Below are 52,059 nucleotides of genomic sequence, written 5' to 3'. Positions count from 1 at the left end.
AGACCTCTTATAAGATCTCACGAATCATAGTCAAGAGACTTTGGTTTGCAAAATCTTCACGTAAAAAATCCAGTCGTTAAGGTTCTATTTTCATAGTTAAGACTTTTCTATCTGCAAGATTACCTTTATTCCCCAATTACACAACTTTTTTTGAAATATTTTAATGATTTATGCCACAAAACATATTTTAATAGAAATTTTGGTGCGGTTGCCCTGATCTCATATTGTTATTAAAATTTTAATCGTAACTTTGTCAAATCATAAAAATCAACATATGGAACCTGAATCTAAATACGAATCCGTCCCCCAAGGTTTTGCTTACTGTCTGAATAAACAATGCAAAAACTCTACGAAGTGCCTGCGTTATCTTGTTTCGAAACAACTTACACCGGAACGGACTGTTTTTTCGATCGTAAACCCCGATTGCACAACGCCTCAAGCAGATAGCTGTCCCTTTTTCAAAGCAGATCAAAAGGACAGGTACGCATTGGGGATCACTCAATTATTAGATGATCTGCCTCATAACAAAGCTGTTGCCATCAAACGGGCAATGAATACCCAATTCAGTAAAGGAACCCTTTACCGCATCCAGAAAAAAGAACGATTGATTACCCCTGACGAACAAAAGATCATTCGTATGATCTTTATGCGACAAGGTATCCATGCCGATCCGCTTTTCGACCGATATGTAGAGCAATACGATTGGTAAGAAATTGTATACTTTTTAGGCCTTTATTACTTATAATCCCCACTTAGATGGGTGATATTCCCCACACAAGTGGGCAGTATTCCCCATAGTAGTGGGGATAATTCCCCACAGGAAAAAAATTGTGGGGAAAAAGCTCTATAACAAACTCTCAGTAGATACTGAAATCCTGCGGTTTTATCACAAACCCGATCCGCAGCATACTCTTAAAGTGGTTATATTCCAGCAGGTTCTCACCGTAACCGTTATAATATTGAAGGAAAAAATATTGGTTCTCGTTATTGTTAAACTTATAACTTAACTCGACCTGCGTATTAAAACTCAGCCAGGTCTTACGTTTCGTCAGGATCACTCCGCAGTTAAACCGCTTATTGTCTGTCCGGAAATTGGCCGCCATCTGGAAAATACCGGTATACTTTAACAGGTCTTTATTATATTTTCCGTCGACGATCGGTATCCAGGTCTTGAATTGAGCCTCCCAGTTTTTGTTTAAAACAATGGCTGTTGCAAATGTCACCTTGTTCCAACTGCGCGAAGCCGTACTGTCTTTTCCGTTCGATTCATGTTCGAGCATCAGATAGCCTTTTCCGATGAATTTATTATGATGGATAATCAGATGCCCCAGTCCGATTCCCGGATTGAAGTTCAGGTCGCGCATGGGCAGAGATTTCTGGAAAACATTCCAAAAGGCTTTCTGGGTGTACTGGATAAAAAGATAAGTGTCGAAAGGCAGCTTACTTTTCGTCAGGCGCTGGGCAATACTCAACTGGAACTTCACATCCGAATTGGCAGCGGTCGGTTTATGCCCGATCGTCGTCCCACCGATGAAATAATTATCTTTGAACAAAGTGAAATAAGGCGCTTTGTCCAATACCGCACGCACACTGTCCGCGTTATATTCCAACTTCGGATCCTGCACCAGAACCTGGGCAGATACTGAAACAAAACAGGAAATGAATAAAACGTATAAAAATACTGCTGTCCTTTTCATAAAATCACGAATATATAAACCTTATAAAAATAGAACAAAGGTAATATCCATCAAGGTTTAACAATTCTCCCCGATTTCATGAATTATGGTCAATTCAGTTACCTCTTCTTTATTAATAACCAAATCTTAACTGGTATGTTCATTTTTTATATCTTTGCCCGCATGGAAAAAGTATATCAATATTACAGGGATACAATAGCTGCTTACACACGCCGCTCGGACGGTCTGAGAAAAAAAATGCATTTGATAGGAACAATACGCCTGCTGCTGGTTGCCGGACTTATTGCTGCGATATGGTTTCTGAAAGCCGAAAACTGGATGGTGCTGGGCGGGGCAATCCTCTTATTCATCATTCCTTTCATCGGGTTAATGGTTTATCATACATTTTTATCATCGCAAAAGTCGTATGCCGATGCACTATCCGCCCTATGCAACAACGAACTGAAAGGGCTGGATTACGATTTCAGCGCTTTCGACGGGGCACCGGAGAAAAGTTCTGCCGACCATTCATTCAGCCTGGACCTGGATCTTTTCGGAAACCGCTCCATCTTCCAGTCCATCAACCGGACAGTCACTTCGATGGGAAAAGAAAGGCTTGCCGACTGGTTTATCAATCCGCTTACCGATAAAGAAAAGATACTCAAACGACAGGAAGCGATCCGTGAACTGAGCGAAATGACGCAATTAAGGCAACACTTCTATGTAACCGGCGTATTAAGTCCGGGAAATAAAGGAGATGTGAATACCCTAAGCACATTAACAGATCATAAACCAGCCTTCATTAACAGCCTGCTCTGGAAAATACTGATATGGCTCATTCCTGCCATATGGGTGATACTGATCGCCGGAGCATCAAGCGGAATAATCAGTTTCACCGGCATAAGCATATTCTTCGCCATCTCGTTCCTGATTTCCTACATACGGGGAAAACAAATCACAGAACTTCATAACTCAGTGAACAAGATGGAGAAAATCCTGTATACTTATTCTTCACTGATCAAAAGCATAGAAGGCGACCTTTTCAAGTCAACCGAACTGGCAGCGATCAGCAACCAGTTTAACGGGACAGACGGAACAGCCTCAAAGGCACTGAAAAAGTTATCCCGCAGCATCGGTGCGCTAGACCAGCGGGGCAGTATGATGGGATTCATTATGAACATATTTATTCTCCGCGACACCCGGACAGCCATCCGCCTGGAACGTTGGATACAGATACACGCCGAGGATATTCCCCGATGGTTCGATGCCCTTGCCGAGTTTGATGCCTACAGTTCGTTGGGAGGATTTGCATTCAATCATACCGGCTATATCTATCCGGAAATAGCCGACTCTTATTTCAAGATGAGTGGTAAAGCACTAGGACATCCCCTACTCCGCCGTGATGCTTGCGTACGGAATGATATTTCGATAGAGAAAAGTCCGTGGTTCCTGATTATCACCGGGGCAAATATGGCAGGGAAAAGCACCTACCTCCGCACAGTCGGAGTCAACTATTTGTTGGCCTGTATCGGTGCTCCGGTCTATGCTGACTCCCTGACTGTCTATCCGGCAAAGATGGTGACTAGCCTGCGTACTTCCGATTCGCTGGTCAGCAATGAATCTTATTTCTTCGCAGAATTGAAACGGCTGAAAATGATTATCGACCGTCTGCAACAGGGAGAAAAACTATTTATCATACTGGATGAAATCCTGAAAGGAACTAACTCGATCGACAAGCAAAAAGGTTCGATCGCCCTGATGAAACAGTTGGTAGCTTACCAGACTTGCGGCATCATCGCCACACACGACCTGGCACTGGGCGAACTGGAAAACGAATTTCCCAACCAGATAAAGAACTACCGCTTTGAAGCCGATATTACAAATGAAGAACTAACCTTCTCCTATCTGCTTCGTGAAGGGGTAGCACAAAATATGAATGCATGTTTCCTGATGAAGAAGATGGGGATAACGGTTTAAATACTTATATTTGCACGTAAATTAATAGAAAGGAGTCACTTATGACAACAATAGAACTTGAAGCCAGCAAAGCGGAATTGGTTCGTGAGATATTAAATATCGAAAATAGTGAAACCATCGGAAAACTTCGCAAATATCTAAGTAAGCTCCGGAGTAACAAAGAAGAGGCAAGTCCTTGTGAATATACCCTCGAAGAGGTTCGTCAGCGATTGGCTATCACTGGTAAGGATGCTATTGCCGGAATAGGTATCAGCGGTGAAGAGATGGAACAGCGAATGAAAGATATTATATAATAGTATGGAAATTATATGGCATCCGTTTGCATCAAACGATTTTGATCAGATTATATACTATTACCGGGATACTTTTGGAGTTAAAACAGCTCAAAAAGTCCGCGACACACTTCATCATGACATATATCATTTACTCTGTTTACATCCTTTTCTGGGATTCTGTGAAACCTGTCTGAATGACGTAGATCAACTCTCTTACCGTTCACTAGTCTCGGGTCACATTAAAATAATTTATACCGTTCACGATAAATATATTTATATCCACATGCTTTGGGATTGCCGACGTAATCCCAAACAACTTCAAAGCGAAATAAAAGAACGTAAATAAAACTTATCAAATGGAGTTGTATCAAAATCGGTTTTAATACAACTCCATTTATTATCATTTTCCCGTTTTATACTTCGCCTTAATCTCCGGCAACGCCCGCTGTATCTCTGCGATACGAGTGGCATCACTTGGGTGAGTGCTCATAAACTCCGGAGTCGAGCCGCTTTTTCCGGCAGACATCTTTTGCCAGAAATTTACCGCGACATCGGGATTATATCCAGCCATCGTCATAAATACCAATCCCATATAATCCGCTTCCGATTCATGTTTGCGAGAGAAAGGAAGCATGACACCATACTGCGCCCCCACGCCATAAACCGTATTGGCAACCGTCTGGACTGCCGCACTCTTATTACTTACAGCCTGCCCCAAGATGGCGGCTCCGTATTGCGCCATCAGTTGCTGGCTCATCCGTTCGTTACTATGTTTTGCCACCGCATGCGCCACTTCGTGACCAACCACTACGGCCAGTTCGTCATCCGACGATACCAGCGACATCAAACCTTCGTAAACCACAATCTTTCCGCCCGGCATACAAAAAGCATTTATCTGGTTATCTTTCACCAGATTGAACTCCCACTGGAAATTCTTAATCTCACTTTCCATTCCGTTCGCTTTCAGATAGGCCTCCGTTGCTGCGGCAATCTTCTTACCCACACGGGTCACCATCGCACTCTCATTCTTATCCGACGACTTTGTGGCTGATTTCATATAATCGCTGTATTGCGTTAAGCTGGAGGACAATACCTCCTGGTCGGAAACCAGCAACACCTGCTTTCTCCCTGTCAAAGGCACACTCCCGCACGCACTCAGCATCAGAAGCATCGCCATCAATAAACCTGTAATCTTTTTCATCTCTCTCATTTAGTTTTTACGAATACAAAATTATCATTTCTTTATAAGAATAGAACAATTCCAAAGGTATTTTTGCTCAACAGATATATAACAATACTATCCTTTCAGTATATATCCTTTCTTTGTGAGAGAAACAATACCAACAGACAAATCCCTCTTCAGAGCTCTCCTCAGATAAGTGATTTGTACATTCAGGGCAAGAGAATTGGCATATGAATTATTCCCCCATATGACATCCAGAATGACATTACGGTCTACCGCCTTGTTCAGGTTACGTACCAGGATACGAAGAATATCCGCCTGCCGGGAGGTAATCAGCGTTTTACTGTTACCTGTACGTATTTCATTTGTTGCATAGTTGAAAAACGTATCTCCGAAAGAGTATAGTTCTTCTGCTGTTTCCACTGATAGATTTTGTTCAAAACGTTCCCTGATACGTGCCAACAGTTCTTCCGGATAAAAGGGTTTAGCCAGATAATCATTTCCCTTCACACTAAATCCTTTCAAACGATCGTTCTTATCCGAACGGTCGGACAAGAAAAAGATCAAGACATTATGATCCTGTTCCCTTATCTTTTCAGCTACTTCAAAACCATTCTTTCCCGGCATGTTGATATCTAATAAAACCAAATCCGGTTTAACCGCCGGAAACTGTTCCAAGGCCATCGTTCCATTTCCTGTATAGGTTACTTCATAACCTTCTTTTTCCAGAAATCTCTTTAAAAGAATAGAGTATTTCAGATCATCATCCGCCAGTAAAATTCTCAGAGGTGTTGCCATATATTATGTATATAAAACGTTTTGTATTCTTATTGAGGTAATGTCACAATAACTTTCGTACCCTCCCCTATTTTGCTTTGAAGAGAAACTTTTCCATGATGTGCTTCCACGATCTGTCTTACATAACTCAAACCAAGTCCAAGGCCCGGTATCTGTTTGCCTGATAAACGGGGGGAACGGTAAAATTTCTCAAAAACCTTCCGCTGCTCGGCCGGAGAAATACCGAAACCATCATCCTCCACCGACAATTCAACACTTTTACCTATTCTCATAGCAACAATACGTATATGGACCTCTGGACCGGAATACTTGATTGCATTCTCTACCAAATTACATAACATATTTGCCATATGCACCGGATCTGCTGTAATAAGGGGCAACCCGGGAGCATATGCCGTGGAAAAAGAGACCTGTTTATCCGGCGGAACCGGTATGAGACGTAACACATTCTCCACCAACTCCTGCAAATTAAATGAAGAAATAGTAAACGGAGTCATGCCACCATCAGCGCACACCATATCTTTCAGTTTACCCAGATAAGCAGAAAGATTATCCAATTCGAATATAGCATCATGGGTAACTTCCCGGCAAGTCTTTTCATCTGTATGCATTTCCGGATCATTTAAAAAGGAGATACACATTTTCAGGGCTTGTACCGGACGTCTAAGTTCATGTATCATGGCATGGACAAAATCTTCCCGCATCATTCCGATCTTTTTCTGTTTTAGATCGTAGCTATCTGGAACCACAGACAGGAAATAAGCAACAAAATCAAAAGCAGGCTTACCCCTAACTGACCGGCCATCCGGACAAGTAACGGATGAAAAGAAAGCGATACGTTCATCAGGATGCCTCGCGCTTCAAATGGAGAGTACATATATTTAATAAGAAGGGAAGACGGAAGAAAAGTATCGTCCGACAGTCGCCAGGAAGAGGCGGTATCCAGCGTATCGCCAACTTCCAGGGGCGAACAATTTATTGTATATTCCGGCAACCGGACTTTCAGTAAGCTGTCCAGACGTTCGCCGGAAAAAGGGACAAAATGATCCACTACCGAGCGGTCCACTCCCATCAGCAGGCTGTCTTCCGGCATGGACGCATTAAATTTCAAATTGAACTGGTCTATCCGACCGGAATCTTTTAAACTCAATTTAAACCCCGTAGAAGTATGGGACAACCGCTCATCCACCAACGAAGCGCTATGTTCCACATTCCGGTTCAAGACATAGGTCACTTTTGTATCCAGGGCTTCTTGCTTGCGCATACGGAACTCTTCTTCCTCTACTTCTTTTATTTTTCCAACCAGTTCCTTTGCATATCGTTGCATTTCATATTGAAGCTGGTTATACAGCCAATATCCCTGCATCCCAATCGCAGACAATGCAGCAAATAAGGAGAATATATAGATAAGTCGTATGCGTTTTTCCATCCTCTTTTTCCGACAAAGTTAACAAGGAGGACGAGTGGACAAAGAGTAAACAATCTATTTTTTCCCGAAATAATAAAACAGTAATATTTTCCCTTCGTAATACTTCAGTAATAAATTTCTTCCTATCATACTCTTTCAAGCCTGTAATTTTGCCTCAAACCATTTAAAAGAAAATAAAGATGAAACAGTCACTATTAACAATTGCATTCATCTGTTCTACGCTTTCCGTAGCGGCACAGGTCAATATCCGGGTATATGATATCAATGATGTACTGAAGTCAAAACCCATAGACCAGCTTTTATTTACCGTCCAATATCAGACAGCTTTCGTCAGTGATACTTTGTCACCGGATAAACGGACGGAAGAAACCATGATGCTAAAGGTCGGCTCCCAGAGCTCGGTATACTACAGTTACGCTCGCTTCCGTACGGATTCGTTAATTGAAGCCGACAAAGCAGCGGGAGCTTCACAGGAAATTATCTCCGAACATCTGAAACAGAGTAACGGCTATGTCAATGACCAGATCTATAAGAATTATCCGAAGGGAAAAACTACGACGCTCGACCAGCTGGCGGCAAGCCGTTTCCGGTGTGAGGAACCGGTCGAAAGACCGGAATGGACTTTATACCCCGATACTGCAACCGTTCTTTCCTATACTTGCCGGAAAGCCACCTGTCATTTCCGCGGAAGGGAATACGAAGTCTGGTATACCCCGGAAATCCCCAGAAGTGATGGTCCTTGGAAATTACAAGGGTTACCCGGTTTAATACTCAAAGCCTCGGACAGCCAGGGACATTATACGTTCATCTGCTCAGGCATAGAGAAAAGTCGTAAAGAGGAAATGATACAGTTCACCGGATCGGAATATGAACCTGTTTCACCGAAAGATTTGCAGAAGGCACATAAACGTTATGCGTCAGATCCGATCGGTTATGTCACGGAGACCTCTCCCGGAGTGAAGGTGACTATCAAAGGAGAAGACGGCCGCCCGTTCCGTCCGAAGAATATGCCATATAATCCGATCGAAAGATGAGACCACTGATTATAGCATCTCTTTTGTGCCTTCTTACTTTTCACCTGCGGTCGCAAATACAGATAGAGGGACTCGTTACGGATGCTGAAAATAATAAGCCTGTCGATGCCGCCACCGTTCAATTACAGAAAAAAGGGAGCGGGATACCTGTTAATTATACGCTGACTGATGCGGAAGGACATTTCATCTTTCCGGCTATACAGGTCAATGATTCAATGGTTGTCCGTGTTTCCCTCTTGGGATATGGCACGATGGTACTTCCTGTAGTGCCCGGTGAGAAATTGCATTTCCAGCTCTCCCTCCGGCCGTTCAGCCTGAAGGAGGTCGAAATACGTCCCGGAAGGATCTATGGGAGACAAGACACGATCAATTATGATGTGTCCCGTTTTATCTCCCCTAAAGATGAATCGGTAAAGGATATATTGAAACGACTTCCGGGTATCCAGGTGAATGATGCCGGAAAAATATCGTATAACGGAAAAGATATAAGCCGTTTCTATGTGGAAGGGATGGACCTGTCCGACGGGAGATACGGGCAGATCAGCAACAACCTCCAAGCTAATGCCGTTGAAACGGTACAAGTATTGGAGAATCATCAACCGATACGTGTACTCAGTAAAAAAATATCGACGGAAGATATAGCCCTCAACCTAAAGCTGAAACCACAATTCCGGAACCGTTGGCTCATCAATCTGGAAGGAGGAACAGGAGGCCCCCCCATCCTCTGGTCAGGCAACCTGAATGCAATGCAGTTAAGCCGTAAAAGCCAGTCGGTCTATCTCTATAAAGGAAATAATACCGGCAACGACGTAACAGACGAACAAAGATTTTTCCGGACGGAAGAGGAGGGGAAAAAGTACGGGCCGCTCCTCCCCACGTTCCTCAAACAACCCTCACTGAGCGCACCTTTGAAGAAAGAAAGGCTGCTGTTCAACCTGGTACATACATTATCTGCCAACCGCCTGTATAAGCTGAATGAAACAGCGCAACTCCGGATAAATGCCAATTATGTACATGACTTACGAAGCCAGCAACGAGGAAGTATCACTCATTATTACCAGGAGGCCGATACACTCACCCTGAAAGAAGAAAGCAATACTCAAATCAGAAATGACCGTACAGAACTCGCAGCAAGTTTTGAAAATAACACGGAAGATCTTTTCCTTACGAATCATTTCAACCTGACGGGAAATTGGGAAAACAGCCTGTCGCATATCCAAACCGGTCAGAATGTCACCCAACGGATACAAACACCGGACTTCGGGGTACGCAACTACCTGCAAGGTCTTTGGACACGCGGTAAAAATACGATTGAAGCCCGTTCACTCGTCCGCTACCACAACTTGCCGGCACGAATCGGGATAAATGATTATTCGGATAAAATGAATCTGCACCAGTTATACATCGATCATTCATTGTCGTTGTTACGCAAAAAAGGGGTGCTCACCCAACGGTATGCAGCCGGTGTTTCCGGAGATATAAATAACCTGCATAACGGTTTCGCCTTATATGCTATTCCGGAATACCAATGGAATCTGCCGAAATGGAGTATTTCGTTCAACCTTCCGTTCCGGTGGACAGCTTTTCCCGGAACGGAAATCTCGCATCCGGCGCTTAATCCTTATTTATCCATCCTTTATAAGTTAAATTACGCCTGGCGTTTTTCTGCCCGTGCAGGATATAAAGAATCATACGGAGATATCACCAATCTATACACTTCTCCTTATCGTACAAGTTTCCGGAACCGGATCGTGAGTAACGGAATACTACCGGTAGAGCGAAAACAATCATACGCTCTGTATGGAGAATATAAAAGTACGGTACATGAATTCTTCCTCACACTTTACCTGAACTATATCAATAACCGATCAAACCGTATTTTTGAACGACGGGTAGAGGGAGAAAAAGTATCACTCCTATCTCTCCCAGAAAAAAATGATTCATATAACTGGTCTGTCAACGGAACCCTGTCGAAAGGCTTTTACGATCGGGGGATAAAATTTGCCCTTTCCTATCTCATTGGGCGCAATAAAGCGAAGCAACTCAGTGACGGGAAGCGATTACCTTTCCGTTCCGATTATATGCAATATGAACCTAAAATAAGCTGGACACCGTCACGATTACTGGAAATAAATTACCAATCGACTATTTATTACGGAGGATCACGTATCGGGAGCGAAACCCACCTCAACCCATTATTAAACGTAGTTCAGAAGTTCGGAATCATCTATAGCTTGGCAGCCGTGGATATTCAGCTCACCCTCGATCATTATCATAACGATATCAGCCGGGATAAATCGGCAGATGCATTCTTCGCCCATATTTTCCTCCGCTGGAAAACCGGTAAATGGCAATTGACTGCCGATGCCACCAATTTATTTAATAAAAAAGAATACCGGTATACACAATATTCTACCACAGAAAGTTACACCTCATGGCTAACCCTCCGCCCCAGGGAATTTCTGGTAAAGGTCAGATACAAATTTTAAACACAAACAAACATGAAGGACGGATTATAATAATTATGCAAAAAAAACGTCCTCACATGTATATTTATTCAATTATTCGCTTTATATTTGCAATCGTTTTGCATAAATATACAAACATGAGTACAAAAAAGGAACGATTGGATGCTATTTGCCGTATCATACAAACAAAGGCGATATGTAACCAGGAAGAGCTGCTGAAAGAATTGGAAGCCAGCGGATTTCAGGTGACACAAGCTACTTTGTCGCGCGACATTAAGCAACTGAAAGTAGCCAAAGTACATGATGCGAACGGCGATTATGTATATTGTCTGCCCGATTATTCAGCTTTGATACAGCCGAACAAGGTGCAGACAGAACATCATCCGAACATCGAATTTTCCGGAAACCTGGCAGTAGTCAAGACACGTCCGGGATATGCGATGGGTATTGCATCCGACATCGACACCCATGCCCCGCATGAGATACTGGGTACGATTGCCGGAGACGACACCATCCTGATCATCCCCCGTGAAGGGATCAGCAGGGACCGGATAGTAAAAGCATTATCACATTTTATATAAGGGCGATTAAGGGAGACAACGGTTCTTCCGTTTATAAACAAAAGAAGACAAAGAACAATCGGAAAAATGAAACAAGAAACAGAAATCGATGTAATGATTGCTGACGCCTCTCACGAAATATACGTAGACAAGATATTGACTACCATTGAAGAGGCGGCCAAAGTGCGTGGAACAGGTATCGCTAAGCGCACGCATGAATATGTGGCCCAGAAAATGATTGAAGGGAAAGCGGTCATTGCGCTGGCCGGGGATCAGTTTGCAGGTTTCAGCTATATAGAATCGTGGGGTAACAAGCAATATGTGACGACCTCCGGTTTAATTGTTCATCCGGATTTCCGTGGTTTGGGTATTGCCAAACGGATCAAGGATATGACGTTTCAACTGGCCCGCATGCGTTGGCCGAAGGCTAAGATATTCAGTCTTACGTCCGGCGCGGCAGTAATGAAAATGAATACGGAACTGGGATACGTGCCGGTTACCTTTTCCGACCTGACGGACGACGAATCGTTCTGGCGCGGTTGTAACGGTTGTATAAACCATGATATTCTGGAACGCACGAACCGGAAATATTGCATCTGTACGGCGATGTTGTTCGACCCTGCCGACCCGCACCGTGCCAAACGGGAAGCAGACGAAAGAGAAAAAAATAATAATAAATAATAAAGGAGACCTTGTAAGGGCGTTTCGCGAACGCCCTTACGGAACCCACAAAAAAAAGACAGACAATGAAAAAGAAAGTAGTAGTTGCATTCAGCGGAGGTTTGGATACCTCATTTACCGTTATGTACCTTGCCAAAGAAAAAGGATACGAAGTATATGCAGCTTGCGCTAATACAGGCGGATTCAGCGAAGAGCAACTGAAACAGAACGAAGAAAACGCCTACAAACTGGGCGCAACCAAATATGTAACTATCGACGTTACAAAGGAATACTACGAAAAGAGTTTGAAGTATATGGTATTCGGTAACGTTTTGCGTAACGGAACCTACCCTATCTCAGTAAGCTCCGAACGTATCTTCCAGGCTTTGGCCATCGCACGTTATGCCAATGAGATCGGTGCAGACGCTATCGCCCACGGTTCGACCGGTGCCGGTAACGACCAGATCCGTTTCGACATGACATTCCTGGTGCTGGCTCCGAACGTAGAAATCATCACATTGACACGTGACATGGCGCTGACCCGCGACTACGAAATCAATTACCTGAAAGAACATGGTTTCGTTGCCGACTTCACCAAACTGAAATACTCTTATAATGTAGGTTTGTGGGGAACTTCCATCTGCGGCGGTGAAATTCTGGATTCTGCCCAGGGATTACCCGAAAGCGCTTACCTGAAACAGGTAGAAAAGACCGGTAGCGAAGAACTGCGTATCGAATTTAAAAAGGGTGAGATCCATGCTGTCAACGGTGAAGTCTTCGAAGACAAGATCGCTGCTATCCAGAAGGTGGAAGAGATCGGTGCAGCTTACGGTATCGGCCGCGATATGCACGTCGGCGACACAATCATCGGTATTAAGGGCCGTGTAGGATTCGAAGCTGCCGCTCCCATGCTGATCATCGGTGCACACCGTTTCCTTGAAAAATATACATTAAGCAAATGGCAGCAGTACTGGAAAGACCAGGTAGCCAACTGGTACGGCATGTTCCTGCACGAAAGCCAGTATCTGGAACCGGTTATGCGCGACATCGAAGCCATGTTGCAGGAATCACAGCGTAACGTAAACGGTACGGCTATCCTCGAACTGCGTCCGCTGTCTTTCTCTACCGTAGGCGTCGAGTCGGAAGATGACCTGGTGAAGACTAAATTCGGTGAATACGGTGAAATGCAGAAAGGCTGGACAGCAGAAGATGCCAAAGGCTTTATTAAAGTAACTTCTACACCGCTGCGTGTTTATTATAACAACCATAAGGACGAAGAAATATGATTAAGATCGGAATTATAGGTGGTGCGGGATATACGGCAGGCGAATTGATTCGTCTGCTGCTTAATCACCCGGACGCCGAGATTACATTTGTGAATAGTACCAGCAACGCCGGCAACCTGATCACTGACGTTCACTGCGGCCTGTTCGGAGAAACCGATATGCGTTTCACCGACCAACTCCCGCTAGACAGCATCGACCTTCTGTTCTTCTGTACCGCTCATGGCGATACAAAGAAATTCATGGAAAGCCATACTGTTCCCGACAACGTGAAGATTATCGACCTCAGCATGGATTACCGTATCGAAAGCGATGAACACGATTTCGTTTACGGCCTGCCCGAACTGAACCGACGACGTATCTGCAAGTCCCGACACATTGCAAACCCCGGTTGTTTTGCCACTTGTATCCAGTTAGCCGTTTTGCCGCTGGCCAAGCATCTGATGTTAAACTCGGAGTTGCATGTGAATGCGATCACCGGTTCCACGGGAGCTGGCGTAAAGCCTTCGTCAACATCCCATTTCAGCTGGCGAAACGATAACATTTCGATCTATAAACCATTCACGCACCAGCATTTGGCCGAGATAGGCCAGAGCCTGCGTCAGTTACAGAATAGTTTCGAAAGCAATATCAACTTTATTCCGGTGCGGGGTAATTTCTCCCGTGGTATTTTTGCAACGACTTACATCGACTGCAAGGTGGGGCTGGATGAAATCCGCCGTATTTACGAAGAGTATTACGATGATCATTCATTCACGTTCATTACCGATAAGAACCCGGACCTGAAACAGGTAGTCAACACCAACAAGTGCCTCCTGTATCTTCAGAAATACGACAACAAACTGCTGATCATTTCCATGATCGACAACTTGTTGAAAGGCGCCAGCGGACAAGCGGTGCATAATATGAACCTGCTGTTCGGTTTGGAAGAGACTGTAGGATTACATCTCAAACCGTCAGCGTTTTAAATAAGAAATTATGAAATTATTCGACGTATATCCTTTATTTAATATAGAGATTGTAAAAGGCAAAGGATGCCATGTATGGGATACGGAAGGTACTGAATACCTCGACCTGTACGGCGGACATGCCGTTATCTCCGTCGGTCACAGCCACCCTACTTATGTAGCTGCTATCACCGACCAGGTAAACAAACTGGGATTCTATTCCAACTCGGTCATCAACAGCCTGCAACAAAAACTGGCTGACAAGCTCGGTAAAGCATCCGGTTATGATGACTACTCACTGTTTCTGATCAACTCAGGTGCCGAAGCAAATGAAAATGCGCTGAAACTGGCTTCTTTCCATAATGGCAAGAAACGGGTGATCGCTTTCAAGCATGCTTTCCACGGACGTACTTCGGCTGCGGTTCGCGTAACGGACAACCCGAAAATCATTGCCCCGGTGAATGAAGACCTGGCAGTGACCTATCTGCCGCTGAACGATTCGGCAGCCGTTGAAACTGAATTGCAGAAAGGAGATGTATCTTCCGTAATCATCGAAGGTATCCAGGGTGTCGGCGGTATCCAGCTTCCGACAGACGACTTTATGAAGGAACTGCGTGCCCTGTGTACAAAATATGAGGCTTGCCTGATTCTGGACGAAATCCAATCCGGTTACGGACGTAGCGGTAAATTCTTCGCCCACCAGTATGCCGGTATCAAACCGGACCTGATCACAGTGGCTAAAGGCATCGGCAACGGTTTCCCGATGAGCGGCTTATTGATCAGCCCGATGTTCAAACCCGTTTACGGTATGTTGGGAACCACTTTCGGTGGTAACCATCTGGCTTGTGCGGCTGCTATCGCCGTTCTGGAAATCATGGAAAATGAAAAGCTGATCGACAATGCTGCACAGGTTGGTAACTTCCTGATTGAAGAGTTACACAAACTGCCGGGGATCAAAGAGATCAGAGGACGCGGCCTGATGATCGGTATCGAGTTTGAAGAGTCTATCAAAGAAGTGCGCAGCAACTGCTCTTCGAAGAAAGGTATTCACCGGAGTGGCCGGCACCAATACGATCCGTCTGCTTCCGCCGCTTTGCCTGACAATGGACGAAGCGAAAGAATTCCTTACCCGTTTCAAAAAAGTACTCAATGCTTAATTAGTTCTTTATTATAAAGAAGGCCGCCAACGGAATTTCCGAAGGCGGCCTCTTGCTTTATTTTATCTCCTGTACGGTTGCGGTATCAGTAACGCTTCGGTTCCCTTAACGGCAACGCCTCGGTTCCTAGTATCGAGACAGTACTGTTGCTACATCGGGAACCTCCCCTTTCGCGGTATCGGGAACCTCTTTTGAAGCCGCAATGATAATAATAAAGAGTTTCCCCTTTGTTATCTCAAAGAACTTTACGTTATTTGTATGTTCAGAAACAAATACAATAAATACAAATGAAACTAAATAAGCTGATTGTTGCCGCTGCTATTACTATTTTTTGCAGTAATCTGTGTACCGCACAAAAATCATTGGATTTAGAAGATGTACTGAGTGGAAAACTTATCCGGACAAAAGGCGTTGGTGCCATGAACTGGATGAAAGACGGGGAGCGCTACAGCCGCCTCGAACCAAACAAGGAAGAAGGAGGAATGGATGTCGTAGCCTACCGCGCCAAAGACAATGCCCGCGAAGTAATTATTCCCTCTGCTATGTTCACAGATAAATCGACCGGAAAGAAAATTGCCATGGGAAGAATATCGTGGAGTGATGACAATGATAAAGTTCTGATCTACAACAATACGCAACGTGTATGGCGCTACGATACCCGTGGTGATTACTGGGTACTTTCTTTACATGACGGCAACCTGCGCCAACTGGGAAAAGGACTACCCGAATCGTCCATGATGTTCGCCAAATTCTCACCCGACGGAACAAGGGTGGCTTACGTTTCCAACAATAATATATATGTAGAAGACATAAACTCCGGCAAAATCACCCAACTGACCAGCGACGGAAGCAAGACCATCGTAAACGGTACATTCGACTGGGTATATGAAGAGGAATTCAGTTGCCGCGACGGTTTCCGCTGGAGCCCGGACGGCAAATACATCGCTTACTGGCAAAGCGATACGGAAGGAACCGGCGTATTCGATATCATCAACAACGTCGATTCTATCTATCCCACTATCCTTCATTTCCCCTATCCGAAAGCAGGAACTGCCAACTCGGCCGTAAAAGTCGGATACATCCCGGCAGCAGGAGGAACAACGACCTGGATCGACATTCCCGGAGATCCCCGCAACAACTATATCCCGCGCATGGACTTCATCCCCGAAAGCAATGAGCTGTTCATCCAACAGTTGAACCGGGAACAAAATACCAACAAAGTATGGATCGCCCAAATCGGCAGCGCAACCCCTAAGAACATTTTTACGGATAAAGATGCGGCATGGCTGGACACGAACGATAATATCCTGTGGCTGAAAAACAACCAGTATTTCACCTGGGAAAGCGAACGGAGCGGATGGCGCCACCTGTACCGTGTGAGCCGCGACGGAAAAGAAATCGTCCCCGTTACCAAAGGTGACTTCGACTATATCCAGCCCGTCGGGACCGACCTGCAAAAGGGGCTGGTCTATTTTATCGCTTCACCGGAAAACTATACGCAACGTTACCTGTACAGCGCCAACCTGTTCGGCAAAGGCGAAGTGAAACGGCTAAGTCCGGAAAACCAGCCGGGACAGCACCGCTACAACATGTCTCCGACCGGAAAATGGGCCGTACATACCTACAGCAACTCGGTAACCCCTCCGGTGATCGACATGGTTTCATTCCCGAAAAATCAATCCGTACGCATCCTCGAAGATAATGCAGAGGCCAAGAAACAATACGATGCTCTGGGACTGAACCCGAAAGAGTTTGTCAAAGCCAAATCGGGCGACCTGCTACTGGACGTCTGCATGATTAAACCTGTCAATTTCGACCCTTCAAAGAAATATCCGGTCATCATCGAAGTCTACGGCGAACCAGCCGGCTCGACCGTACAGGACTCATGGGGAGGCGGTGACCTGTGGAATCAATATCTGGTGAACCAGGGATATATCTATGTCAGCATCGAAAACCGGGGCGCCAATGCTCCACGCGGTCGGGAATGGCGCAAGTGCATCTATGGCGAAGTCGGCACATTTGCATCAGAAGACCAGGCACGGGGCATACAGGACCTGGCACGCCAGTATCCGTTCATCGACTTGTCACGCATCGGCATCAACGGATGGAGCGGTGGTGGCAGCCAGACATTGAACTGCATGTTCCGCTATCCGGAAATATTCCATACGGGCATTGCGATCGCCGCCGTTGCTGACCAGCGTTTATACGATACCGTTTATCAGGAACGCTATATGAACACACCACAGAATAACCCGGAAGGTTACCGCAAAGGTTCCCCTATCTCCTACGCCGAAGGCTTGCAGGGCAACCTGTTGCTGATACACGGAACGGGGGACGATAACGTGCACTACCAAAGCTGCGAAATGCTGGTGGACGAACTGGTCAAACACGGCAAAATATTCAGCCAGATCAGCTATCCGATGCGTAGCCACGGTATCTACGAACGCGAAGGGACAAGCCTGCATCTACGGAAAAGCATGGCTAAATACTGGCTGGACCATCTACCGGCAGGAGGCAAATAAAACAATTACTAAAAGGGTAAAAACACAATGAAACAGTTGATTTTGTGCATTGCCGCCATATCGGCAATATTCCTTATGCCTTCCCGGGCTACGTCCCAGATCAGGGAAAAGGCGGAAGGATTACTGAATGCCGTTATTACAGAAAATAAAACAAATGACATTCCTGCTGATTCATCGGCAGCGATTGAAGATAAACTCCGCCTGGATTCCATCAGGATGCAGGAGTTGGAACTTCAGTTGCAGGAGATGAAGTTGAACGAAATCGTACTCCGGACCGAGTTGAGTGACGCGCTGAACAAGCATATCACCACCGACTCGCTGAAAAAAGAAGAACAGCGCCGCAGCATCGACTCGCTACGGACGCTGACTCCCGGTGTCCATCTGATCATCGACAATGATACCCTCCTCACTTTCTATGCCAAACGAGGAGGTGTCTCGGCCTATGACCGGGCAGAAAATGCCGTCAACATGATCCAGAAAATAGGTAAAGACCTGAGTCTGAAAACAGATTCAGTATACCTGTTTAACAGTGAATACCAGACAGATATTATGTACGGGGAAAAAGTGATACTCAGTGTGACGGATCAAGACGCCCTTTGGCTGAATACGGAAAGGGAAATACTTGCCAAAGAGTATCAGTCAGTTGTCAATAATAAGATCCTGGAGTTAAAAAAGGAACACAGTATACTTCAGATTGCCAAACGGGTTGCCTTGTTCATCTTGGTACTGGTCGTCCAATATTTCCTGTTCAAACTGACCAACTATCTGTTCAGGAAACTCCGCCGCCGGATTATCTGGCTGAAACAAAACAAGCTCAAATCCATTTCCATACGGGATTATGAGTTTCTGAATACCCACCGGCAAGGCAGGATACTCATCTTTCTGAATAATATCCTGCGTTATATTGTCCTGCTGATACAGCTTATGTTCAGTGTACCGATGTTGTTCGCCATATTCCCACAGACGGAACACCTGGCAATGAGACTGTTCACTTATATCATAGAACCGATCAAGATGGTCCTTAAATCGGTTATTGAATATATCCCCAACCTGTTCATTATCATTGTCATTTATTACTGCGTAAAATACATCATCAAGGGTATTCAGTATATAGCCAATGAGATTGAAAGCGAAAAACTCAAGATCACCGGCTTCTATCCGGACTGGGCGCAACCATCTTTCAATATCATACGTTTCCTGTTGTACGCGTTTATGATCGCGATGATCTACCCTTATCTGCCCGGCTCCGACTCCGGTGTGTTCCAGGGATATCCGTCTTCGTCGGGCTGATCGTTTCTTTAGGATCGAGCACGGTCATCGGAAATATCATAGCAGGACTGGTCATCACTTACATGCGGCCATTCAAACTGGGCGACCGTATCAAATTGAACGAAACGACCGGAAATGTAATAGAGAAAACCCCGTTCGTCACCCGTATCCGCACACCTAAAAACGAAGTGGTCACGATCCCGAACTCGTTCATCATGTCGTCACATACGGTTAATTACAGTGCCTCTGCCCGCCAGTTCGGCTGATCATCCACTCGACAGTCAGCATCGGCTACGATGTCCCCTGGCGTCAGGTCCATCAGTTACTGGTCAACGCTGCGCGATCCACGCCGGGAGTCATGTCACACCCGAAACCCTTCGTTCTGGAAACGGAGTTGCAGGATTACTACCCCTGTTACCAGATAAATGCATATATAAAGGAAGCCGACCAGCTTTCGCAGATTTATTCGGACCTGCATCAGAACATACAGGATGTGTTTAACGAAGCCGGCATCGAGATCATGTCGCCCCACTATTACGCTGAGCGCGACGGAAGTGCCGTCACTATCCCGGCTGAATATCAGCAAAAGCCGGATTCCGCTGATAAAAAGTAAGAAACAGCACATTATATAGTTAAAAAAGTCCTCCTGCAAAACAAAATGCAGGGGGACTTTTGTTATAAGGCAAAGTCACTAATAAAAAATGCAGAATAATGAAAAAGTATTTTATCGCAGTAGCAGCTCTGGCTTTATTGGCTGCATGTAGCGGGAAGAAAACAGCCGAACCCGCTCTTATAGAAGAAGATGTTTATGCAATAAACGAGGCTGCGCCAGGCGCACCGGCTTTGCCTACCGTAACAGGGAAAGCTGCCAAACCGGTCAATATGCGTGATTCGCTGAAAGTAGATCCTAAAAAAGGAAGTGTCATTCAGAAAAAATATAAGGGCACATTCCCGGCAGCAGACGGTCCCGGCATCGTTTATGACCTGACTTTATATTATCAGCAGGATAGCGACGACGGCGTTTACGAAATGGACGCCACTTATCTGGAAGCTGAAAACGGAAAGGATAAAACATTCTCTTCTACCGGCAAACGCAAAGTAAAACATGGAACACCGTCTAACTCTGAAGCAATCGTTTACGAACTGATCCCCAGCGACGGCGACATGGCATTTTACTTCCAGGCAGAAGGCGACAGCCTGACACTATTAAACCAGGAATTACAGAAAGCAGCATCAGATCTGAATTACACGCTGATACTGGTTCCATAAAAAAGCTACCCTATAAAAAAGCACATCTTTGTATAAATAGAAAAGAGGCGCCCCAACTCCTACCGGGAAACGCCTCTTTTTGCTTTATTATCAAATGACTGTTATTTTACTTAATTCCTAACTTCGTCTTAATTGCTTTCGGAAGTGCATCTTTGTGTACGACAATGTTCATTGTTTTGTAACGTACGAATGCTTTTGATGCATACCAAATACCGTTATATTTGTTGGCTGTACCCCAAGAGTTTTTCACCATATAATATTCGTTTCCTTCCTGATCTTTGGCAATACCATAAATCTGCATACCGTGGTCGTCAGTAGTTTCCCAGTTATCATAAGCCAACTGGCGTTCTGCCTGTGTACACCATTTCTGCGGTTGCGGTTTCGTATTCAATTTCTTTTCTTCCGGTTTCATCTTCAACCAATGAGCCATGTCAGATCCGCTCAGTTCCTGTACCTTTTCGTTGTCAGGCATAACAGCTACACCGTCGCGGGTAAAGCCGGACTCACTTACGTCGGATCCCCAGGCAATCGTATAACCTGTATTGATCGCATTGTCGAACACTTCCATGAACTCATCGATCGGCAGGTTGTAAGACAATGCGTGACGCCAGTTATCCTGGATTTCCAGCGAGAACTGCGTATAGAACGGATGATGCGTATAAGAAGTCAACGATACATAATCCGACGGTTTTAATCCTGTAGATTCATAAAATGACTTCGGAGTGTATTCTTTTCCTTTATAAGTAAACTTTTCCGGAACTTTTCCTAGATAGACTTCATGTACGGCAGCTACAGCCTTTTTCCACAACAGGTTATAATCCTCGTCATACTGGAATTTTTTTACTTTACCACCGGCCATGGCACCCACCATAGCATCTGTGAGGGCAGACAACTCTCCGTGGTTACTCAATGTATCGCTATACATCACCCCGGGGCGCATTTCTTCTTCCGGCACCAAACCGAAAGCTTCCATTCCGTAAATCACATCATAGAAAGACCCACCCTGCGAGAACGAAGCATCGCCATGAGTACGGACAGCCATATCGGCACGATCCTGATAAGTGTGGTAAACGGTAAACATCTCCGAAAGATCATATTCTCCCTTTCCCATACGAAGCAATTCAGATTCCAGGAAAGCCATGGTAGAGTAGCACCAGCAAGTACCTGCCCGGTTCTGATTCTTAATGGATGTAATCGGGTTTTCCTTTACTGTTGTAAAAATGAAACCTTCTTCTTTTTCTCCCTCTTTTTCTTGTGCTCCGACATTTGTTGCAGAGAACGCACAAGCCAGTATCAGACTGGCAACAATAAGTTTCTTCATCTTTTGTTTTCGATTTTATTAGCAATTATACATTTTGTGACAAATGTACGAGTTTTATTCCTTTTTTCCATACTTTTGCAACTCATGATTTTACATTTATAAATTAACGGAGACATGAAAATAACTATTATCGGAGCCGGAAATATCGGTGGCGCCATTGCCCGCGGACTGGCAAAAGGACGTATGTTCAAAGCATCTGACATAACCTGTACAGCACAGTCGCAAGCTACACTGGATAAAATAAAAGCGGCCAACCCTGATTTTGTCGTATCGTTCGACAACGTCGAAGCAGTCAAGGGAGCCGACATCATTGTCATTGCTGTAAAACCCTGGCGGGTGGAAGAAATCGTCGACCAGATAAAGGGTGTACTCGATTCCGACAAACAGATCATCGTTTCAGTAGCCGCCGGAATCACTTTCGAGACTCTGAATACTTATCTGACCAAGAAAACCAGTTACGAGGACTGGGTCACCCCAGCACTTTTCCGCATCATGCCCAATACAGCGATCGAAGTGTTGAGCAGTATGACTTTCGTCTCTGCCCATAATGCCTCCAAAGAGCAATGCGACCTAATCATAAGCATATTCAACGAACTGGGAAATGCCATGCTGGTGGAAGAACGGCTGATGAGCGCGGGAACGGCTCTGGCATCCAGCGGTATCGCTTTCGCCCTCCGTTATATCCGCGCAGCTATTGAAGGCGGTGTCGAATTGGGTTTCTATCCGAAGCAGGCACAGGAGATCGTTGTCCATACCGTAAAGGGGGCTACCGACCTGTTATTGGAAAACAAGAGCAATCCGGAAATGGAGATCGACAAGGTTACCACTCCCGGCGGTATTACCATCAAGGGGTTGAATGAAATGGAACTGTCCGGTTTCACCTCTTCTGTCATCAGGGGATTGAAAGCCAGTAAATAAAAAGAGAATTATAAATTGATTCAGAATTTGGCAGATTTGAACTATCCCATATCAAAGTGACTTGGCTATTACAGGTTTATTTGCCGTCTGCTTCAGCTGACGGATCAGTAGAAGGTCTATCTCTTTGGACTTTAGTCCCATTTTTAAATCTCTCTCTATTAAAGGGAAATGTGGCTAAAGCCAAAAGAGAAAAACTGCTTGCAAACCGTCAGCTGAAGCAGACGGCAAATAAACCTGTAACTAGGCTTGCCTTATTGATAGCAGATAGCCTATGGACAGATAGACTCAAAACTTTCTAATTTCGGATGTTATGTCATTCGTAAGGAGACTTGTTAATGTAAGAAAAAGTCATGCTACAACGTAGCGAGTAAAAGCTTTATATATTTTGCAGCAAATGTACGGGGGTTATTCCTTTTTTCCATACTTTTGTATGCTATGATAAATGCAAATCCGAATGAAAAAGTCCTTATCCCATTTACCTAAAGAGAAACAGACCGATTTACGTCTGATCGCCCGATATGTAGTCGAAGTTCTTGGTGATCAATGTGAAATGATCATTCTTTACGGCAGTTATGCTCGCGGCAACTACGTAGAGTACGACCAACGGATCGAATTTGGAATACCGACTTACTTCATGAGTGATTTCGATATACTGGTCATCACCCGGAATGATTGCAATAGTAGCGGAATAAGCCGTCAGTTGGAAAAAGTGGAAGATCGTTATTACAAATATAAAGGGATGGGAAGATATGCATTTACGACTCACATCCATTTTATCGATGAAACGATCAAAGACTTTAACAAAGAAATAACAAAAAGCCGCTACTTTTATACAGACATAAAGAAAGAAGGTATCCTGCTATACGATAGTGGTAATTGCAAATTAGCCCGTCGCCGCAAGCTTAATTTTTCCGAGATTGGAGAACTGGGACAAGAATATTATACTACTAAATTTAAATTAGCGACAAGTTTTATGAAAGGGGCTTGTTTTTATTTAAGTGAAAGTGAATTCAATATGGCCGCGTTTCATCTGCATCAGGCTTGCGAGAACTTATACCGTGCTATTATTCTGACATTTACAATGCATACCTATAAAATACATGATTTGGAAGAGTTAATTAAAGCTGCCAAAACACATTCTTTGGAAATAACCAAAGTATTCCCCCGCGATACCGAAGAAGAAATACGATTGTTCAATTTGTTGCTTAAAGCCTACATAGAAGCACGATACAATAAATATTATGCTACAACGAAGGAAGATATAGAAGCCTTAATCCCACGTGTAGAGCATTTAGCAGCGATCACCAAAGAAGTTTGCGAAAATAGAATAAAGGAATATGCGAGTCGTGCCAGAACGACAAACTAACCGGCAGAAGCCGGGAAACTAATTCATTCCTCCCTACTAACTAATTGAAATGTAAGGACTCCTTATTGGCAAGGTGTACAGGATAGCCAGCCAAGGTGTACAGGATAATCCACCAAGGTGTACAGGCTAATCGATTATCCTGTACAGGGTAGTTATACTAAGTAAGGAGTTAACAATTAGTTTATTATAGGGTTTGATTTACTCAGACCGGAAGAGAGCAATAGTTTCAGAAGTGATACATGATAAAACATCTTTTATACACAATGTTTTCAGTATTTATTTGCCATTTGCAATATACTTCTATAATATCCTATCAATAAGCACAATAAAACATGGCAAATAACTATTCTATTTGCCATACTATTTGTCATTTGCCATCATTCCTCTTACGGTTGATTATGGCAAATGACAAATAACATTGCAAACAGAAAAAGCATTTGCAATAGTATATATAACTGTTTAACAATACATTGCATCGGCATATTGCAAATGGCAAACAAAATACCGAAAACATTCTGTGAGTGTTTATCGATTCACCTTCTTACGCCGGTTCAATTCAGATTGCAACATCTTCAGTTCACGGCTGGTCTGCCCTGCGACCGAAGTGTTTTCTTCAGCACGCCGGATCAGGTAAGGCAATACGTCTCTTACCGGAGCATAAGGCACATACTTGGTTACATTAAATCCTTCATGGGCCAGATTGAATGAGATATTATCGCTCATCCCCAGCAACTGGGCAAAAAAGATACGGGAATCATCCCGTTTGAGGCCCTTCTCATCTATCAGCTTAGCCAGTTTATAATTACTTTCCTCATTATGCGTTCCCATAAACATCTCGAAATGCTCCAGATGGTCCATGGTAAAACGAACAGCCGCATCGAAATTCTCATCGGTCGCCTTCTTATCCTTGCAGATCGGGTCGGGATAACCCAAAGCCGCAGCACGCGCACGTTCGGCCTCCATATAAGCGCCACGCACAAACTTAACACCGGCAATATATCCTTTTTCTTTGGCATCATCCAGAATACGGCGCAGGTAAGGCATACGGTCATGACGATACATCTGTAAGGTAGCAAATACGATCGCACGTTTCTTATTGTATTTCCGCATCGCCTCGTCGGTCAGTTCATCCAGTGCATCCTGGAAACAGTAATCCTCGGCATCGACAATCAGACGGACATCGTTCTCATAAGCACGCTGGCAGAAAGCCATAAAGCGTTCTTTAAATTCACGGAAGGCTTTTACTTCTTCGATGGTCAGTTCGCCCCGTTTTTCAGAAGCCTTGGCAAGAAGTTCATCGGTCGTTATAGTAGAAGGTTTGAATACGGCATAAGCCAGGTTATCATTTCCTTTGGCAAAATCGATTGAACGTAGTGTTTCTTCAAATGTAGCCCGTATACCTTCAGGAGTCTGTTCGCCTTCGGCAGAAAAGTCAAGGGTAGAACGCACATTAAACTGCCGGAGATGGTCGATCGCTTTGGTACAATCCTGTAATGTCTCACCACCGACAAACTGTTTATATAAAGTTGGCTTTACAGCCCATGCTAAAGGGAAATGAATTTTTAAGGCGATATTACTTCCAAAACTGGCACATTTTACCAGCCACGGATATTTTATTGTATTGAAGAGTAAGTAAGCGTTTCTCAATTCAGACTGCGATTTGGATGAAAATGCAATCTCGGTATTATTAAAGTCTAACATAGTATCTGATTTTTAAAGTTGACAGATGACAGTTGACAGTAGACAATTTCGAAGCATATTACCTGTCAACCGTCACTTGTCAACCGTCAACTGATATGTTATTTTTCTCCTAAGAACGGATAACCGTAAGAAGTAGGCGGAACCAAAGCCTCCTTGATACAACGAGGATTCGTCCAGCGGATCAGGTTCAACGGGCCACCGGCCTTGTCATTCGTACCGGAAGCTCTCGAGCCACCGAACGGCTGCTGTGCAATAACGGCACCGGTCGGCTTATCATTGATATAGAAGTTACCGGCAGCATAGCGCAGTTTATTGAATGCCACGTCGATAGCATAACGGTCGCGTGCAAAGATCGAACCGGTCAGGGCATAAGGAGAAGTACGGTCGCACAACTCCAATGTTTCCTCATATTTATTATCGTCATATACATAAATAGTGATCACCGGACCGAATATTTCTTCCACCATGCTCTTGAACATCGGATCTGTTGTCTGGATAACAGTCGGTTCAACAAAATAACCTACCGACTTGTCGCCATTACCGCCAAAGACGATCTCAGCATCCGGAGATTGTTTCGCATAGTTGATATAACTCATGATATTATCGAATGAAGCCTCATCGATCACCGCATTGATAAAGTTCGTGAAATCCTGCACGTCACCCATCTTGATCTCTTTCAACATATCGCCTACCATCTCTTTTACATCTTTCCACAAAGAAGCCGGGATATAGGCACGTGAGCCGGCAGAACACTTCTGACCCTGATATTCGAACGCACCGCGAACGATAGCAGTCGCCACGTCCAATGCCGGAGCAGACGGATGAGCAAAGATAAAATTCTTACCGCCCGTTTCACCGACGATCTTCGGATAAGATTTATAATGGCCGAGGTTCTCGCCCATCTGGCGCCATAGCGTATTGAATGTCGCAGTAGAACCTGTGAAATGGAAACCTGCCAGATCGCGGCTAGCAGTTATCACCTTACCGATCACGCTCCCCTGTCCCGGGATAAAGTTGACAACACCATCCGGAAGTCCGGCTTCCTGGAATACCTTCATCAGCAGATAGTTTGAATGGATAGCCGTAGTAGACGGTTTCCAGACAGCCACATTACCCATCATAGCCGGCCCCATATTCAGATTGCTGGCGATAGAAGTAAAATTAAACGGTGTCAACGAGAACACGAAACCTTCCAGGGCACGGTATTCCATACGGTTCAGGATACCCGTTTCCGAATAAGGCTGGTCGGCATATACCTGGCTGGCATAGAATGTGCTGAAACGCAGGAAGTCGATCAGTTCGCAGGGAGCATCGATTTCCGCCTGGAACGGGTTCTTGCTCTGTCCCAGCATCACCGAGGCATTTAACAGATAACGATATTTTGTAGCAAAGAGTTCAGCCACCCTTAACATAACGGAAGCACGTTCAACCCAAGGTAGTTCAGACCATTCTTTATGCGCTTTCATAGCGGCATCGATAGCCATCTGCACCTCTTTCTCGCCGGCCTTATGGTAAGTTGCCAGCACATGATGATGGTCATGCGGCATAACAACTTTACCGGTATTACCCGTACGGACTTCTTTTCCGCCAATGATCAAAGGAATATCCCATTCTTCATTTGAGAGTTCAGCTAACGTTTTTTTCAAAGCTGCTTTTTCACTCGATCCGGGTGCATACGATTTTACCGGCTCATTAATAGGCTTAGGAAATCTAAAAATAGCGTTATCCATGTTGTTTTTAGTTTATAAATAGTTAATCAATGATTTTTTCTATGCTGTAAACGTAGTAAAATAATTTTAAAACAAAGTGAGTAAAGAGTTAAATTAGTTTTAATTAGAAACGCTTTGGTATATGGTATGTATCAACATTTCCCCATCCATAGTTGTTATTAAAATATAATCATCTTAAAGGTATAGAAACTATGGCTATTAAAAGTGTTTGGATAGAAGAAGACTGTATCGCTTGCGGTACTTGCGAAGGCATCTGCCCGGAGGTTTTTCATGTGACGGATCGTTCCCGCGTAAACGAGGGAGTAGACTTCAACGACTACGAGGAGGAGATCAAAGAAGCAGCCGAAAGCTGTCCGGTCAGCGTTATTAAATATGATTAAGTGAGGAGGACCACTCACGTTTTACAGAGTAAAAAGTGGAGAGGTTATTCCGGTTTGGGATAACCTCTTTTTCCTGTCAGGATTTGTGGTTGTTCCAATAAAAAAACGTATATTCACAAAAAAGATAATTGGGATGAAGAAAACTACTATACTTCCGGTATTTTGCCTTATTCTGCTGAGTTTCTGTACCGGCAAAACGGATAAGACAGCTGCTGACGGACAACCTGCACCAGACTCTGCGACTGTAGAAGTAGCGGAAATAATAGATACTGTCCCCAAAGAAATAATCATTGAAAAGGAATTGCTTTACGACCAGCATACTCTGGAAGACACCTATCCGTATAAAGATACGACACGGGAGTTCCAGTGGGAAAAGATAAAGGAGCGCCTTGCCTGGCTCGAATCCATCCAGAAAGAACCGGCCACCTGGTCGATCCTCCAGAATTACAGGAATAAAAACGGAGAAGCGCCATTGGTAAAAAATTATCACAGAGATTCATACCGCCGTATAGCCGACTCTTTGGGCGTCGAACGCTTCCAGGGAATACCGCTCTACCTGACAACAGACACTGCGGTGCCTGAACTCTACGGCAGGGACGGTGCCCTGGTAAAACACCTGGAAGACTATACGAATTTCACTCGGGTTGCCTCCGTGCATACCGGAAAAGAGTGGATGATCCCTAAAAAATATATCCAGACGATTTCTGATACGATCGTCTTCAAAAAAGCAGTCTTTGTAGATACCCGGAATCAGAATATCGCGACACTGGAACAGGAAGGCGACAAATGGCTGGTTAGAAGCATGAACCCGGCTACAACCGGACTGCACAGGCCACCCTATGCCCAGGAAACGCCTCCCGGAGTATATATTATCCAGGAAAAGAAGCCCCGCATGATCTATCTGGTGGACGGTACCACGGAGACAGGAGGTTTTGCTCCGTATGCCAGCCGCTTCACAAACGGGGGGTATATCCACGGAGTTCCCGTCAATGCTCCGCGCAAGTCACTGATCGAATACAGTTCGACGTTGGGAACCACTCCCCGCTCCCATATGTGTGTCAGAAATGCCACTTCACATGCTAAATTCATCTACGACTGGGCACCGGTTTATGAGACTCTTGTTTTTGTTTTCGATTAAAAATTCTAACTTTGCAGTCTGATTCACACAGACATGCACAAAGTTTTCATCTATCTGTTCCTATTATTTATCCCGGTAAACTTCTCTAAAATGAGAAGTACGGAACCGGTCATCCATGAAGTTTCAAGCTGCCGGCAGTTGTACCAGGAGATGCAACTGGAAGGAGTAGTTAACTTTGAGGCATTCGAACAGGCAATCACCGGATACCATAAAATCGAAGATAAAACGAAAGAGATCCTTACACTGGTCGATTTCAGCAAGCCCTCGACCGAAGAGCGTTTTTATGTATTCGACATGAGGCATAAAAAATTATTATTCTCTTCGCTGGTATCACACGGAAAGAATAGCGGAGGGAATTATGCCACCTCCTTTTCCAACGAGAACGGTTCCCTTAAAAGTTCACTGGGGTTCTTCCTGACAGAAAACACCTATCAGGGAAAAAACGGTTACTCACTTGTACTGAACGGATTGGAAAAAGGGATCAACGACCGCGCCAAAGAACGGGCCATCGTTATCCACGGAGCTGCTTACTCCAATCCATCCGTAATTGCTTCATCCGGCCGCCTGGGACGCAGTTTCGGTTGTCCGGCCCTGCCACAAGCTGTAAGCAAGCCTATTATCAACACCATAAAAGGAGGTTCCCTGCTTTTTATTTATGCCAACAATAAGAATTATCTGGCTTACAGCCCCATCCTATCCAAACGGCAGGTTGCTTCTATGTAAAAACCATATCTTGCAAACGGATAAAGAAATGAGATAGAACACACTTACATAATAATTTAAATCTAATAAGTAACAATGATGAGTAAAGTACTGAATGCATTGTCGGTAATACTGCTGGCCTTTATAACATTACCGATATCGGCACAATCAGAATTCTATGTTTCCGCGACAGGCAAAGACACGGGTGACGGAAGTATACAAAATCCGCTAAACCGTATTCCTGCGGCTTTGGAAAAAGCACGGACAGAGAAAGGAGACGTAGTCATTTACCTACGGGAAGGGAAATATCTCCTTAACGAACCGCTGGTTTTCACCTCCCGGGACGGTAACGACACCCGGCAACTTTCCGTAAAAGCCTATCCGGGAGAAAAAGTGATTCTTTCGGGAGGTATCCCTCTGGCACTACAATGGGAATCCTATAAAAAAGGAATCATGAAAGCCAGAGTAAACGGCTCCCCTATTATGGACATGCTAATCGCTGACGGCCAGATCAGACATATGGCCCGTTACCCGGACTTCGACGAAAAAGCTGTCCGTTTCAATGGTACCTCTGCCCTGGCTACCGCTCCCGAACGGGTAAAGAAATGGAAAAATCCGGCAGGAGGATACCTGCATGCCATGCATAAACATGACTGGGGTGACTTCCATTACCGCATCACCGGAAAAAACAAAAAAGGGGAATTGTCAATGGAAGGCGGCTGGCAAAACAACCGTCAGTCGGGCCTTCATCCGGATAACCGGATGGTGGAGAATATATTTGAAGAACTGGATGCACCCGGCGAATGGTTCTATAATGCCGATGAACAAACGGTCTATTACTATCCGTTTGAAGGTGAAAAAGTATCCGAAGTACTTTTCGAATCGCCTCAACTCAAACACCTGATCGAATTCAGGGGGACAGAAGCCAATCCGGTAAAAAACATCACACTGGAAGGACTGGAACTGACACAAACTTTGCGGACTTTTATGGAACCGTACGAACAACTGCTCCGCTCGGACTGGACGGTTTACCGGGGAGCCGCAGTCTTCTTCGAAGGGACAGAGCATTGTGCCCTGCGTAACTGCTACCTGCACAATCTGGGAGGAAATGCCATATTCTTTTCCAAATACAACCGCCATTCAGAAGTATCCGGCTCACACCTTACCCGGATCGGGGCCAGTGCCATCTGCTTTGTCGGCGATCCGGAGGCAGTCCGCTCACCAAGTTTCGAATACGGCGAATTTGTCCCGTATGAACAACTGGATCATGCAAAAGGTCCTAAAAACAACAATTATCCGGCCCAATGCCTGGTATATGACAACCTGATCCATTCAATCGGCCTGTATGAAAAGCAGATTACCGGAGTGGAACTTTCCATGTGCCAATCTATTACCGTCAGTCACAACAGTATTTACGATACTCCACGTGCAGGAATCAATATCAGCGAAGGAACCTGGGGCGGTCATATCCTGGAATTCAACGATATTTTCGATACGGTCAAGGAAACAGGCGACCACGGCTCTTTCAACTCCTGGGGGCGTGATCGTTACTGGCACCCGAACTATAAAACAATGGAATCTATCGCGGCAAAAGATCCGGCCCTGATACTGGCCGACGCAACCCAGACTACCGTCATGAGAAACAACCGTTTCCGTTGCGACCGTGGCTGGGATATCGACCTGGATGACGGCTCCAGCAACTACCATATTTATAATAACCTGTGCCTGAACGGGGGAATCAAATTACGGGAAGGCTTCTACCGGGTAGTCGAAAATAATATCATGGTCAACAACTCTTTCCATCCGCATGTCTGGTTCATCAACAGCGGCGATGTCTTTACACGCAACATCGTTATGACGGAATACAAACCGATCGGCGTACGGGAATGGGGATTGATGGTCGACTATAATATCTTTACCGACAGCCTTTCGCGTGCTGCCGCCCGGAAGAACCATACGGATGAACATTCGATCGTTACTTCCGTGCAGTTCAAAAACCCGTCGGAAGGTGATTTCACGGTTGCCGATGATTCCGAAGCGATCACCAAAGGTGGTTTCCGTAATTTCGTGATGGACCAGTTCGGCGTCGTCTCTCCCCGTCTGAAAGCGATTGCACACACTCCCGAAATGCCGACACCGGTTATCATCTCCGGTCATACCGACAGCGATGTCATCAGCTGGAGTGGCGCGACAATCAAAAGCCTGCAAACACTCGGTGAACGTTCGGCAACAGGTATGGATTCGGAACGGGGCGTATACGTCGTTTCGGTCAATGCACTGGGAGGCAAACTACGTGATTATATCCGTCCCAACGATGTGATCCTCAAAGTCGGAACAATCCCCGTCAACAACCTCAAAGAGATGCAGGATGCGCTTCAGAAGGTTAACAAATCAAAAGAGATCGAATTTATCATCTTCCGTACACAGAAGGAAAACAAAGTCGCTATTCCCGGCAAATTGCTGGACTAAAGAGAATACGGAAGTCTTTACCTGATATCACCTTTTCAAAAGATATACAGGACAGACTTCCGTCATGTATAAAAACAAATTATAAGCTATTCATACACATGAAAGATACGTTCCATCAACTGCCATTTCTCTGCAGAACTGGCACCCGGGTCAGCCTGTTGAAAAACAGACATATATTCTTCCCATTCAGCCTGACGGGGTAAACCGGCGAGACGGTTGAATGCCGTATCCCAATCAAAATCGAGCGGTGTTTCCACAATCATGAACAAACGGTTCCCGCACAGATAAATTTCCATCTCCAGGATTCCGACACTTTTAATCCCCTCGCCTATTTCGGGCCAGTAACATTCCTGCCCATGTCTTTTCTTGTATTCTTTGATTAACTCCGGATCATCTTTCAGGTCCAGCGTCTGACAATAACGTTTAGTCGGGAAATCATAATGTTTGCTTTTGTATCCGTTCTTTTTATCTTCCATAAACCATATTATTTTTTAATTCGTTCAACAGGAACGATTATATTACAAATGTAACGATTATTATGCAACCGGAATAAGAATATTTCTGCAAGGGATAAAACGATATCGACACCGGTTTCATGAAATACGGATCTAAATCGTTATCTTTACCCGCTCAAAAATAATATAAAAGATGAAGATCACTGCACCCCGGATAACTAAAGTATTAAAAGAAGACTGTACACTCGATGAAACACTCCTGCTGCCGGGAGAAGACCTGGCGGAATATTCTTTCAGGAATCAAAGGGTATTCGAAATTAAAACGGAAAATATGAGTATGCAGGACTGCCTGTTCACAAACAGCATACTGATCGGTTGCGGCATAAAAAAATCGCAGTTCAGTGATATCATCTTCAAGAACTGCGACCTGTCTAATATGAATTTCTCCGGTTCCGGTTTTCACCGTATCGAATTTATCGAATGCAAACTGATCGGGACAAACTTTTCCGAATCAGCGCTAAACCATATTGTTTTCAGCAACTGCAAGGCAGAATACCTCAATCTGAGCATGAGCAAACTGAAATATGTCAGTTTCGACCGATGTGACCTGCGAAACAGTTCCTTTGAGAACGGCCAGTATGCCAGCGTGAACTTCCATGAAAGTGATCTCAAGGAAGCTGAATTTTACCGTACTTCCTTAAAAGGCGTCGACTTCAGTAGCTGCGACATATCCGGCATCCGGATAAGTCCCATCATCGGCTGTGAATTACGCGGAGCAACAGTCACCTCTTTACAAGCATTGGAATTAGCCCATCTGCTGGGTGTTACAATTAAAGGATAATCTTCTTCAAATTCGTTATTTTGCATATTCCTGATGTCTTTTTAACCAGGCAACTGCATAAGAACAGGTAGCCCGGGGTTTCAATTGATTTTCTATCGCGTAGTCAAAAGTCGCTTTCACCAGTGAAGCGGCTATTCCCTGACCTTCCAGAGGTACCGGAACTATTGTGTGAATAATATCCAGATTATTACCGACAAGCCTGTACTGCACAAAGGCAGTTAAACCATCCTGCTTTATTTCAAAGCGATATTTCTCCGGATGGTGAACAATATCATATTCCATAATTTATTTTTTATCTACAAAACAACACCCTGTTATAGATAAAACAGTTTATTCGGGAATTAGTTCACCAATTTGCTACAAGTAAGTCAATATTCTCCCCTTTTTATTTCCCAAAATCCGTTTCTACGACCATTTTTGCGTTCAATGATTCCCCGTAAACTCAGATTAACAGTAATAGTCTTCACTGTTCTTTCTGATTTACCTATATGTGTAGCTATTTCCTTTTGAGTTACACGAGGATTCTGTATGATATATTTTAATACCGCTATTTCTTCTAAAGTGCAATCCAAAGTGTCATTTTTGCACTTTGGAGTATCCTTATCAGAACCTGTTGCACTTTGAACTTCACGACCTAATTGTTCTCCGATTAGCATCGAACGATTTTTCAATTCATTATTTTCACCTAAAAGCAAATTACGGAAGAAGCGTTCTAGATATTCCGTTGTCGAGAAAACCCCTTGATGAAGATTATTATAGTTAGCTCTGACTAACGCATTGCGGAAATACCAGGAGTGACGGGCAAAAGGTTCATTGTTAATATCAAGTCCGAATGTACGCAAATATTTAATCGCAAATACAGCTGTTGTACGCGTATTTCCTTCACCGAAAGCATGTATCTGCCATAATCCGGAAACAAATTGGGCGATATGATTTACAGCCTCAGCTAGTGGAAGATTCTGATAACTGAATTTCTTTTCCTGAGCAAAGTCATAATCCATTGTTTCCCGAATACTTTGTGCGCTGGCGTAAAGAACTGTTTCTCCCTTCAGAACCCACTCTTTCTTTGTGATATTATAGTCTCTGATTTTACCAGCGTGGTTATATATATTTTGAAATAACCGTTTATGAATATTGATATATTCAACAGGAGAGAAATTAAATGTCTTTTCTGATAGTATTTCAGTTATCCGCGTAGAAACAATATCGGCTTCTTCGGTCCGATCGCCATCATCAGTACGCACAGATTTTGACTCATAATAACTTTCTATAAACTTTTTAGCTTCATCAATTGTAATGTCGCCTTCAATATGTTTACGAGCCGTTTCTATCAAGTAATCAGAAGGTTTCAAACCATCTACAGCCTGAAGCCCTATCGCTGTCTGCCACGCATATCCTTTTTCCCGTTTATGCGGTTCGCCTTGCCGGATATATTCTTCGAAGTCGTTCATGTTTATAAGATAAATACAAATATATGAAGTTTATTCGGGAATTAGTTCACCTGCCGGTTCATTTTGTCCGGATACAGGCCGCTTTTGTTGCTTTTTCTTTCCGGGATGGAAGAAGTTCTTCACTTTTGTAAAGAAGCCGGAGACATCTTTGGCTACATCCTGCGCCTTCTTTGAGACTCCGACTGACTCCGTCAATGCCGGACGAAGAATTTGCCACAGATAATTAAATGTAGAATGATACGGATCACGCTCTATCGTCAAATGAGAATGACGGGGCCTGCGTGTTCCCTGTTCCGGATGGTCGGGATTATCATGTTTCAGTACCAGGTTAGCCAAACGCGACAGGAATTTATTATCGATCACCTCCCCTTTTTTCTCCTTCATTATCTCTGCCTTCAGATCCCTGTAAAGGAATAGCATATCGACAGTGGCACCTTTGGTCGAGGCTTCAGTGCTAAATGTAAAATCGACCAGTTTACCACTCTCCACTTTGGCTAAGGCCAGCGGTGTGATCAGTTCGTTCAATGCAGTCAGATCAAAGTCCTCCATATGCGCATCCAGCAGGAAACGATCGTTCAGGGAATCGACCGGAAGCTGCCAGGTGGCGGTAAAATATCCTTTCCCCATTAATTTGCCGTTTGCATCCAGACGGATATACTGGTCCGGATAGGAAACGATATTGGTGAAGCCGGAGAATTTCCCGTTCATTTCCGTGAAAAACAGTTTACCCGGTTGTATCCCTTTCTTTGACAATTCTTCGTAAACAACGGAAAAGTTATTTACACGAAGACTGTCGATAGCCATTTTCACCGGTGCCTTCTGCAAACCGGAATAGATCATCGGTACGATACGGCGGGGCACGGCAATCTGTTGGTTCTTAAAATTCTGAAGTTCGGCATTGTCAACCTCTACATTTTTTATCCGGACCACTTTCTCCGAGAAGTAAGCCGGCAAATCGATTCCCGACAATCCCAACCGGCCGACTTTGACATCAAACCAATCCTGATGCTTTGGTTGCCGGTAAGCAAATTCCATTTTCGGATAGGCGGAAACCAAATGGATATCTTCCAGATTCAGATCGGTATTATCCAGATTGACTTTTCCTATCTTCAATGTATAAAAACCATTATCCAACGGGAATGCCAGGTCTTTGGTATCGAATCGGACAGTCTTCAGCCCGAATGTCCGGTTCCTGACATTGACATGCAGTCCTTCAAGAAACAGGTTTGCCGTATCACGATTCCATACGGCATTGGAGACTGTCAGTTTTCCCAGTGAAAGGTCAGGTGTAAACCGACCGACTGCCTCATAAATATCATCCGATAGGACGGCGGGAGATTTCTTTTTTGTCTTTATCGGATCGGGAGAAGTCCCGGCCTGATAACTAACAACCGGATCAGACAGATTTATTGAACCGACAGAAAAATGCAGACTGTCCCACACAACTTTATCGATACCCAAGTCCTGAAGTGATACCTGTAACAGGCTTCCGTCTTTTTTCATCAAGCGAATATCGGGTGATTCGACATGCAGCGAAACATCATCCAGACGTTGAAGCAAATTCTCAGGCAGACGGTTCAAACCGGTCGCAGAAATCATCGGAGTCTCCATACGAAGATATGAATTTGCTCCCATTTGCCATAAAGAGTCTTGCGGGAGCAGTTTCACGTCCTGTAATCCCAATATGCCTTTTGCCGTAGAGAAATTACCTTTCCGGACAGACAGACGGTAGGCTTTTCCCGGCAAGTAATTGTCGAAGTCTTTGAAACTGAAACCAAAATGATCACAGGCAAAGAACAGGCCTCCACTCCGGTTCGTACTGTCGTCCACCAAAAAACGGGTGGCATAGAAATTGAAATCTTTCAGCTTATAGATTATCGGATCGGGAACGCTTCTGTCATTCAATGTTACGTACGCATGATTCAGATTGATTCGTTTAATAGACAAATACTGCAATAACGGATTCAAGATGCTTTCCACATCCGCCTTCGGATTTACCGGCAGCTTCGTTTCCTTGCTTTTCTTCGCATAAGACGGGGATTTATAATAATAGATAACCGGATGGTCTATCTTGAAAAGGTCAGCACTGATCCCTTTATCATAAAGCAATCCCCTGATACCGACTGTGTCAATGCTACCAGACATATAGTCTTTCCGGGAATTTACTTTTATGGGCTTCAAGCGGATTTTCTCTATATTGAAATCGCCGGACTCCGTATCCAATGCCATACGGGCAATATCGAAACGGTGGTTACGTGCCGTCATCTCCCCGCTGATGCCAGTTGCTTCAAAGGCGAAACTACGGGAATACCACAAGCCATGCTTCTCTTCCGAAACCGAATCAACCAGGAAGTCGTTTGCCCGGAAATTGAAGTTATCCAGTTTATAGACTTCCACTGAATCTTTTACGGCTTGCGAATAAGTAACTTTGGCGGCATCGATTCCGACAGTCCGGATAGAAACGCTATGCAATACCGGCGATATTATGTCATATAAAGATAAAGCCTGTACCAAAGAATCCGTATCGATTTTTGTAGCATTGCCTGCCGCTTTTTTCGCAGCCGGGGCATTAGCGGCCAGATTAAATACCTGAATGTCCGACGAAGATATTTCAAAAGAACGGGCTGTCAGATAATTCAATGCATCTTCTCGTTTAAAACGGATTCCGTTGACTTCCACTGTCCGGACCTGTGCATCGACATAGCTATCCGGACGTTGTTTCGTCTCCGTCCATAAACTATCCTGCGGAATCAGCCTGATTTTCTCTATATAAATAATCGAATCCTGCGTACTGAGTTTTATGCTGTCTGTTTTAAGGAGAAAGTCGTTATTGGCTAGCAGCGTCTGCGGTTGGTTCGTCACAAATTCAAAGTTATCACAATAGAGTAACTTTCCGCTCTGTGACGAGTTCTTATCCAACAGAAAACCGTAAGCGCGAAAGCTGACATCATCAAGCCCATAGACGATCGGTGTCACAGGATTCTCGACGGTATAAGATACGCTGGCGTTCGACAGGTTCAGTGTCCGTACGCTCAACACATTTATATAAGGAGAGATTACTTCATACAATGATTTGGTATCGGCATGCCGGACCTTTTTCTCCACACGCCCCGAATAATAAGAATCGAAAACTTCTATCCGCGGGTCTTTAATCTCAAACGTATTAAAATGCAATTCCTTATAACTCCACCGCCAGGTAAGGTTTACACCTTTGAAATCTATCATGCCGATCTCCGCTTTCACATAAGTACGGGGAAGGCTGTCAATAGCTTTCCACTGTTGAAACACAGTTGAATCGGGCATCAGCCTGATGCCTTCGATTTTCAGTTCCCCTTTCACAAAACCGATCGAAAGATCATCGAACGACAGGTTATAGAATCCATCCGTAGCCTCAGCGGTACGCCGGCTCAACTCTACTTTCAAATATCTTTCCAGGCGGTTGCTCAGATACAGGTTCAGGACAGTCAGAAGCACCGCCAGCAATCCTATTGCCGGGAAAATGTATTTTACTATTTTCTTCTTTTGCCCCATATCCTTTCCCTATCTATATCGTTGACATAGTAACATCGTGTTCCCTTATTGCGGATCACAGTATCATATATTATGATATTAGAATCGCATATATTATGAAAATAAAATATCATATATTATGATACACTTTTCTCCTAATATATAATACTCCTGTTTTATAATTTACTCAACAATTTATATAAATATACTTCTCTATCATTTAGAACAAAGCTATCGGTAGAATGTTGCGAACGGATAAAAACAAACTCTCTATTCCGGATTGCCAAAGCAAGAAGGGATACTATAAACAAGAACAAACTCCGGAAATACTTTATAGCTCAGAACATACGACTTTCGTTCGGGAGTCCGGGTTTCAAACGCCCAAAGCTCTCCGGAACCGGTATAAGTAAACGGCTCCACATGCAGATGTTTTATAAAATCAACATCCTGTTGCCGGATCATCTTGAATAAAGCCTCCTTGGCACACCAATGGACAAGCAGATGCTCTGTTTCATAATCCGGACCGACCGACGCATTCTCTTCCGGAGACATAAAACGGCTACGTATCTTTAATACCCGGTCGGAACGGTATTCTATATCTATACCAACCGCTCCCTGCTCCTGCAACAACACTGCCGCATAGCCATTCGTATGGGAAATACTCAGGGATAAGGATGAATCGGGTAAGTAAGGAGCGCCATCGTCGTGATAAGCGATCAGCAACTCCTCTCCCGCCAACTCTTTCAGGAGAACACGAGACGCCAGCCATTCCTGACGACGTTTTTCTGTTTTTATCTGTTGCAGGAAAGGGAGATATTCGGATGACAGTCCCAGCATCGACAGCAATTCTTCCGAACTTTCTTCAATCTTCCAGACACCCAATAACGGCTCTGTGTATTTAAACAGGACAGGCATTACTTTTTCCAGCTAAAGGATTGTATCAACTCGATAATATCTTTTCTCAGATAATCTGTAACCGGAGCCAATGAATCGGCATTCGGTACACAATCATAATATAAAGCACCCCTAAAGAAGTTCGAAGCACTGTCGGTCAACATAAACTGCACAGGAGAAGCAGACTCCCCATCCAACAGGAAAAGGGAGCCATACACCCGTTCATCCGGGTTGCTATAGGCTTGTTCCTTTACCGCTTTCGCCTGCTTCGCCTGGCGGGAAACCAGGGAACGCGATTCATTCTCTGCTATTTGCAAAGTAGAACGGGTGACGGGTAAATAACTGCAATAAATCTTCACACCCAATGAAGGATAAGACAAATTGATCCATCCTTCCGGACTTCCAATCTCCGGCAGCTCGACAATAGCCAACTGAGAAACATTGAATGAGTAGGGCAAACTGTCCAGAGGCAACACCTGATAACGTGCCAGAGGCGGTTCGATACGAAAATAACCACGCGGTTTCGGTGTATATTCCGTACAAGACACACAGCACAACAGGATACTAAGGAAAACCAGGCCGGACAGAATCTGCTTCATCACTCCTCTCCTTCTTTTTCTATTTCTGAAATACAGTTGAATTTCACCTTCAGGATTCTCCGGTTATCCATTTCCAGAATCTGGAAACGATATTTACCGTAATCTATAATCTCCCGACGGCGCGGGAAGTCACCTTTTATTTCCAGTAAAAGACCGGCAAGCGTTTCTACATCTTCCGTCAGTTTGCCGAACTCGGACGGGTCTGTATTGATAACGCGGAAGAAGTCTGTCAATAAAATCTTGGCTTCGAAGATCAGGCTGCCGTCTGCCAGACGGACAAACTGCTTTTCATCTTCATCATATTCGTCCGAAATCTCGCCGACAATTTCCTCCAGAATGTCTTCCATCGTCACGATACCGGACGTACCGCCAAACTCATCCACCACAATCGCCATGTGAATCTTATTGGTACGGAATTCTTCCAGCAAGTCGTCGATCTTCTTTGTTTCGGGAACAAAGTAAGCCGGACGAATTAAGCTCTGCCAGCGGAATGTATCCGGCTTTTCTATATAAGGAAGCAAATCCTTTATATAAAGGATACCTTTAATATTATCTTCCGATTCGGCATATATAGGGATTCGCGAATAACCGGATTTGATAATGAAATCAATCACATTGCGAAAGCTGGTCTTTATCTCGATGTCCTCCATATCCAAACGGGGCGTCATGATCTCATCGGCCGTCTTATTATAGAACTTGATGATCTCAGCCAGCATCTCTTTCTCTTCCGGAATCTCTTTAGAGGTCAACTCCAAAGCCTTGGATAACTCATCGACCGACAAGTCATATTTTTTCTTCACCAACGCCTTGTTGATAATAGAGGTAGAATTAACCAATACCACCGAAAGCGGACGGCAGATGCGTTCCACCATATTCAACACCGAAGCGGAACGGCGAACGAAACGGAGCGAATTTTTCTGTGCGTAGATCTTAGGCATGATCTCGCCGAAAAGTAAAAGCATAAAGGTCAGTACGATTGTTTCAAGAATGAAACCCAGGGCAGGAACAGCCGAGAAATTGATCAAAGAATTAATGCCGTAGGTACAAAGCATAACCACGGCCACGTTCACAAAGTTATTGGCTATCAAAATAGCCGCAAGTAAATATTCGGAGCGATCCAGTAATTTCCGGATCAACGGGTCCGAAGGCGAATTCTCCTCCCGGATGTCGTTTATATCACCCGGGGTAAGAGAAAAGAATGCCACTTCCGATGCCGACACGAAGCCGGACACCAACAGCAGTAAACAAGCAAGGCTTAACGCTATAACAGGGCCTGCTGTGAACGCCTGTATAGTAACCTGATCGAATAAGCCCGATAAATAATAGTCTGAGTCCAAGGGGAACCGTATTAGTTAAACAATATCAGAACGGAAGATCATCCGCACTGTTTGAATCAGTTGAAATATCCGGCTGTTGCGATACCGGTTGCTGGTAAGACGTAGCCTGCTGTGTTGCCTGTGGCTGTCCGCCTTGCTGGAAACCTGTTCCGGCATTCGTTGCCGTACCGTCGGCCGGACGTGTGCCCGTATTATAAAATTCAATACGGTCTGCATGAATTTCAGTCACATAACGTTTCACACCACTCTGGTCGTCATAACTGCGGGTACGAATCTTTCCTTCTACATAAACACCCGAACCTTTCTTCACCCATTTCTCAACAAAAGCAACCTGGTCGCGGCGAACCACGATATTGTGCCATTCTGTTCTCTCCGGCACAACCGTACCGTTTGCCAGTGTGTAACCTCTTTCGGAAGTTGCCAAAGGGAAGTTTGCAACGGCCGTACCGCTGTCGAAATAACGAACGTCGGGATCTTTACCCACGTTACCAATCAATATGACTTTATTCAATGACATAGTTGTAATTCTTTTAATATCTTACAAAGAAACATAAATTCGATCATTCAGACAAATTTCCGTTTAATTTCTCCAAATAAATATGTACCAGGCGGGGAACGGCATAACGTTCGATATCTTCATACGGAACAGCCAGATACGAATTCAATGCGTCCGTCACTTTTTCAACCTCGACCCGGTAAAATGTCGTATAAAGAACCTGGTGGGAAAGGACATGCTTCACCTCGGACATATCCACGGAAACATTCATCCGACCGGCACCGTCAAACAATTTCCGGTACGCTTCCGTTTGCTGCAATCCGGCAAAATCCATCGGTTCCGCCGTCTCGATCAATGGGAATTCATAAAGCCCTTCCCAGATATCTTTTTTGCCCCGGCGCGAAAGCCAGGTTTGCCCCTTATATATAATGTATAGATAATGAAAATAACGGGGCCGTGTTTTCGCCTTATTCTGCTTGACCGGAAACGCCTGCACATTACCCGAAGCATAGGCCATACAACGTTCCTTCAACGGACAAACTTCACAATCCGGATTTTGTGGAACACACTGCAAAGCCCCGAACTCCATAACCGCCTGGTTATGCGTCCCCGCATATTTAGGATTCATCACAAGAGCGGCCAGTTCCGCAAACTGTTTCTTTCCCTGCGTGCTATCAATTGGCGTGTCGACTGCATACAATCGGGATAAGACACGGTACACATTCCCGTCGACAACCGGATAAGGCTTATTCCATACGAAAGACACAATGGCAGCAGCCGTATATTCACCGATACCTTTCAAAGACAATATCTCTTTATATTCCCGGGGGAAAACGCCGCCGAACCGTTCCATGATACTCTTAGCGGCAGCGTGCAGGTTACGGGCACGGCTATAATAGCCCAACCCCTGCCAATATTTCAGCACCTCATCCTCTTCCGCCGCCGCCAGGGAAGCGACATCCGGAAAGCGTTCGGTGAACCTGTAAAAGTAGTCCATTCCCTGAGCGACACGGGTTTGTTGAAGGATAATTTCCGATATCCAGATTATATACGGATCGGACGATTCCCGCCAGGGCAGCATCCTCTTATTCGTTTTATACCAGGCCAGCAAAATATGGCTGACTTCCAATTCGTTTTCCATTTGCGTTAAAATGTCCTGTATTTGTAGTTTTGAAACTCTCAACTCGTTGATTAATGCAAACATACACAGATATAATGAATTGTAAGGAATCTTTTTTATTAAAAAATGGCGGGCAATTCTTTTCCCACTTAAATAAAAAGCTATATATTTGCATTCCAAAAAATTAATAGGTCCAAATCATTAATTAATTTATAGACATGACTAAAGCAGATATTGTTAGCGAGATTTCAAAAAGTACCGGTATCGATAAGCAGACGGTATTGAATAGCGTAGAATCTTTCATGGACATCGTGAAAAGTTCGTTATCTCAGGGTGAAAACGTTTATCTGAGAGGATTCGGAAGTTTCGTTATTAAGAAGAGAGCTCAGAAAACTGCTCGTAATATTTCAAAAAATACTACGATCATCATTCCGGAGCATAACATCCCTTCATTCAAGCCGGCTAAAACTTTCCTGAACGAAGTTAAGTAATTAGTAATTATAGTTTAATTTAAAATTTAGAAACAATGCCTAGCGGAAAGAAAAGAAAAAGACATAAAATGTCTACGCACAAGCGCAAAAAGAGACTGAAAAAGAATAGACATAAAAAGAAATAAGTCTATTGAGAAACTCTAAAGAACAAACTTAATAAGTGACCTTTTAAGTTTGTTCTTTGCGTATTTAGAAAGGTCTGAATTAAAAAAACCCTCTTTTTAAGTGATAAGTGAATTAGTAGTTGATGTACAACCCAAAGAGGTATCTATTGCCGTATTGGAAGACAAAAACCTTGTGGAACTCCAAAAGGAGGCTCGCAATGTCTCGTTTGCCGTAGGCGATATTTATCTTGGCAAAGTAAAGAAACTGATGCCGGGTTTGAACGCTGCTTTTATCGACGTAGGGTACAAAAAGGACGCATTTCTTCATTATCTGGACTTAGGTCCTAACTTCAACACCCAACAAAAGTTCCTCAAACAAGCACTTGGCGATCCTAAAAAGATGCCCGCCATTTCAAAAGTGCAGATACTTCCAGAGATTGAAAAGGACGGAAGCATCAGTAACGTGCTTAAAGTAGGACAAGAGGTGTTGGTACAGATTGCCAAAGAGCCGATCTCAACAAAGGGTCCGCGACTGACTTCCGAGCTGTCATTTGCCGGAAGATACATCGTATTGATACCATTTGCCGATAAGGTCTCTGTCTCCACAAAAATCAAGTCGAGCGAGGAACGTGCCCGTTTGCGGCAGTTGATTCAGAGCATCAAGCCGAAAAATTTCAGCGTGATCGTACGTACTTCTTCTGAAGGAAAACGTGTTGCTGAACTCGACCATGAATTAAAGACATTAGTGAAACGATGGGAAGATAACATCGTCAAAGTTCCCAAACTGAAAGTGCCGTCGATTGTATATGAAGAAACGGCACGTACGGTAGCTTTGCTCCGCGACATCTTCAACCCGTCTTTCCAGAACATTTACGTAAACGATGCGGATGTTTATCATAACATACGCGATTATGTCAGCCTGATCGCTCCCGGAAGGGAAGAGATCGTACAGCGATATACCGGCGAATTACCTATCTTCGACAATTTCGGTATCACAAAACAAGTTAAATCGCTGTTTGGACGTACGGTTACGTATAAAAGTGGAGCTTACCTGATTATTGAGCATACCGAGGCCATGCACGTGATCGATGTGAACAGCGGCAACCGTTCCAAAGGGAGCGATGCCCAAGAGAAAACAGCTATCGACGTAAACACAGCTGCCGCTGACGAAATTGCACGCCAGCTTCGTCTTCGTGATATGGGTGGTATTATTGTGGTCGACTTCATCGACATGGCGGAAGCGCCAACCGACAGAAGTTGTTTGAACACATGACTAAAGCGATGGCAAGCGACCGGGCCAAACACAACATCCTGCCTTTAAGTAAGTTTGGTCTGATGCAGATTACCCGCCAGAGGGTACGCCCGGCAATGGATGTGGATACAACAGAATCGTGTCCTACCTGTTTCGGCACAGGGACAATCAAACCTTCGATCCTATTTACCGACAATCTGGAAGGTAAGATCGATTGTTTAGTGAATAAGCATAATGTAAAGAAATTCGCCCTGCACGTACATCCCTACGTGGCAGCATTCGTAAACAAGGGGCTTTATCCCCTCAGTATGAAATGGAAACTAAAATACTCAATGGGTATGAAAGTCATTCCTAACCAAAGTCTGGGTTTTCTGGAATACAAATTTATTGATTCCGACAAGAATGAACTCGACATGATGGAAGAAAAGGAAATGAAAAAATAAAAAATCCCCGGAGCGATACAGGCTTCGGGGATTTTTGTTTCTATTTGTAAGGAGAAATATATCCTTCTTGTAAAATCAATATCCGAGAATACACTTTTATTATAAACATAATAATTATATTTGCAATAAAAAGAAAATATGGATATAGCAATGACAAATCCTTTTGTCGTAGGAAGGTATATTTCTGATAAGTATTTCTGTGATCGTGAACAAGAAACGGACTTTTTGATTAAACAGATTGAGAATGGCCGTAATGTTGCACTGATTTCTCCTCGCCGTCTAGGGAAAACAGGGCTGATAAATCACTGTTTCCGCCAGAAACAAATCAAGGAAAGTTATTATACTTTTTTTATTGATATCTACGCAACGACCTCACTGGCTGAATTTGTCTATTTATTGGGGAAATCTATTTATGACGAGCTAAAACCTTTGAAAACGTCCTGGAGCGAAAAGTTCTTTCAAATAATAAGTTCATTACGCGTTGGATTTAAACTGGATGCATTGACGGGAGAACCCGGCTTCGATATCGGATTGGGTGATATTCAGACGCCACAAATCACGCTGGACGAGATTTTCAACTATCTAGAATCAGCAGACAGACCTTGTATTGTGGCAATAGACGAATTTCAGCAAATTGCCGGTTACGAAGAGAAAAATGTCGAAGCTTTGCTACGTACGAAAATTCAGCAATGCAGCCATACCATGTTTATTTTTGCCGGCAGTAAACGACATCTGATGAACAATATGTTCAACTCGCCCTTAAAACCATTCTATCAAAGCTCCATAGGGATGGGATTGGAAGCTATCCCACAAGAAACTTATATCAAATTTGCAAATCGTATGTTTGAGGAACGTGGGAAACATATTGAAAGAACAGTTACTGAGAAAGTTTATTCGATGTTTGCCGGTTATACCTGGTTCGTTCAAATAATGATGAACGAATTATTTGCTCTGACTGCTCATGGGGAATGGTGTAAAACTGATAAGATCGAAATAGCACGAAAAAATGTCATCCAAACACAAGACAGCCTTTACCGGGAAATATTAGCCAACCTTGCAACCAAGCAAAAACAGGTACTGCAGGCCATAGCTAAAGAACGGGAGGCACAAGGCATAACATCTTCTGCCTTTATCAAGAAATACAATTTGCCTTCTGCCAGTTCCGTACAAGCGGCAGTCAAAGGATTGATGGAGAAAGACCTTATCACGCAAACAGATGGTGTTTATCGGGTATACGACTATTTCTTTGCCGATTGGTTGGCTACTGAATATTAAGGAGCGCTGATGACTAAAACAATCTACGCTCCCTAATAGCCCGCCTTCCTTTACTTCTTCACCTTCGCCATCTCCAACGCATGCGTTGTCACATAATACTTGGCGATCATATTCGGGACTTCCCAGTCCGGCAATTTGCCGTCCTGTAAATATTGCAGATAATTTTCCATTACCTGACCAAAATGAGCCTCATGCCCTACTCTATATTTTACTGGGATCTGAACCTGCCATACATTATCAGAAATCTTATTTAAAGCAACATCCGGATACTTATCCACAACAGTCGGTATGGCTTCTGCCAGTTCTTTTTCATAAGCAGCCAGATCGATATCAGGCAATGCCTCGATATATAATTCCGGCTTATATCCCTGTTCCTGTCCCTGACGGATCACCAAGTCGGCCTTACTTCCCTTCATGACAGAAAAATGCGTATCACCGCCGCCTTTCGGGAAAGTATAATTCCAAATAACAGAAACTTTGGCCGTCACACCTTTGATCTTATAAACGATATCTCCGTTGCAATAAACTTTCAATGTATCGTTCTCCACATCCTTTTTCAGGAAATCAGGATAAGCATCCGTGCCTGTCACCTGCTTAAATTCCTCCGGACTGATTGAAGTTGTCCAACGGTTCGCATCGACCAATTCGATATCTTTTTTATAATCGATGATCTGTTCAGGAAAAGCCTCCCACTGAACGAGATCTACCAGGTGAGTTGTTACATCCACAATACCTTCCCCCTGCTGAGTTACATCAAAATACCACACTGGACGGGTCAGCGGTTTGTTATCCACCAGTTTAAACAAATGATGCACACTTTCCTTTACGATAGCCGGCTCGTCGGGAGAACCTTTCAGCTGTTCACCATATATCGCCGGAATTGTTGAAAGCTCACGCTGTAACATCGTTGTAATCTCATTCCTTTCAGTCATAATGTCATACAACAGGACGTTCTTTTGCCTGGCAATATCAAAACACTCTTCCAGTAATTTAAAATTCTGGCTATTGATTGCCATAGGCTTGTCAGACAGCACGTTGATACCGGCTTCCAGTGTCTTTTTTATATATTCTGTCTTCTTACCGTTGTTGCCGGCCTGAACCATGACATTACCCTTCTTCTCGGCAAGCATTTTTTCAAGATAATCGGTACCTGTATAAACAATTTCATTCCACTGTGTCGGATTCTCCGCACGAGTGTTAAATCCTTCGATACGCTTCAGGTGTTCGTTTACATCGAAACCTGTGGGAGCGTACACATAAACATCCTTGGAAACTTGTGGATAAGAGACTTTTTGTACCAGTGCTGCATGAAAATGTCCGGGATCAAGCGTTATCAGTTTCACCTCGCCCGGTGCGCCGGTAAACCCATCTGCGTGTTCCTTCTTAGAGGAACACGCCGTTCCCAATAAAAGTGTAGCCATGGTAAAAACAAGATAGTTTTTCATTTTATATACGATTTAATTAATAATATTCTCCACCTTCGGTCTAAAATTATACAAGAATCACTTCTATGCCACAAAGATAAAAATATATCGTTTTAACAACTGCCGTATTGTCATTATTTCTGACAGCAAAAACAATTCGGAACCATTCATTGTTACTTTGGCATACGTTTTGTATACTAATTGGTGCAACTCGACAAGAGAAAAAGCAAAGACGAAAAATAATAACAATTAAAATAGTAGAAAATTATGGGAAAAATTATTGGTATCGACTTAGGAACAACCAACTCATGTGTTGCCGTACTGGAAGGTAACGAACCGGTTGTTATTGCAAACAGCGAAGGTAAAAGAACGACTCCTTCAATCGTTGCATTCGTTGAAGGCGGCGAACGTAAAGTTGGTGATCCCGCAAAACGTCAGGCTATCACCAATCCGGAAAAAACTATATTTTCTATCAAACGTTTCATGGGTGAAACTTACGACCAGGTTCAGAAAGAGATCAATCGCGTACCTTATAAGATAGTACGTGGCGATAACAACACTCCGCGTGTGGATATCGAAGGTCGTCTGTACACTCCGCAGGAAATTTCAGCAATGGTTCTTCAGAAGATGAAGAAGACTGCTGAAGATTATTTAGGACAGGAAGTAACAGATGCGGTTATCACTGTTCCGGCTTACTTTAGCGATGCTCAGCGTCAGGCTACAAAAGAAGCCGGTGAAATTGCCGGTCTGAATGTTCGCCGTATCGTGAACGAACCGACTGCCGCATCTCTGGCTTACGGTCTTGACAAGACCAGCAAAGATATGAAGATTGCCGTATTCGACCTTGGTGGCGGTACTTTCGATATTTCAATCCTCGAATTGGGTGACGGTGTATTTGAAGTAAAATCAACAAACGGTGATACTCATCTGGGTGGTGATGACTTCGACCACGTGATTATCGACTGGCTGGCAGAAGAATTCCTTCGTGAAGAAGGCGTTGACCTGCGCAAAGACCCGATGGCTTTGCAACGTTTGAAAGAAGCTGCTGAAAAAGCTAAGATCGAATTGTCAAGCACAACAAGCACAGAAATCAACCTGCCGTATATCATGCCGGTTAACGGTATTCCAAAGCACTTGGTTAAGACATTGACACGTGCTAAATTCGAACAGTTGGCAGACAGCCTGATCCAGGCTTGTATCGAACCGTGCCGTCAGTCATTGAAAGATGCAGGTTTGAGTACTTCCGATATCGACGAAGTAATCCTGGTAGGTGGTTCTACACGTATCCCGGCTGTACAGGCTATCGTTGAAAAATTCTTCGGCAAAGCTCCTTCCAAAGGTGTTAACCCGGATGAAGTAGTAGCTGTAGGTGCTGCAATCCAGGGTGGTGTATTGACCGGTGAAGTAAAAGACGTATTGTTGCTGGATGTTACTCCGCTGTCTCTGGGTATCGAAACAATGGGTGGCGTGATGACTAAGCTGATCGAAGCCAACACAACAATTCCGACTAAGAAATCGGAAACATTTACAACTGCTGTCGACAACCAGCCGTCTGTAGAAATTCATATCCTGCAAGGTGAACGTTCTCTGGCTAAGGACAACAAATCAATCGGCCGCTTCCACCTGGACGGAATACCTGCTGCACAGCGTGGTGTACCTCAGATTGAAGTTACTTTCGATATCGACGCAAACGGTATCCTGAATGTATCTGCTAAAGATAAAGGAACCGGTAAAGTACAGAGTATCCGTATCGAAGCATCCAGTGGTTTGAGCGACGACGAAGTAAAACGTATGAAAGACGAAGCTGCGGCCAATGCTGAAGCCGACAAGAAAGAAAAAGAACGTATCGACAAGCTGAATCAGGCTGACAGTATGATTTTCCAGACTGAAAAACAGTTGAAAGACCTGGGTGACAAACTTCCGGCTGATAAGAAAGCTCCTATCGAAGCTGCATTGAACAAGCTGAAAGAAGCTCACAAGGCCCAGGATATTGCAGGTGTCGATGCTGCCATGACTGAACTGAATACAGTATTCCAGGCTGCAAGCCAGGAAATGTACAATGCTCAGAATGCTCAGGGCGGTGCACAACCGGGACCTGACTTCGGACAGCAACAGGCCAACAACAATGCTGGCGGAGCTAAGGACGGTGGCGTAACAGATGTTGACTTCGAGGAAGTGAAATAAGATAGATTACATTTTCCACATAAGATGAAGAGCGATTGTCGGATTAATCTCCGGCAGTCGCTTTTTTTTACCAAAACACAACTCAAACCCTCTACATATTTCCTAAAAAAGAACGGCTACCAGGTTTCTTCCCGATAGCCGCTCTTTTTTCAATAACTCTATGACTCAGAAAATCGAAAAGCATCTGCATCCTTCCACGCCGGGAATTTAGCACGCAACTCCTCCAAATCACTCTTATTTAATGTACAGGTGCGAGTTATTTCCTCCCGTTTGCCGGCATCTGCCAGTTTCTTTCCTTTCGGAGAGAAGATCATGGAATCGCCCCGATAAGTAAACCCTTTACCATCGATACCCACCCGGTTCACACCGCACACATACGCCATATTTTCAATGGCCCTGGCAGGCAATAATGCTTTCCATACCTTTTTACGGGGTTCAGGCCAGTTTGCTACATATATTAATAGGTCATACTCATTATCCACGTTGCGGCTCCATACCGGGAAACGGAGATCATAACAAACCAGCAAACAGATATTCCAGTCTTTATACTTTATTACCGTACGTTTATCGCCAGCCGTGAAATGCTTATCTTCAGCAGCCATCCGGAATAAATGACGTTTATCATAATAATATTCGTCCCCTTCCGGAGTGATAAAGAAAGCACGGTTAAAATATTTTCCGTCTTCTTTCGCTATAAAACTACCGGCGACAGCCAGATTATATTTAGCGGCCCATCCCTTTATAGTCGGGACAGTCGGGCCATCCATCGTATCAGCCAGCTTTTCCACCTCCATGGAAAAACCGGTTGTAAAGGTTTCGGGAAGTACGGCAATATCCGTTTTCCCACTCACACGCCGGAGTAATTCTCCGTAATAACCAAGATTCTCGTCTCTGTCTTCCCAAATGATATGGGATTGAATCATACTGATACGTAAGCTGTCTGCCATAATAGTAAATTAAACTTTTACGAAATTTTCCGGATGACAAGCTGTCACATCCCGGTAACTTTCACGAATTGTACGAATATCCTTTTCTGCATCCCCGGTCGGATAAAACAATCCTTTAAACCCGGCTTCCTTCTTTGCATAATCAAAATAAGCGATCATGATAGGAACCTGTGCCTTTTCAGCAATATAATAAAACCCTTTCTTCCATTCTTCCACCTTTTTACGTGTACCTTCCGGTGTCACAGCCAGCTGAAAAATTTTGCGTTTATTAAACACCTCAACCATCTGGTCGGTTACCGAAGTCCGTTGATGACGGTCGACAGGCACACCACCCAGCCACGAAAACAATACATTGAACGGAAAAAAGAACCATTCTTTTTTGATTAGAAAACTGGCGTTACGCCCTAATGCCGTATAAAACAACTTTCCGACAATAAAATCCCAATTGCTGGTATGCGGGGCGACGCATATCACACATTTAGGCACATCTTCGCTAACTGGTCCCAGTTTCCATCCGGCCATGCGAAGAAGTGCCTTACAGATCGCTTTCTTCATTATTTTTCTTTGCTTAGCTCTCCTATTTCATTTGCAATAGCGTTGACTTCTGTCTGCAAATCAACTCTAAGTTTACGATAATACTCTTTTACCAGTGTTTTGTTGTCTTTGGCATCCGGAGTTCCGGCACGACGGATAAATTCATCCTGCATATCCAGTATCCTTGTCAACAGAACATCAGCTTTATCTTCCTCTACTCCAGGAATAAATAGCTTACAAACTAATACTTCAGAAAACAGTTCACCTGCTACATAGCTGATTTCTTTCTTTAAAATTCTTCTTTTAGCCATAATTTTCGCATTAAAATATCTACAAATCTACAAAATCCTTTATTAAATAACCAGGGCGACCGCACCAAAATTCCTCTAAAAAGTTTATCATTGCAAAATGAATACCTCTAATTATTTTTCAGAAGTGACAGATCCTCGTGTAACAGGTCGCTGTCTACA

At 44.1% G+C, this 52,059-nt stretch carries 42 protein-coding genes and 3 pseudogenes; 24 read left to right on the top strand and 21 right to left on the bottom strand.

The window, feature by feature from the left end:
• The first annotated feature begins 274 nt into the window (after positions 1 to 274).
• On the top strand, positions 275 to 709 hold the full coding sequence (locus DXA15_RS11520) for a DUF6078 family protein (RefSeq protein WP_128134109.1): 435 nt from the start codon (positions 275 to 277) through the stop codon (positions 707 to 709).
• A gap of 148 nt (positions 710 to 857) precedes the next feature.
• On the opposite strand, the gene DXA15_RS11515 is transcribed toward DXA15_RS11520, so the two are convergent.
• Positions 858 to 1,697 (bottom strand): phospholipase A, encoded by an 840-nt coding sequence (locus DXA15_RS11515; protein WP_128134108.1) that lies wholly within the window; start codon positions 1,695 to 1,697, stop codon positions 858 to 860.
• Positions 1,698 to 1,859: 162 nt separating this feature from the next.
• Between DXA15_RS11515 and DXA15_RS11510 the strand changes: the two genes are divergently transcribed.
• Both DXA15_RS11510 and DXA15_RS11505 read left to right on the top strand, forming a co-directional pair.
• Positions 1,860 to 3,653: a MutS family DNA mismatch repair protein gene (locus DXA15_RS11510; protein WP_199676293.1), complete on the top strand. Its 1,794-nt coding sequence runs from the start codon at positions 1,860 to 1,862 to the stop codon at positions 3,651 to 3,653.
• Between the two features lie 41 nt (positions 3,654 to 3,694).
• A complete protein-coding gene (locus DXA15_RS11505) occupies positions 3,695 to 3,946 on the top strand; it encodes a hypothetical protein (protein WP_010800294.1) in 252 nt (83 codons plus the stop codon).
• A gap of 382 nt (positions 3,947 to 4,328) precedes the next feature.
• Here the strand turns inward: DXA15_RS11505 and DXA15_RS11500 are convergent, their stop codons facing one another.
• From DXA15_RS11500 to DXA15_RS26380, 4 genes are all read right to left on the bottom strand, one after another.
• Positions 4,329 to 5,129 carry a M48 family metallopeptidase gene (locus DXA15_RS11500; protein ID WP_010800296.1) on the bottom strand — a complete coding sequence of 267 codons (801 nt, stop codon included), beginning with the start codon at positions 5,127 to 5,129 and terminating at the stop codon, positions 4,329 to 4,331.
• Between the two features lie 96 nt (positions 5,130 to 5,225).
• Positions 5,226 to 5,909, bottom strand: coding sequence for a response regulator transcription factor (locus tag DXA15_RS11495; RefSeq protein ID WP_128134106.1), 684 nt, complete (start codon positions 5,907 to 5,909; stop codon positions 5,226 to 5,228).
• Between the two features lie 29 nt (positions 5,910 to 5,938).
• On the bottom strand, positions 5,939 to 6,616 hold the full coding sequence (locus DXA15_RS26385) for a HAMP domain-containing sensor histidine kinase (protein ID WP_233567194.1): 678 nt from the start codon (positions 6,614 to 6,616) through the stop codon (positions 5,939 to 5,941).
• A gap of 17 nt (positions 6,617 to 6,633) precedes the next feature.
• Positions 6,634 to 7,338 (bottom strand): hypothetical protein, encoded by a 705-nt coding sequence (locus tag DXA15_RS26380; RefSeq protein ID WP_233567192.1) that lies wholly within the window; start codon positions 7,336 to 7,338, stop codon positions 6,634 to 6,636.
• 179 nt (positions 7,339 to 7,517) lie between these two features.
• Between DXA15_RS26380 and DXA15_RS11485 the strand changes: the two genes are divergently transcribed.
• From DXA15_RS11485 to DXA15_RS11440, 10 genes and pseudogenes are all read left to right on the top strand, one after another.
• Positions 7,518 to 8,372 (top strand): GLPGLI family protein, encoded by an 855-nt coding sequence (locus tag DXA15_RS11485; RefSeq protein ID WP_128134105.1) that lies wholly within the window; start codon positions 7,518 to 7,520, stop codon positions 8,370 to 8,372.
• Positions 8,369 to 10,861, top strand: coding sequence for a carboxypeptidase regulatory-like domain-containing protein (locus tag DXA15_RS11480; RefSeq protein WP_128134104.1), 2,493 nt, complete (start codon positions 8,369 to 8,371; stop codon positions 10,859 to 10,861). The genes DXA15_RS11485 and DXA15_RS11480 overlap by 4 nt, the downstream gene beginning before the upstream one ends.
• Before the next feature lie 116 nt (positions 10,862 to 10,977).
• The gene (argR, locus tag DXA15_RS11475; protein ID WP_044215257.1) at positions 10,978 to 11,421 is read left to right on the top strand and encodes an arginine repressor; all 444 of its coding nucleotides are present in this window, start codon (positions 10,978 to 10,980) and stop codon (positions 11,419 to 11,421) included.
• 66 nt (positions 11,422 to 11,487) lie between these two features.
• A complete protein-coding gene (locus DXA15_RS11470; RefSeq protein WP_007653699.1) occupies positions 11,488 to 12,081 on the top strand; it encodes a GNAT family N-acetyltransferase in 594 nt (197 codons plus the stop codon).
• A 65-nt stretch (positions 12,082 to 12,146) separates the two neighbouring features.
• Positions 12,147 to 13,346, top strand: coding sequence for an argininosuccinate synthase (locus DXA15_RS11465; protein ID WP_007653701.1), 1,200 nt, complete (start codon positions 12,147 to 12,149; stop codon positions 13,344 to 13,346).
• Entirely contained in the window at positions 13,343 to 14,311 is a 969-nt protein-coding gene (gene argC, locus DXA15_RS11460; RefSeq protein WP_128134103.1) for an N-acetyl-gamma-glutamyl-phosphate reductase, read from the top strand. Before DXA15_RS11465 ends, argC begins: the two co-directional genes overlap by 4 nt.
• A gap of 10 nt (positions 14,312 to 14,321) precedes the next feature.
• Positions 14,322 to 15,447, top strand: a pseudogene (locus tag DXA15_RS11455) (aspartate aminotransferase family protein).
• A gap of 287 nt (positions 15,448 to 15,734) precedes the next feature.
• The gene (locus tag DXA15_RS11450; protein ID WP_128134102.1) at positions 15,735 to 17,969 is read left to right on the top strand and encodes a S9 family peptidase; all 2,235 of its coding nucleotides are present in this window, start codon (positions 15,735 to 15,737) and stop codon (positions 17,967 to 17,969) included.
• Positions 17,970 to 17,996: 27 nt separating this feature from the next.
• Positions 17,997 to 19,851, top strand: a pseudogene (locus DXA15_RS11445) (mechanosensitive ion channel family protein).
• 98 nt (positions 19,852 to 19,949) lie between these two features.
• Positions 19,950 to 20,507, top strand: a complete 558-nt coding sequence (locus tag DXA15_RS11440; protein WP_007653707.1) for a copper resistance protein NlpE N-terminal domain-containing protein — start codon at positions 19,950 to 19,952, stop codon at positions 20,505 to 20,507.
• Between the two features lie 106 nt (positions 20,508 to 20,613).
• On the opposite strand, the gene DXA15_RS11435 is transcribed toward DXA15_RS11440, so the two are convergent.
• A complete protein-coding gene (locus DXA15_RS11435) occupies positions 20,614 to 21,828 on the bottom strand; it encodes an aminopeptidase C (RefSeq protein WP_128134101.1) in 1,215 nt (404 codons plus the stop codon).
• A gap of 114 nt (positions 21,829 to 21,942) precedes the next feature.
• Here DXA15_RS11435 and proC point away from each other — a divergent pair, with 114 nt between their 5' ends.
• Positions 21,943 to 22,746, top strand: coding sequence for a pyrroline-5-carboxylate reductase (gene proC, locus DXA15_RS11430; protein WP_128134100.1), 804 nt, complete (start codon positions 21,943 to 21,945; stop codon positions 22,744 to 22,746).
• Between the two features lie 454 nt (positions 22,747 to 23,200).
• Positions 23,201 to 24,112, top strand: coding sequence for a HEPN domain-containing protein (locus DXA15_RS11425; protein ID WP_046147785.1), 912 nt, complete (start codon positions 23,201 to 23,203; stop codon positions 24,110 to 24,112).
• Positions 24,113 to 24,637: 525 nt separating this feature from the next.
• Here DXA15_RS11425 and DXA15_RS11420 read toward each other — a convergent pair.
• Positions 24,638 to 25,813: a proline dehydrogenase family protein gene (locus DXA15_RS11420; protein WP_128134099.1), complete on the bottom strand. Its 1,176-nt coding sequence runs from the start codon at positions 25,811 to 25,813 to the stop codon at positions 24,638 to 24,640.
• Between the two features lie 98 nt (positions 25,814 to 25,911).
• Positions 25,912 to 27,543, bottom strand: coding sequence for an L-glutamate gamma-semialdehyde dehydrogenase (gene pruA / locus DXA15_RS11415; RefSeq protein ID WP_128134098.1), 1,632 nt, complete (start codon positions 27,541 to 27,543; stop codon positions 25,912 to 25,914).
• A gap of 191 nt (positions 27,544 to 27,734) precedes the next feature.
• Here pruA and DXA15_RS11410 point away from each other — a divergent pair, with 191 nt between their 5' ends.
• The 4 genes from DXA15_RS11410 to DXA15_RS11395 all read left to right on the top strand — a co-directional run bounded on the left by DXA15_RS11410 (position 27,735) and on the right by DXA15_RS11395 (position 32,232).
• Positions 27,735 to 27,923: a ferredoxin gene (locus DXA15_RS11410; protein WP_007653717.1), complete on the top strand. Its 189-nt coding sequence runs from the start codon at positions 27,735 to 27,737 to the stop codon at positions 27,921 to 27,923.
• A gap of 133 nt (positions 27,924 to 28,056) precedes the next feature.
• Positions 28,057 to 29,061: a L,D-transpeptidase gene (locus DXA15_RS11405; protein ID WP_128134097.1), complete on the top strand. Its 1,005-nt coding sequence runs from the start codon at positions 28,057 to 28,059 to the stop codon at positions 29,059 to 29,061.
• Positions 29,062 to 29,094: 33 nt separating this feature from the next.
• Complete coding sequence (locus DXA15_RS11400; protein WP_044215247.1) at positions 29,095 to 29,784, top strand: murein L,D-transpeptidase catalytic domain family protein; 690 nt, start codon at positions 29,095 to 29,097, stop codon at positions 29,782 to 29,784.
• Between the two features lie 78 nt (positions 29,785 to 29,862).
• Positions 29,863 to 32,232 carry a PDZ domain-containing protein gene (locus DXA15_RS11395; protein ID WP_199676295.1) on the top strand — a complete coding sequence of 790 codons (2,370 nt, stop codon included), beginning with the start codon at positions 29,863 to 29,865 and terminating at the stop codon, positions 32,230 to 32,232.
• Between the two features lie 86 nt (positions 32,233 to 32,318).
• Here the strand turns inward: DXA15_RS11395 and DXA15_RS11390 are convergent, their stop codons facing one another.
• Positions 32,319 to 32,708: an L-rhamnose mutarotase gene (locus tag DXA15_RS11390; RefSeq protein WP_128134095.1), complete on the bottom strand. Its 390-nt coding sequence runs from the start codon at positions 32,706 to 32,708 to the stop codon at positions 32,319 to 32,321.
• A gap of 172 nt (positions 32,709 to 32,880) precedes the next feature.
• On the opposite strand from DXA15_RS11390, the gene DXA15_RS11385 reads away from it, so the two are divergent.
• Complete coding sequence (locus tag DXA15_RS11385) at positions 32,881 to 33,528, top strand: pentapeptide repeat-containing protein (protein ID WP_128134094.1); 648 nt, start codon at positions 32,881 to 32,883, stop codon at positions 33,526 to 33,528.
• A gap of 15 nt (positions 33,529 to 33,543) precedes the next feature.
• Here the strand turns inward: DXA15_RS11385 and DXA15_RS11380 are convergent, their stop codons facing one another.
• The 8 genes from DXA15_RS11380 to mutY all read right to left on the bottom strand — a co-directional run bounded on the left by DXA15_RS11380 (position 33,544) and on the right by mutY (position 43,019).
• Positions 33,544 to 33,810 (bottom strand): GNAT family N-acetyltransferase, encoded by a 267-nt coding sequence (locus DXA15_RS11380; RefSeq protein WP_010800315.1) that lies wholly within the window; start codon positions 33,808 to 33,810, stop codon positions 33,544 to 33,546.
• An 86-nt stretch (positions 33,811 to 33,896) separates the two neighbouring features.
• Positions 33,897 to 34,979 carry a Fic family protein gene (locus DXA15_RS11375; RefSeq protein WP_128134093.1) on the bottom strand — a complete coding sequence of 361 codons (1,083 nt, stop codon included), beginning with the start codon at positions 34,977 to 34,979 and terminating at the stop codon, positions 33,897 to 33,899.
• Between the two features lie 30 nt (positions 34,980 to 35,009).
• Positions 35,010 to 38,510: a DUF748 domain-containing protein gene (locus tag DXA15_RS11370; protein WP_128134092.1), complete on the bottom strand. Its 3,501-nt coding sequence runs from the start codon at positions 38,508 to 38,510 to the stop codon at positions 35,010 to 35,012.
• A gap of 249 nt (positions 38,511 to 38,759) precedes the next feature.
• A complete protein-coding gene (locus DXA15_RS11365) occupies positions 38,760 to 39,404 on the bottom strand; it encodes a 4'-phosphopantetheinyl transferase superfamily protein (RefSeq protein ID WP_128134091.1) in 645 nt (214 codons plus the stop codon).
• Positions 39,404 to 39,982, bottom strand: a complete 579-nt coding sequence (locus DXA15_RS11360; RefSeq protein WP_128134110.1) for a gliding motility protein GldD — start codon at positions 39,980 to 39,982, stop codon at positions 39,404 to 39,406. The genes DXA15_RS11365 and DXA15_RS11360 overlap by 1 nt, the downstream gene beginning before the upstream one ends.
• The gene (gene gldE / locus DXA15_RS11355; RefSeq protein ID WP_128134090.1) at positions 39,982 to 41,319 is read right to left on the bottom strand and encodes a gliding motility-associated protein GldE; all 1,338 of its coding nucleotides are present in this window, start codon (positions 41,317 to 41,319) and stop codon (positions 39,982 to 39,984) included. Before gldE ends, DXA15_RS11360 begins: the two co-directional genes overlap by 1 nt.
• Positions 41,320 to 41,344: 25 nt before the next feature.
• Entirely contained in the window at positions 41,345 to 41,836 is a 492-nt protein-coding gene (locus tag DXA15_RS11350) for a single-stranded DNA-binding protein (protein WP_128134089.1), read from the bottom strand.
• Between the two features lie 43 nt (positions 41,837 to 41,879).
• Positions 41,880 to 43,019, bottom strand: coding sequence for an A/G-specific adenine glycosylase (gene mutY, locus DXA15_RS11345; protein ID WP_128134088.1), 1,140 nt, complete (start codon positions 43,017 to 43,019; stop codon positions 41,880 to 41,882).
• A 134-nt stretch (positions 43,020 to 43,153) separates the two neighbouring features.
• Here mutY and DXA15_RS11340 point away from each other — a divergent pair, with 134 nt between their 5' ends.
• The 3 genes and pseudogenes from DXA15_RS11340 to DXA15_RS11330 all read left to right on the top strand — a co-directional run bounded on the left by DXA15_RS11340 (position 43,154) and on the right by DXA15_RS11330 (position 46,500).
• Entirely contained in the window at positions 43,154 to 43,426 is a 273-nt protein-coding gene (locus DXA15_RS11340; protein ID WP_005636204.1) for an HU family DNA-binding protein, read from the top strand.
• Between the two features lie 225 nt (positions 43,427 to 43,651).
• Positions 43,652 to 45,225: pseudogene (locus DXA15_RS11335) on the top strand (ribonuclease E/G).
• 138 nt (positions 45,226 to 45,363) lie between these two features.
• Positions 45,364 to 46,500, top strand: a complete 1,137-nt coding sequence (locus DXA15_RS11330) for an ATP-binding protein (RefSeq protein ID WP_128134087.1) — start codon at positions 45,364 to 45,366, stop codon at positions 46,498 to 46,500.
• A gap of 50 nt (positions 46,501 to 46,550) precedes the next feature.
• On the opposite strand, the gene DXA15_RS11325 is transcribed toward DXA15_RS11330, so the two are convergent.
• A complete protein-coding gene (locus tag DXA15_RS11325; protein ID WP_128134086.1) occupies positions 46,551 to 47,945 on the bottom strand; it encodes a putative oxidoreductase C-terminal domain-containing protein in 1,395 nt (464 codons plus the stop codon).
• Positions 47,946 to 48,191: 246 nt separating this feature from the next.
• Here DXA15_RS11325 and dnaK point away from each other — a divergent pair, with 246 nt between their 5' ends.
• Positions 48,192 to 50,108: a molecular chaperone DnaK gene (gene dnaK / locus DXA15_RS11320; RefSeq protein ID WP_128134085.1), complete on the top strand. Its 1,917-nt coding sequence runs from the start codon at positions 48,192 to 48,194 to the stop codon at positions 50,106 to 50,108.
• Between the two features lie 158 nt (positions 50,109 to 50,266).
• Here the strand turns inward: dnaK and DXA15_RS11315 are convergent, their stop codons facing one another.
• From DXA15_RS11315 to DXA15_RS11305, 3 genes are read right to left on the bottom strand one after another with little or no spacing between them, the layout of a single operon-like run.
• Positions 50,267 to 51,055, bottom strand: a complete 789-nt coding sequence (locus DXA15_RS11315) for an amidohydrolase (protein WP_128134084.1) — start codon at positions 51,053 to 51,055, stop codon at positions 50,267 to 50,269.
• 9 nt (positions 51,056 to 51,064) lie between these two features.
• Positions 51,065 to 51,610: a lysophospholipid acyltransferase family protein gene (locus tag DXA15_RS11310; RefSeq protein ID WP_128134083.1), complete on the bottom strand. Its 546-nt coding sequence runs from the start codon at positions 51,608 to 51,610 to the stop codon at positions 51,065 to 51,067.
• Positions 51,610 to 51,900 carry a hypothetical protein gene (locus tag DXA15_RS11305; protein WP_128134082.1) on the bottom strand — a complete coding sequence of 97 codons (291 nt, stop codon included), beginning with the start codon at positions 51,898 to 51,900 and terminating at the stop codon, positions 51,610 to 51,612. The genes DXA15_RS11310 and DXA15_RS11305 overlap by 1 nt, the downstream gene beginning before the upstream one ends.
• Between the last annotated feature and the right edge of the window lie 159 nt (positions 51,901 to 52,059).

Origin of the sequence: Parabacteroides sp. AM58-2XD, assembly GCF_003463685.1 — a bacterium.
Classification (GTDB): domain Bacteria; phylum Bacteroidota; class Bacteroidia; order Bacteroidales; family Tannerellaceae; genus Parabacteroides; species Parabacteroides segnis.
The sequence above is the reverse complement of the archived record's forward strand: the minus strand, read 5'-3'. Positions and strand labels throughout refer to the sequence as shown.

What these genes read in the sequence shown, in the direction of transcription:
- DXA15_RS11395 (WP_199676295.1), top strand. Translation starts at nt 29,863, where the DNA reads ATGAGTAAAGTACTGAATGCATTGTCGGTAATACTGCTGGCCTTTATA.
- DXA15_RS11360 (WP_128134110.1), bottom strand. Translation starts at nt 39,982, where the DNA reads ATGAAGCAGATTCTGTCCGGCCTGGTTTTCCTTAGTATCCTGTTGTGC.
- pruA (WP_128134098.1), bottom strand. Translation starts at nt 27,543, where the DNA reads ATGGATAACGCTATTTTTAGATTTCCTAAGCCTATTAATGAGCCGGTA.
- DXA15_RS11315 (WP_128134084.1), bottom strand. Translation starts at nt 51,055, where the DNA reads ATGGCAGACAGCTTACGTATCAGTATGATTCAATCCCATATCATTTGG.
- argC (WP_128134103.1), top strand. Translation starts at nt 13,343, where the DNA reads ATGATTAAGATCGGAATTATAGGTGGTGCGGGATATACGGCAGGCGAA.
- DXA15_RS11480 (WP_128134104.1), top strand. Translation starts at nt 8,369, where the DNA reads ATGAGACCACTGATTATAGCATCTCTTTTGTGCCTTCTTACTTTTCAC.
- DXA15_RS11425 (WP_046147785.1), top strand. Translation starts at nt 23,201, where the DNA reads ATGAAAAAGTCCTTATCCCATTTACCTAAAGAGAAACAGACCGATTTA.
- DXA15_RS11350 (WP_128134089.1), bottom strand. Translation starts at nt 41,836, where the DNA reads ATGTCATTGAATAAAGTCATATTGATTGGTAACGTGGGTAAAGATCCC.
- DXA15_RS11495 (WP_128134106.1), bottom strand. Translation starts at nt 5,909, where the DNA reads ATGGCAACACCTCTGAGAATTTTACTGGCGGATGATGATCTGAAATAC.
- DXA15_RS11485 (WP_128134105.1), top strand. Translation starts at nt 7,518, where the DNA reads ATGAAACAGTCACTATTAACAATTGCATTCATCTGTTCTACGCTTTCC.
- mutY (WP_128134088.1), bottom strand. Translation starts at nt 43,019, where the DNA reads ATGTTTGCATTAATCAACGAGTTGAGAGTTTCAAAACTACAAATACAG.
- DXA15_RS11435 (WP_128134101.1), bottom strand. Translation starts at nt 21,828, where the DNA reads ATGAAGAAACTTATTGTTGCCAGTCTGATACTGGCTTGTGCGTTCTCT.
- DXA15_RS11405 (WP_128134097.1), top strand. Translation starts at nt 28,057, where the DNA reads ATGAAGAAAACTACTATACTTCCGGTATTTTGCCTTATTCTGCTGAGT.
- argR (WP_044215257.1), top strand. Translation starts at nt 10,978, where the DNA reads ATGAGTACAAAAAAGGAACGATTGGATGCTATTTGCCGTATCATACAA.
- DXA15_RS11340 (WP_005636204.1), top strand. Translation starts at nt 43,154, where the DNA reads ATGACTAAAGCAGATATTGTTAGCGAGATTTCAAAAAGTACCGGTATC.
- dnaK (WP_128134085.1), top strand. Translation starts at nt 48,192, where the DNA reads ATGGGAAAAATTATTGGTATCGACTTAGGAACAACCAACTCATGTGTT.
- DXA15_RS11440 (WP_007653707.1), top strand. Translation starts at nt 19,950, where the DNA reads ATGAAAAAGTATTTTATCGCAGTAGCAGCTCTGGCTTTATTGGCTGCA.
- DXA15_RS11305 (WP_128134082.1), bottom strand. Translation starts at nt 51,900, where the DNA reads ATGGCTAAAAGAAGAATTTTAAAGAAAGAAATCAGCTATGTAGCAGGT.
- DXA15_RS11470 (WP_007653699.1), top strand. Translation starts at nt 11,488, where the DNA reads ATGAAACAAGAAACAGAAATCGATGTAATGATTGCTGACGCCTCTCAC.
- DXA15_RS11375 (WP_128134093.1), bottom strand. Translation starts at nt 34,979, where the DNA reads ATGAACGACTTCGAAGAATATATCCGGCAAGGCGAACCGCATAAACGG.
- DXA15_RS11420 (WP_128134099.1), bottom strand. Translation starts at nt 25,813, where the DNA reads ATGTTAGACTTTAATAATACCGAGATTGCATTTTCATCCAAATCGCAG.
- DXA15_RS11410 (WP_007653717.1), top strand. Translation starts at nt 27,735, where the DNA reads ATGGCTATTAAAAGTGTTTGGATAGAAGAAGACTGTATCGCTTGCGGT.
- DXA15_RS11500 (WP_010800296.1), bottom strand. Translation starts at nt 5,129, where the DNA reads ATGAAAAAGATTACAGGTTTATTGATGGCGATGCTTCTGATGCTGAGT.
- DXA15_RS11505 (WP_010800294.1), top strand. Translation starts at nt 3,695, where the DNA reads ATGACAACAATAGAACTTGAAGCCAGCAAAGCGGAATTGGTTCGTGAG.
- proC (WP_128134100.1), top strand. Translation starts at nt 21,943, where the DNA reads ATGAAAATAACTATTATCGGAGCCGGAAATATCGGTGGCGCCATTGCC.
- DXA15_RS11520 (WP_128134109.1), top strand. Translation starts at nt 275, where the DNA reads ATGGAACCTGAATCTAAATACGAATCCGTCCCCCAAGGTTTTGCTTAC.
- DXA15_RS11380 (WP_010800315.1), bottom strand. Translation starts at nt 33,810, where the DNA reads ATGGAATATGATATTGTTCACCATCCGGAGAAATATCGCTTTGAAATA.
- DXA15_RS11310 (WP_128134083.1), bottom strand. Translation starts at nt 51,610, where the DNA reads ATGAAGAAAGCGATCTGTAAGGCACTTCTTCGCATGGCCGGATGGAAA.
- DXA15_RS11400 (WP_044215247.1), top strand. Translation starts at nt 29,095, where the DNA reads ATGCACAAAGTTTTCATCTATCTGTTCCTATTATTTATCCCGGTAAAC.
- DXA15_RS11510 (WP_199676293.1), top strand. Translation starts at nt 1,860, where the DNA reads ATGGAAAAAGTATATCAATATTACAGGGATACAATAGCTGCTTACACA.
- DXA15_RS11450 (WP_128134102.1), top strand. Translation starts at nt 15,735, where the DNA reads ATGAAACTAAATAAGCTGATTGTTGCCGCTGCTATTACTATTTTTTGC.
- DXA15_RS11325 (WP_128134086.1), bottom strand. Translation starts at nt 47,945, where the DNA reads ATGAAAAACTATCTTGTTTTTACCATGGCTACACTTTTATTGGGAACG.
- DXA15_RS11370 (WP_128134092.1), bottom strand. Translation starts at nt 38,510, where the DNA reads ATGGGGCAAAAGAAGAAAATAGTAAAATACATTTTCCCGGCAATAGGA.
- DXA15_RS11365 (WP_128134091.1), bottom strand. Translation starts at nt 39,404, where the DNA reads ATGCCTGTCCTGTTTAAATACACAGAGCCGTTATTGGGTGTCTGGAAG.
- DXA15_RS11385 (WP_128134094.1), top strand. Translation starts at nt 32,881, where the DNA reads ATGAAGATCACTGCACCCCGGATAACTAAAGTATTAAAAGAAGACTGT.
- DXA15_RS11465 (WP_007653701.1), top strand. Translation starts at nt 12,147, where the DNA reads ATGAAAAAGAAAGTAGTAGTTGCATTCAGCGGAGGTTTGGATACCTCA.
- DXA15_RS11330 (WP_128134087.1), top strand. Translation starts at nt 45,364, where the DNA reads ATGGATATAGCAATGACAAATCCTTTTGTCGTAGGAAGGTATATTTCT.
- DXA15_RS11390 (WP_128134095.1), bottom strand. Translation starts at nt 32,708, where the DNA reads ATGGAAGATAAAAAGAACGGATACAAAAGCAAACATTATGATTTCCCG.
- DXA15_RS26385 (WP_233567194.1), bottom strand. Translation starts at nt 6,616, where the DNA reads ATGATGCGGGAAGATTTTGTCCATGCCATGATACATGAACTTAGACGT.
- DXA15_RS11515 (WP_128134108.1), bottom strand. Translation starts at nt 1,697, where the DNA reads ATGAAAAGGACAGCAGTATTTTTATACGTTTTATTCATTTCCTGTTTT.
- DXA15_RS26380 (WP_233567192.1), bottom strand. Translation starts at nt 7,338, where the DNA reads ATGGAAAAACGCATACGACTTATCTATATATTCTCCTTATTTGCTGCA.